Source organism: Mycobacterium helveticum, assembly GCF_007714205.1.
In the GTDB taxonomy this organism is placed as follows: Bacteria; Actinomycetota; Actinomycetes; order Mycobacteriales; family Mycobacteriaceae; genus Mycobacterium; species Mycobacterium helveticum.
The window spans coordinates 1-57671 of the sequence record NZ_VMQU01000002.1; the positions used below are offsets into that span (position 1 = coordinate 1).

51 protein-coding genes, 2 tRNA genes and 3 pseudogenes (1 of these 56 running past the window's edge) are annotated in these 57671 nt (G+C 66.5%); 38 read left to right on the forward strand and 18 right to left on the reverse strand.

From position 1 onward, the window contains the following. Positions 1 to 779: pseudogene (locus FPZ47_RS28845) on the forward strand (hypothetical protein); the annotation flags it as partial. A 73-nt stretch (positions 780 to 852) separates the two neighbouring features. On the opposite strand, the gene FPZ47_RS00490 reads toward FPZ47_RS28845, so the two are convergent. Both FPZ47_RS00490 and FPZ47_RS00495 read right to left on the reverse strand, forming a co-directional pair. Further along, positions 853 to 1269, reverse strand: a complete 417-nt coding sequence (locus tag FPZ47_RS00490; protein ID WP_007168492.1) for a type II toxin-antitoxin system VapC family toxin — start codon at positions 1267 to 1269, stop codon at positions 853 to 855. Next, the gene (locus FPZ47_RS00495) at positions 1266 to 1517 is read right to left on the reverse strand and encodes a FitA-like ribbon-helix-helix domain-containing protein (RefSeq protein ID WP_007168493.1); all 252 of its coding nucleotides are present in this window, start codon (positions 1515 to 1517) and stop codon (positions 1266 to 1268) included. Before FPZ47_RS00495 ends, FPZ47_RS00490 begins: the two co-directional genes overlap by 4 nt. Positions 1518 to 2318: 801 nt before the next feature. Between FPZ47_RS00495 and FPZ47_RS00505 the strand changes: the two genes are divergently transcribed. The 4 genes from FPZ47_RS00505 to FPZ47_RS00515 all read left to right on the forward strand — a co-directional run bounded on the left by FPZ47_RS00505 (position 2319) and on the right by FPZ47_RS00515 (position 4872). Then, positions 2319 to 2714 carry a hypothetical protein gene (locus tag FPZ47_RS00505; protein ID WP_007168495.1) on the forward strand — a complete coding sequence of 132 codons (396 nt, stop codon included), beginning with the start codon at positions 2319 to 2321 and terminating at the stop codon, positions 2712 to 2714. Beyond that, positions 2711 to 3382, forward strand: coding sequence for an RES family NAD+ phosphorylase (locus FPZ47_RS00510; protein ID WP_007168496.1), 672 nt, complete (start codon positions 2711 to 2713; stop codon positions 3380 to 3382). The genes FPZ47_RS00505 and FPZ47_RS00510 overlap by 4 nt, the downstream gene beginning before the upstream one ends. Before the next feature lie 317 nt (positions 3383 to 3699). Next, positions 3700 to 3758 (forward strand) — tRNA-OTHER (locus FPZ47_RS28210). Between the two features lie 661 nt (positions 3759 to 4419). Beyond that, complete coding sequence (locus tag FPZ47_RS00515) at positions 4420 to 4872, forward strand: hypothetical protein (protein WP_036428428.1); 453 nt, start codon at positions 4420 to 4422, stop codon at positions 4870 to 4872. An 81-nt stretch (positions 4873 to 4953) separates the two neighbouring features. Here FPZ47_RS00515 and FPZ47_RS30880 read toward each other — a convergent pair whose 3' ends face one another. From FPZ47_RS30880 to FPZ47_RS00530, 3 genes are read right to left on the reverse strand one after another with little or no spacing between them, the layout of a single operon-like run. Beyond that, positions 4954 to 5385, reverse strand: coding sequence for a type II CBASS E2 protein (locus FPZ47_RS30880; RefSeq protein WP_008253491.1), 432 nt, complete (start codon positions 5383 to 5385; stop codon positions 4954 to 4956). Then, positions 5357 to 6502: a nucleotidyltransferase domain-containing protein gene (locus FPZ47_RS00525; protein ID WP_101930846.1), complete on the reverse strand. Its 1146-nt coding sequence runs from the start codon at positions 6500 to 6502 to the stop codon at positions 5357 to 5359. Before FPZ47_RS00525 ends, FPZ47_RS30880 begins: the two co-directional genes overlap by 29 nt. Before the next feature lie 20 nt (positions 6503 to 6522). Beyond that, positions 6523 to 7500, reverse strand: coding sequence for a CBASS cGAMP-activated phospholipase (locus FPZ47_RS00530; RefSeq protein ID WP_151458148.1), 978 nt, complete (start codon positions 7498 to 7500; stop codon positions 6523 to 6525). Positions 7501 to 7659: 159 nt separating this feature from the next. Here FPZ47_RS00530 and FPZ47_RS00535 point away from each other — a divergent pair, with 159 nt between their 5' ends. After that, complete coding sequence (locus FPZ47_RS00535) at positions 7660 to 8688, forward strand: helix-turn-helix domain-containing protein (protein WP_008253494.1); 1029 nt, start codon at positions 7660 to 7662, stop codon at positions 8686 to 8688. A 425-nt stretch (positions 8689 to 9113) separates the two neighbouring features. On the opposite strand, the gene FPZ47_RS00540 is transcribed toward FPZ47_RS00535, so the two are convergent. Continuing rightward, on the reverse strand, positions 9114 to 10280 hold the full coding sequence (locus FPZ47_RS00540) for a hypothetical protein (protein WP_136244620.1): 1167 nt from the start codon (positions 10278 to 10280) through the stop codon (positions 9114 to 9116). 1004 nt (positions 10281 to 11284) lie between these two features. Between FPZ47_RS00540 and FPZ47_RS00545 the strand changes: the two genes are divergently transcribed. From FPZ47_RS00545 to FPZ47_RS00565, 5 genes are all read left to right on the forward strand, one after another. Then, complete coding sequence (locus FPZ47_RS00545) at positions 11285 to 12271, forward strand: hypothetical protein (RefSeq protein WP_008253496.1); 987 nt, start codon at positions 11285 to 11287, stop codon at positions 12269 to 12271. Between the two features lie 65 nt (positions 12272 to 12336). After that, the gene (locus FPZ47_RS00550) at positions 12337 to 14571 is read left to right on the forward strand and encodes a hypothetical protein (RefSeq protein WP_008253497.1); all 2235 of its coding nucleotides are present in this window, start codon (positions 12337 to 12339) and stop codon (positions 14569 to 14571) included. A 263-nt stretch (positions 14572 to 14834) separates the two neighbouring features. Beyond that, entirely contained in the window at positions 14835 to 15794 is a 960-nt protein-coding gene (locus FPZ47_RS00555) for a hypothetical protein (RefSeq protein WP_008253498.1), read from the forward strand. Positions 15795 to 15827: 33 nt separating this feature from the next. Beyond that, complete coding sequence (locus tag FPZ47_RS00560) at positions 15828 to 16103, forward strand: hypothetical protein (protein WP_008253499.1); 276 nt, start codon at positions 15828 to 15830, stop codon at positions 16101 to 16103. Between the two features lie 439 nt (positions 16104 to 16542). Next, positions 16543 to 17478: a hypothetical protein gene (locus FPZ47_RS00565; protein ID WP_008253501.1), complete on the forward strand. Its 936-nt coding sequence runs from the start codon at positions 16543 to 16545 to the stop codon at positions 17476 to 17478. Between the two features lie 199 nt (positions 17479 to 17677). Here the strand turns inward: FPZ47_RS00565 and FPZ47_RS00570 are convergent, their stop codons facing one another. Further along, positions 17678 to 18517 carry a nucleotidyl transferase AbiEii/AbiGii toxin family protein gene (locus tag FPZ47_RS00570; protein ID WP_069433435.1) on the reverse strand — a complete coding sequence of 280 codons (840 nt, stop codon included), beginning with the start codon at positions 18515 to 18517 and terminating at the stop codon, positions 17678 to 17680. After that, positions 18514 to 19530 (reverse strand): hypothetical protein, encoded by a 1017-nt coding sequence (locus FPZ47_RS00575; RefSeq protein ID WP_036429123.1) that lies wholly within the window; start codon positions 19528 to 19530, stop codon positions 18514 to 18516. The genes FPZ47_RS00570 and FPZ47_RS00575 overlap by 4 nt, the downstream gene beginning before the upstream one ends. 250 nt (positions 19531 to 19780) lie before the next feature. Here FPZ47_RS00575 and FPZ47_RS28215 point away from each other — a divergent pair. Together FPZ47_RS28215 and FPZ47_RS00580 are read left to right on the forward strand one after the other, a co-directional pair. After that, positions 19781 to 19842, forward strand: a tRNA-Phe gene (locus FPZ47_RS28215). Between the two features lie 594 nt (positions 19843 to 20436). Beyond that, positions 20437 to 21045, forward strand: coding sequence for a cation transporter (locus tag FPZ47_RS00580; RefSeq protein ID WP_144947024.1), 609 nt, complete (start codon positions 20437 to 20439; stop codon positions 21043 to 21045). Positions 21046 to 21138: 93 nt separating this feature from the next. Here the strand turns inward: FPZ47_RS00580 and FPZ47_RS00585 are convergent. The 3 genes and pseudogenes from FPZ47_RS00585 to FPZ47_RS00595 form a co-directional block, all read right to left on the reverse strand. Then, positions 21139 to 22146 (reverse strand): annotated as a pseudogene (locus tag FPZ47_RS00585) (cation diffusion facilitator family transporter); the annotation flags it as partial. Further along, positions 22143 to 22544, reverse strand: a complete 402-nt coding sequence (locus tag FPZ47_RS00590; protein WP_144947027.1) for an ArsR/SmtB family transcription factor — start codon at positions 22542 to 22544, stop codon at positions 22143 to 22145. The gene FPZ47_RS00590 and the pseudogene FPZ47_RS00585, both read right to left, overlap by 4 nt. Positions 22545 to 22608: 64 nt before the next feature. After that, positions 22609 to 22977 carry an ArsR/SmtB family transcription factor gene (locus FPZ47_RS00595; protein ID WP_246133230.1) on the reverse strand — a complete coding sequence of 123 codons (369 nt, stop codon included), beginning with the start codon at positions 22975 to 22977 and terminating at the stop codon, positions 22609 to 22611. Positions 22978 to 23067: 90 nt separating this feature from the next. Here FPZ47_RS00595 and FPZ47_RS00600 point away from each other — a divergent pair, with 90 nt between their 5' ends. The 4 genes and pseudogenes from FPZ47_RS00600 (at position 23068) to FPZ47_RS00615 (ending at position 26918) form a co-directional block, all read left to right on the forward strand. Then, positions 23068 to 25029: a heavy metal translocating P-type ATPase gene (locus FPZ47_RS00600; RefSeq protein WP_144947216.1), complete on the forward strand. Its 1962-nt coding sequence runs from the start codon at positions 23068 to 23070 to the stop codon at positions 25027 to 25029. Positions 25030 to 25043: 14 nt separating this feature from the next. After that, a pseudogene (locus FPZ47_RS00605) lies at positions 25044 to 25349 on the forward strand (hypothetical protein); the annotation flags it as partial. A 65-nt stretch (positions 25350 to 25414) separates the two neighbouring features. Continuing rightward, positions 25415 to 26095, forward strand: a complete 681-nt coding sequence (locus FPZ47_RS00610; RefSeq protein WP_144947219.1) for a M15 family metallopeptidase — start codon at positions 25415 to 25417, stop codon at positions 26093 to 26095. 10 nt (positions 26096 to 26105) lie between these two features. Continuing rightward, entirely contained in the window at positions 26106 to 26918 is an 813-nt protein-coding gene (locus tag FPZ47_RS00615; RefSeq protein WP_144947030.1) for a methyltransferase domain-containing protein, read from the forward strand. Positions 26919 to 26921: 3 nt separating this feature from the next. Here FPZ47_RS00615 and FPZ47_RS00620 read toward each other — a convergent pair whose 3' ends face one another. Continuing rightward, positions 26922 to 28448, reverse strand: coding sequence for an amidase (locus FPZ47_RS00620; protein ID WP_144947033.1), 1527 nt, complete (start codon positions 28446 to 28448; stop codon positions 26922 to 26924). Positions 28449 to 28728: 280 nt separating this feature from the next. On the opposite strand from FPZ47_RS00620, the gene FPZ47_RS00630 reads away from it, so the two are divergent. From FPZ47_RS00630 to FPZ47_RS00645, 4 genes are read left to right on the forward strand one after another with little or no spacing between them, the layout of a single operon-like run. Beyond that, positions 28729 to 30306 carry a methylmalonyl-CoA mutase family protein gene (locus FPZ47_RS00630; RefSeq protein WP_144947035.1) on the forward strand — a complete coding sequence of 526 codons (1578 nt, stop codon included), beginning with the start codon at positions 28729 to 28731 and terminating at the stop codon, positions 30304 to 30306. Then, the gene (locus tag FPZ47_RS00635) at positions 30307 to 30732 is read left to right on the forward strand and encodes a cobalamin-dependent protein (RefSeq protein WP_144947038.1); all 426 of its coding nucleotides are present in this window, start codon (positions 30307 to 30309) and stop codon (positions 30730 to 30732) included. Next, on the forward strand, positions 30717 to 31673 hold the full coding sequence (locus tag FPZ47_RS00640; RefSeq protein WP_144947040.1) for a TIGR03564 family F420-dependent LLM class oxidoreductase: 957 nt from the start codon (positions 30717 to 30719) through the stop codon (positions 31671 to 31673). Before FPZ47_RS00635 ends, FPZ47_RS00640 begins: the two co-directional genes overlap by 16 nt. A 26-nt stretch (positions 31674 to 31699) precedes the next feature. Then, positions 31700 to 32713 (forward strand): CaiB/BaiF CoA transferase family protein, encoded by a 1014-nt coding sequence (locus FPZ47_RS00645; RefSeq protein ID WP_144947221.1) that lies wholly within the window; start codon positions 31700 to 31702, stop codon positions 32711 to 32713. Between the two features lie 34 nt (positions 32714 to 32747). Here the strand turns inward: FPZ47_RS00645 and FPZ47_RS00650 are convergent, their stop codons facing one another. Continuing rightward, entirely contained in the window at positions 32748 to 33650 is a 903-nt protein-coding gene (locus tag FPZ47_RS00650) for a LysR family transcriptional regulator (RefSeq protein WP_144947043.1), read from the reverse strand. Between the two features lie 144 nt (positions 33651 to 33794). Here FPZ47_RS00650 and FPZ47_RS00655 point away from each other — a divergent pair, with 144 nt between their 5' ends. The 3 genes from FPZ47_RS00655 to FPZ47_RS00665 are packed head-to-tail and all read left to right on the forward strand — an operon-like array spanning position 33795 to position 35708. Continuing rightward, the gene (locus tag FPZ47_RS00655) at positions 33795 to 34688 is read left to right on the forward strand and encodes an SDR family oxidoreductase (protein ID WP_144947046.1); all 894 of its coding nucleotides are present in this window, start codon (positions 33795 to 33797) and stop codon (positions 34686 to 34688) included. Continuing rightward, positions 34678 to 35250 (forward strand): LLM class flavin-dependent oxidoreductase, encoded by a 573-nt coding sequence (locus tag FPZ47_RS00660; protein WP_246133231.1) that lies wholly within the window; start codon positions 34678 to 34680, stop codon positions 35248 to 35250. The genes FPZ47_RS00655 and FPZ47_RS00660 overlap by 11 nt, the downstream gene beginning before the upstream one ends. A 35-nt stretch (positions 35251 to 35285) precedes the next feature. Continuing rightward, complete coding sequence (locus FPZ47_RS00665; RefSeq protein WP_144947049.1) at positions 35286 to 35708, forward strand: nuclear transport factor 2 family protein; 423 nt, start codon at positions 35286 to 35288, stop codon at positions 35706 to 35708. Here FPZ47_RS00665 and FPZ47_RS00670 read toward each other — a convergent pair. Further along, entirely contained in the window at positions 35705 to 36970 is a 1266-nt protein-coding gene (locus FPZ47_RS00670; RefSeq protein WP_144947053.1) for an amidohydrolase family protein, read from the reverse strand. The two genes, FPZ47_RS00665 and FPZ47_RS00670, sit on opposite strands and share 4 nt — an antisense overlap. Before the next feature lie 20 nt (positions 36971 to 36990). Then, on the reverse strand, positions 36991 to 37308 hold the full coding sequence (locus FPZ47_RS00675; RefSeq protein ID WP_246133235.1) for a 2Fe-2S iron-sulfur cluster-binding protein: 318 nt from the start codon (positions 37306 to 37308) through the stop codon (positions 36991 to 36993). Positions 37309 to 37443: 135 nt separating this feature from the next. Between FPZ47_RS00675 and FPZ47_RS00680 the strand changes: the two genes are divergently transcribed. The 4 genes from FPZ47_RS00680 to FPZ47_RS00695 are packed head-to-tail and all read left to right on the forward strand — an operon-like array spanning position 37444 to position 41586. Beyond that, the gene (locus FPZ47_RS00680) at positions 37444 to 38859 is read left to right on the forward strand and encodes a class I adenylate-forming enzyme family protein (RefSeq protein ID WP_144947059.1); all 1416 of its coding nucleotides are present in this window, start codon (positions 37444 to 37446) and stop codon (positions 38857 to 38859) included. After that, complete coding sequence (locus FPZ47_RS00685) at positions 38837 to 39742, forward strand: acyl-CoA dehydrogenase family protein (protein ID WP_144947062.1); 906 nt, start codon at positions 38837 to 38839, stop codon at positions 39740 to 39742. Before FPZ47_RS00680 ends, FPZ47_RS00685 begins: the two co-directional genes overlap by 23 nt. Beyond that, on the forward strand, positions 39729 to 40817 hold the full coding sequence (locus FPZ47_RS00690) for an acyl-CoA dehydrogenase family protein (RefSeq protein ID WP_144947065.1): 1089 nt from the start codon (positions 39729 to 39731) through the stop codon (positions 40815 to 40817). Before FPZ47_RS00685 ends, FPZ47_RS00690 begins: the two co-directional genes overlap by 14 nt. 1 nt (position 40818) lies before the next feature. Then, positions 40819 to 41586: an enoyl-CoA hydratase/isomerase family protein gene (locus FPZ47_RS00695; protein WP_144947068.1), complete on the forward strand. Its 768-nt coding sequence runs from the start codon at positions 40819 to 40821 to the stop codon at positions 41584 to 41586. A gap of 38 nt (positions 41587 to 41624) precedes the next feature. Here FPZ47_RS00695 and FPZ47_RS00700 read toward each other — a convergent pair whose 3' ends face one another. Beyond that, complete coding sequence (locus FPZ47_RS00700; RefSeq protein WP_144947227.1) at positions 41625 to 42476, reverse strand: proline iminopeptidase-family hydrolase; 852 nt, start codon at positions 42474 to 42476, stop codon at positions 41625 to 41627. Between the two features lie 163 nt (positions 42477 to 42639). Here FPZ47_RS00700 and FPZ47_RS00705 point away from each other — a divergent pair, with 163 nt between their 5' ends. From FPZ47_RS00705 to FPZ47_RS00730, 6 genes are all read left to right on the forward strand, one after another. Beyond that, a complete protein-coding gene (locus FPZ47_RS00705) occupies positions 42640 to 43779 on the forward strand; it encodes a thiolase family protein (protein WP_144947071.1) in 1140 nt (379 codons plus the stop codon). Between the two features lie 24 nt (positions 43780 to 43803). Continuing rightward, complete coding sequence (gene meaB, locus FPZ47_RS00710; protein ID WP_144947074.1) at positions 43804 to 44691, forward strand: methylmalonyl Co-A mutase-associated GTPase MeaB; 888 nt, start codon at positions 43804 to 43806, stop codon at positions 44689 to 44691. Positions 44692 to 45309: 618 nt separating this feature from the next. Continuing rightward, entirely contained in the window at positions 45310 to 46464 is a 1155-nt protein-coding gene (locus FPZ47_RS00715) for a PPE family protein (protein ID WP_144947230.1), read from the forward strand. A 98-nt stretch (positions 46465 to 46562) separates the two neighbouring features. Beyond that, positions 46563 to 47726 (forward strand): PPE family protein, encoded by a 1164-nt coding sequence (locus FPZ47_RS00720; RefSeq protein WP_144947232.1) that lies wholly within the window; start codon positions 46563 to 46565, stop codon positions 47724 to 47726. 34 nt (positions 47727 to 47760) lie between these two features. Beyond that, positions 47761 to 49431, forward strand: a complete 1671-nt coding sequence (locus FPZ47_RS00725; RefSeq protein ID WP_144947077.1) for a hypothetical protein — start codon at positions 47761 to 47763, stop codon at positions 49429 to 49431. A gap of 176 nt (positions 49432 to 49607) precedes the next feature. After that, positions 49608 to 51431 carry a fatty acyl-AMP ligase gene (locus tag FPZ47_RS00730; protein WP_246133232.1) on the forward strand — a complete coding sequence of 608 codons (1824 nt, stop codon included), beginning with the start codon at positions 49608 to 49610 and terminating at the stop codon, positions 51429 to 51431. A gap of 334 nt (positions 51432 to 51765) precedes the next feature. Here the strand turns inward: FPZ47_RS00730 and FPZ47_RS00735 are convergent, their stop codons facing one another. Both FPZ47_RS00735 and FPZ47_RS00740 read right to left on the reverse strand, forming a co-directional pair. Then, positions 51766 to 53382, reverse strand: coding sequence for an FAD-dependent oxidoreductase (locus FPZ47_RS00735; protein WP_144947080.1), 1617 nt, complete (start codon positions 53380 to 53382; stop codon positions 51766 to 51768). Positions 53383 to 53394: 12 nt separating this feature from the next. Next, positions 53395 to 54072, reverse strand: a complete 678-nt coding sequence (locus FPZ47_RS00740; RefSeq protein ID WP_144947083.1) for an IclR family transcriptional regulator — start codon at positions 54070 to 54072, stop codon at positions 53395 to 53397. A gap of 127 nt (positions 54073 to 54199) precedes the next feature. On the opposite strand from FPZ47_RS00740, the gene FPZ47_RS00745 reads away from it, so the two are divergent. The 4 genes in view from FPZ47_RS00745 to FPZ47_RS00760 are tightly spaced (each overlapping or abutting the next) and all read left to right on the forward strand, a layout consistent with a single transcriptional unit that may run on beyond the window. Further along, the gene (locus tag FPZ47_RS00745; protein WP_144947086.1) at positions 54200 to 55063 is read left to right on the forward strand and encodes an alpha/beta fold hydrolase; all 864 of its coding nucleotides are present in this window, start codon (positions 54200 to 54202) and stop codon (positions 55061 to 55063) included. Then, complete coding sequence (locus FPZ47_RS00750) at positions 55063 to 56778, forward strand: bifunctional 3-(3-hydroxy-phenyl)propionate/3-hydroxycinnamic acid hydroxylase (protein ID WP_144947088.1); 1716 nt, start codon at positions 55063 to 55065, stop codon at positions 56776 to 56778. Before FPZ47_RS00745 ends, FPZ47_RS00750 begins: the two co-directional genes overlap by 1 nt. Beyond that, positions 56726 to 57643: a 3-carboxyethylcatechol 2,3-dioxygenase gene (locus FPZ47_RS00755; protein WP_246133233.1), complete on the forward strand. Its 918-nt coding sequence runs from the start codon at positions 56726 to 56728 to the stop codon at positions 57641 to 57643. The genes FPZ47_RS00750 and FPZ47_RS00755 overlap by 53 nt, the downstream gene beginning before the upstream one ends. Then, positions 57640 to 57671, forward strand: the 5' end (the start) of a protein-coding gene (locus FPZ47_RS00760; RefSeq protein ID WP_144947093.1) for an FAD-binding protein. It continues 1717 nt past the right edge of the window; 32 of the gene's 1749 nt are visible here — the first part of the coding sequence; it begins with the start codon at positions 57640 to 57642; its stop codon lies off the right edge, out of view. Before FPZ47_RS00755 ends, FPZ47_RS00760 begins: the two co-directional genes overlap by 4 nt.

The window sequence follows — 57671 nt, forward strand, 5'->3', positions numbered from 1 at the left end:
CACGCGATGACCTTCATTCATCCGGCTACGACACGCCGGTCATCACCGGCTCGTACACCACTCTGCTGGACGCAACTGGGGAGAACTGGCACCGTGACGAATTGACCACCAAGATAGAGTTCAACCTACGCCCATCCGCTTACGATCAGAGATCTTCAGGGTCACCAATGTCCGATAAGGCACCGCGGCACAAGCCTGCAGAACGGATGACAGCGGAACAGCTCCGCCGAGCAGCCGACGCTTGCCGAGACCTCGACGATCCGACGTTGATGGCGAAGGCTTGGGACGAGCCACCGCCGCCCGATATGCAAGCTTCAACAAACACACCGCGTCAATTCGGCCAGCTACAGAATCTCTCAGTTTCCGACACCTTCGATAATCCGCTGCCTGACGTGGAAGTCGCTGCGTGGGAAGCCGATTGTCCCCTTAGGTCCCAGACTCCAACGCGGGCGTCCGCCTTACGAAATGCAACGTCGCAATTGTTACTCAATGGCCGGCGCGCCCTTGAACACCCCGGACTTGTCGTTGGACAGGTGCATTGTGAACGTACCGCGCAGCCAGGGCGTGTTTGGTGTTGTAATAGGAGACTCGTTATGCAGCCGGATCAGCAGATGATAGAAGCACTGGTCAATTTGGCGACGAACGGCGTGCTGGACCGCATCGGCAACCGTGCCAAGCGTGCGCGGAATTGCGGCAGTGGGGACTGCACCCGCACCATCCTGAGCCGGGGAGCCCGTTTGTCGGCGACGACGCCGCTTTTAAGGAGGCGTATCCCTTAGTGCCGGCGGGGGATGCGGCGGTTGTCCGTTATCACTGGATCTGGGGCATTCTCAATGAATCTGGGGCACGACGTCAGTCCCAGGGGTTGACCAGGTCGACGCCCGTTCCGTCGAAGTGGCGAGTATTGCGGGTAGCCACAGTTGCGTGCCGGGACGCGGCGATGCCGGCGATCTGCACATCACGAATTTCCACCGCACGCCCACCTCGTTGTTGGGTGGCGGCGATGGTCCCAGCGGCAAACGCAGCCGTCAGGTCGAAGGATTGCACACGACCATCAAGGTCTTCGTCGAGGAGTTGAGAAAAGATCTCGTCGAGCCGCTTGCGTCGGCGGCTTGGCGTCAAAAGTTCAATTCCAGTGCGTATCTCGAATACTGTTACCGATGTCGTCCAGATTGATTCGGTGGGCTGATTATCGAGCCATTCCACGACGGCCGGATCGGGTGTGTCCCGCATCAACGCGGAGAGCACATTGGTGTCCAGCACGATCATGATTCGTTGAACTGTGCCGGCTGGACGGGCTGTCCCCGCAGTTCGGGTATGTCCTCGGTCAGGCCCACGCCTTTGAAGCGTGACGCGATACGAGACCCGAGCCGCCCAGGCGGATTATCGACGTGCCGGACTGCGTTCCGTAAGATCTCGCGCACCTCCTCCTCGGTGCTGCGACCGTGTTGACGGGCTAGTCGCTGCAATTTGGCCTTGGTGTCGTCCTCAAGTTGACGGATGAGAATCTGCGCCACAGAGCGATGCTATCACGATATCGTTCAGATAGTGCGTTGACCTCGCCTTCATTGAGAATGCCCCAGATCCGGTTATAACGGACAGCGGTCACCGAGGAGTGTTTGATTCCGATGATGAGCGCCACGGAGAACCTGTACGCGGCCGCGTTGCTCGTAGATCAACGGACGACGACGAGGAACCTCTACGCGTCGTCCATAATGCAACTATGCCGTTCGGCGATGGAGACATCGGCGCGAACCATCTGGTTGCTCAGCGACCCCGACAGGAACGTACGGCGGGATCAACGGGACGCGGATTCGCTCGTGCCCGAGCGCATGGAGCCGACCATCGCACGGTGGATGAGTCTCTACGCCTAGGTGGCTCGGACGCGCTCGCCGATCTTCTCGTGGTGACGTTCGCGGCTTATCTGTAATCGTGTCACCCGCGACGGCTCGCGCCGCGGGTTGCGCATGGGCCCACTTATGGCTGTTGGAATGGCCACGGATTTGGCCACAGAACACGGTGGAACCGATGCGAACAAGAGGGACGGAGCGTCACAGCGGGAACGGCTGAACCTCGCTGACGTGCAGCTATGAGACCGTGCGCACTGGAGGAGACGGTGACCGGTTAGCTCATACCTTAGAGGTCGAATCGTGGCCAGTGAGCGGCGTCGTTGGCGGCATTTTTGCGCGAACATGCTGATTCAACGGCTCCAACCGCGAACCGTAGGCCAGGCCTGGTGGCTATCAGGTGTAGCTTCAGGGTGTGTTCTCAGGTGTTTATGTGGTAGCGTCTCAGGTAGATCAACGTGGAGGTGCGATATGCCAGTCTTGACCGTCTCTGCGGCGCAGCGGCTTGATGATGAGGCAGCGACGCTTTCGATCCGCGAGATCGCCGCGTATCTGCAAGAGGCCGTCGGCCAGCGCGTCGCGGCGGCGATGGCGGGCTTGGCTGACGCCAAGCAAATCGGCCGCTACGCGCGCAAGGGCGGCCCGGAACCTCACGGCGCGACCGAGCGCCGGTTACGTGAGGGCTACAAGGTCGTCAGGATGCTCGTCGATGCTTACGACGACAAGACGGCGCGGGCGTGGCTGTTTGGCACCAACACGCGCTTGGACGATCGCGCGCCGATCGAGGTGCTCGGTGCGGCGGTCGACACCGCGGAGTTCGCGATGGTTGTCCGGGCTGCACGGCAGGTCGCCAGCTTCCAGTCGTGATCGCGGCGCCCGAGCAGGGGCGAACCCTGTGGCGGGTCGGCTATTACGCTGACCCGCTCGGCTTCACTCCGCTGGAGCTGTACCAGTTCAGTCACCGTTTCGACGACGTCTACCGCCGGTTCCGCACGCTCTATTGTGCTGACTTGGCGGAAACGTGTCTTCGCGAGGTGCTAGCCGACTTCCGGCCGAACCTCGGCGCGCTGCGCCGCCATGTTGAGCGCTACGGACCTGAGGCTGCCCAAGACTTCACTGAGAAGCCGGTCACTGCGCAGTGGCGCATACAGCACGCCCTCGTTCCCACAGTCCTGAAGCTCGATGGCCCCTTGATCGATCTCACCGACGTGCCCACACGCCAGGAGATCGAGGATCGCCACGTCGAACTGCTGCTCGAGCACGACCTGCAGCACCTCGATCTGCGCGAGATCACCACCAGTCGCCGCGCCATCACGCAGACGATCGCCGCGGACCTTTTTGACCGAGGCGCCGGCGCCGTCCGGTTCCCGTCCCGCCTGGACGGCAACGCTTGCGTCGCACTCTTCGAGGGGCGCGGCACCGCGAGCTTGGCCGGAGACCCCATCGCGCTCACCGACCCGCCGCCCGAACCGCTCCTCAACGTCACCACGCCGTGGGGCCTAGTGCTTGAGCCAGCGCCGGTGAAACTGCTCTAGATTGGGATGCGCGCGGTGGTGCCCATCGGACCACACGCAAGCAAATTGGACTGCATCCAGCCTTTCAGTTGCGGTCGATAGTTCAGTTGGCGTCTCTATGAGATCCGCCGGGACCGCCGCGCTCTGTTCGGTAAGCGAAAACCATCGCACTAAGACTTCGCCCAAGTCCGCTTCTACCGACCAAGTAACCCGATCGGCTTGCCACGCAGATTGGGTTATCTCATGGGGCCAACATGGGGCCAACGAGCCAGACCGACTGATCCAACACGTCCGAATGCCGGTTGCGCTTCTGGTCTGACCGGCTGAAACACATTGGTGTAGGCCAGAACTCCGCCTGAAAAGCGGAAGGTCGGCGGTTCGATCCCGCCCCTGGCCACCGGATTGTTTACGCAGGTGAGAAGCGTATAAGAGTATGAACGTGGCGCCGGCGGGGCGGCCATGCGGTCCTTCTATGGGGCCAAATGGGGCCAGGTTGGGGCCGCACGACCTGGTTGCCGTCTGGCGGAAGGTCAACCAGCGAGTCAGACGCACGGCAATGCTGTCGAATTGCCCGTCGGCGCAGGTGTCGGCGGTCACCGTGATTCCCGCATGGCCCATCGCCCTGCAGCAACGGTTTGAGGTCGGCGCTGGCCCTGCCTGAAAGCGATGTGTGGGGACCCCATTGGTGTGGTGGATGCCAACGTGAGCGTCCGGCACCGATACACCGCGCCCGTTTGCCGCGACGGCGTGCCTCTGCGGGCTGCTGCTGCTCCTCGTCGCCTCCGCCGCGCGGCGCCGCCGCGAGAACTCGTTCAAGCCACGCTATGGCGCAGATCCAGACTGGGCAGAATTGTGCTCGGTTGAATCGTGCCGAGATTCAGGCTGAGCCGAGATCCGGCCAGTGCCAGGGAATTACGTGACGGACAACGGCTCAAACCTGGAATAGGCGTTGGTCATCCGTTGTGGAGCTGTTTTTCATGGATAACAGCGGTATTCCATGATCCATATCTAACTGGACTTGCCGGATTAATCGCTCACTCACCCGGCAGAATGGTGACATGACTACTCCGCAGGTGTGGGTGTCGACCACTTTCGCGCGAATCGAGTATGACGGCCAATCCCCAGGCGAACACTGGGAACTCGTCGGCACGATCAACACCAATCAGGAGCGCGACTTCTACACGTACATCCAAATTCTCCTCGGGCTCAGGCAAACCACTCGCGGACGGCCCGAGTTTTACCTGGACGGAGATCCGGTCAGCAGTTGGGTTCAAGCCACGCATCGAATGCCCTTCTGGGTCGCAATCGACCCTTGGGGCGAAATGCGCCCACATATCCACGGCGCTCGACCCACCTACTTCGTGAGCACCGGGCAAGCTGTTGTCACACAATTGACTCGGCGGGCACCTGAACCCCATCCCGGCCTCGCCGTCAAACCGGTCAAGGTTCCGATTCGCTTGAAGCGAACGAACGGCGAAGTCTTCGCAAAATGGGAGAAGACGGACGCCTGACCGGCGCCCACGACAGACCGCCAGCGCGCAGAGAATCGCGAGGAACTCTTGACGTTTTCGATGCTATAGCTCGGTGGGCGTTTACCCGAATCGGCTTGCTCTGTCGGCTCGGGTGGGATGGTAACCGCCACCGGTCCATTCGCCTGTGGCAAGCCAGATTTCATAGTGGAGTAGCCATTCGGCTGTCCATGGCACGATAGTGGTAGCGAGGAGCATGCCGTGCTGCCATTCGCCAGGAAAGTAGAGGCAGAGTTCGTTGCCCGAATAGACGTGGGGCAGGTGGGTCGCGCCGGGATGGAGTGCGAGAGTCGGTTCTACGATATGGACGTGGGGCGGTGTCCAGTGCGTGTATTGCATTCGTGCACTGTAGGTTTGGCTCGCCGGGGTGGGCTGGATCGGCACGATGCAGTCGAGTTGACCGCGCTTGATCCGTCCGCGGGCGTCGGGGATTGCTAATCGTACAGCGACGAGGTGTTGCGCCAGGTTAATGGCTCGGGTCGGGGTGCTGGCCATAGAAGTTGTGGGGAGGGACGGCGATCCCCGTCGCACTGGGTGCCAGCAGTCCGGTGGTGCCGAGGCGGAGTGATCGGTTTGTGGTGTGGCCGCGCATCCGCTGGCCGTATTTCAGGGTCGACTGCCGTATGGGCTCAGCGCCGAAGCTCTGCGCGAGCTGGGAGGCGACGGTCTGCAATCCCTTGCCCCGCAGGCTCAGTGCGTCGTCCAGGGTGTCGGCGAGGTCGCGTTGCCAGGCGTAATACGCCTTTCGGCGTTCCGGGTACTCCTTCCATTTGTCGACGAAGTTTTCTTCCTCGTGGGCGGGGTTGGCGACCCAGTTGACGCCGTTGCGGTCCTCGATGTAGCGGTTCATGCCGGCCAGCGCGTTACGTGTGGCAGTGAATAGGTCCGTTTCCCCGCGGTAGGCCTTGGCGGCCAGTGTAGTGATGAGGATCGAGGGAGGACGGTTGTCGGGATCGTCGGCAAAGTAGAGCATGCAGTGCCACTTGAGGACCTGTACGACGCGCTGCAAGGTGGTGCGGAATTCCCAGATGGGGACGTCCTCCACGTCGACGCCGCGTTGGGCTGCTGCGGTGATCACCTTGTTCTGCAGCTCCTGTGACCGTCTCCGGAACCAGTTGGCGTAGCCGATCGGGTCGCTGTGCTGCCAGTGGAACAGCTCTTTGTCGGTCAGCAGGATGCCGGTGGGCAGGTACTCGAGATCGGGGATTGCGGGCAGGACGTCGAGGTGGAACCCGTTGACGGGGTCATCGAGTGTCCAGCAGCGCCGTCGGGATTCGCAGGTCTTCAGCCCGCCAGGGTGCCCGTTGCGTTCTTTCCAGTCCAGGTAGCTGTGTAGGAGGTCGCCGACGTCTTGTTTGAGGCGCGCCTGGGTGGTGGCTTCCTTCGCGAGGAGCATCAAGAAGACCAGGTCGATGTCGAAGTCGCCGGTGAGGCTGTGCGGCCGCACGACTGTGCCGAGGCGGAATGAGCCTTGCGGGTATACCCGGCAGCGGTGTTCGCCATGCTCGGCCAGCCAGTTCCCGACCTCTTCATAGCTGGCGATGGCGAGGGCCTGGAGATGCGGTGGTATGTCGAGGGTTTCGACGGCGCCGCTGAGCAGCATCGACAGCATCTGTTCCATGGTGTCCATGTTTATTTCTCCTTGGGGGAGTGGTACGGGATGTATTGGGGGGCTGCGTGGTCGGCGAAGGTTCGGGTGAATTCCGGTGATGTGAGGCGGCTTTCGTGTCCGGCTCGGCCAATTAGGCCGTCCGCGTCGACCGAATCGAGCTTGACGAGCCCGGTCGGCACGGTGGAGTTGACCCGCAGTACATGATCCTGTCCCAGGAAGTGGCGGATCTGCTTGGTGGCGCAGTCGCTTTGGGCACGCATGAGTACATCGACGGCGTCGAGGGCCCACGGGATGAGTCCGCCTCGGTCGAGCCGCCGGCTGCGGTGGGGCAGGTCGGTCGTCGTGCCCACGCTGAAGATGCGCACAGCCTCAAGGGGTAAGCCGAGCGGGCCAATGGCCTCAGTGAGAGCCACCATGGATGGGTTATTCGCCCAGATACCGCCGTCGATCAGCCGCGCGCCGGCGAGCGCCTTGCCGGGGAAGTACGTAGGGGCAGCCGTGGTGGCCATGGCGACATCGACGGCCTTCTCACGCCAGTCGCGGACCAGCGTTGTCAAATGTGGCGTGCGGAACAGATGGACGTCATCGACACCGATGTCGTACGAAGTGATGAGCAATCGCTTCGTGCTGTGCCCGAACAGGCGATCGCCGAGAACCTCTCCAAGGGCGGCGCGCAGCGGCGCGGCGGAGTATTTCGTGCGCGAAATCCGTCTCAGCGACCGCAGCCGGGTCCGGTCCCGGAAGATCCGTGGACCATGTGCGACGTAGAACTCCAGGATGTCGCGCGGTGTCATACCCAGGCCCAAGCCCAGCGCGATGATGCCACCCGTGGAGGTTCCGGCGATCAGATCGAAGTGGTCAACGATGCGGATCCCGAGGTCCTCTTCAAGGCGCGCCAGCACCGCGGCCGTGTACATGCCGCGCAGGCCTCCACCATCCAGCGACAGGATCTGGAAGCGGCCAGGGGTCATCGGGGGGTCAGGCATCGGTGTCGTCAATGCTGCCTCCCCAGGGCGCTTGGTATATCCTGCACTTAATTTTAGCACATATTATTCTGTATCGAGTTCTGAGGGCGAATCCGCGAATCGCGACGAACCTGCAGCTAGGATGTACTCATGCGAGGCTCAGTAGCCTTCACGCAGTGAAGTGCAGGACTAATGGATGCATCGACGTTCGAACCGATCCGGCTCCGCGTCGGCCGCGAGCTGATCGGACTCAGTCAGAACCAGTTAGCTACCAAGGTCGGCTTGTCCCCGGCGGCGATTAGCCAGTTCGAGAGTGGGGCAACTCGGCCCAGCCCGGAAACCCTTGGTGCACTGGGTGCCGCCTTGGCCGTGCCGGTGGGATTCTTCGCTCGCCCTCTCGCCGAAACACACGAAGGCTTTTTCAGGGCGCTACGCCGTACCAACGTGACGGATCGTCGCCGGGCACGTGCTGTCGCCCATGTCGCGCATGATCTGGCCACCGCCGCGGCAGCAGCCGGCAGATTTCCATCGCTCGACGTTCCCAAGCTTCGGGTAACGGCCCTAGATGCTCCGATCGAGGACATTGAAGCCATCGCGCACCGCGTTCGCATTTCATGGGATCTGCCACGCGGTCCCATTGATGACGTGGTGCGACTTCTGGAAGCGCATGGCATCGTCGTCACACGGCTTCCGCTCGACAGCGCCGACGTCGATGCATTTTCGCTGCCTTTTCCCGATCATCCGGTGGTGGTGCTGGGTAGCGACAAGGCTGATCGGGCGCGATCCCGTTTTGATGGCTCCCACGAGCTTGGCCACCTCGTCATGCACGGTGAACAGATCTGGGGCATGAAGCAAGTCGAGACCCAGGCACATCAGTTCGCCGCGGCTTTTCTGATGCCCGCCAATGAGATTCGCGATCAACTACCAACAACCGTCGATTGGCCACGACTGTTCGCTCTCAAGCAGTGCTGGCAGGTGTCCCTCGCAGCACTGCTGATGCGAGCGCGCACTCTTGGCCGTATGAATGAGCGCACCTACTTGACTGCCGTCAAAACGGTGTCAGCTCGGGGCTGGCGTCGCCTCGAACCGGTACCACTCGGCGCCCCGGAACGTCCCGATTTGCTCACGAGTTTTCTTTCCACAGCCGAGGGCCGGAGAATCCGCAACGACCTTCCCGGCCGCGTGGTTGACAGCATTGCGATCGCTAACAATGTTGCCTAGCAATGAAAACGGCTCGGTAGTGGGAGAGTTTGCTTGCAAGCCCCGCAGTGAATGGGCGATGCCGGAAGCGGTAGCTCGTGATCGAATAACAATAGGATATCTATCTAATTTCGCGAAACATGATGCCACACAGCAGGATTGACCGTACATAAGCGTCACAGTGACGTATCGACTGCCTACCGGGCCCTCCGGAGCATCGCAGTTGATTCTTGTCACCGGTCGGCCCGTGCATCTTCGTGGGCATTGGCTGCGCGGAGCGCCTCAAGATACTGCGCGGGTGAACGCCAAGGATTGTTGGACTCGGCCAGCGCCTGATGTATCGAGGGGTCCGGGGTGGACGCGGAGTGGGATAGGTCAGGCATCAAACGCTAGAAGGCCAAGCGGCACAGCGGCTTTCTACTCACATTGGCGCGAGTGCTAGCCGCCTACGGCGTCGGCAGACCGGCAAGCCAGTCCATCAGATCCCCTGGGCGCCGAGGAAGGAAAGTCTCGAAGAACTTGAGCTCGCGGCTGCTCACCAGCTGGTTTCGGGCGGCCTTATCGATGAAGGCCGCATCGCAATAGGGCATCGCGATCGCGAGGGCGTCGATGTCCTGAAGGTCGTTCGTCGTCCATGCGTGGCGACGATCGCTGTGGTATCGCTCCTTTACCGACGCGGCGACGCGGGTTGAGGGCATCCCGTCGTTGAAATTCCTTATCTTGGCGAGGCATTCAGACTTCGGGGGATCCTGGATCTCGAGAATCTGGGACAGCGCCAGTCCCGTGGCTGTCTGGGCCCGGTCGACCAGGTGTCCGAGCTCGACGTACAGCTCGTTGGCGTTGATCACGTCGCGCAACTTAGTCTGCCGAAGCGCTGGATCCGCATCCAGCTTGCTGACGAGGTCGTTCTCCCGCTTGGCCCGCTGCTTGAGCATGTCGCGCCAGCCGTCGAGGCTGTATCCGGCCCGGAGCAGGGCGGGGTCATCGTGGTCGTCGGGTCCGGTGACCAACTGGCGCATCGCCCACCGATTCAGGCTCGCCATTGGGTCAGCGCCTGTGTCTATACCCATGTCGTGACAGATCTTTTCGGCCCACCACGATGCTTCCTCTGCGGTGGTTCCGTCGAAGACGATGCCGCCCTTCTTGCCGAATGCATGCAGCATGTGCGTTCCGACAAGCGGGATGTGGCCCTGCGGGGCGATCGTCATGGTCGGCAGATCGTTGAGCGCGGCTTCGAACTCGAGCTCCATGATCTGGGGGCGTCCGAGGAGGAAGTTGAACTCGGACAATTCCTCCATCACCGCTACGACGTCCCGGCGCTGCGCGACGCTGGCGATTTTGTAGATCTCCAGGACGTGCGTCGACGACAGCGGGAACATCGCGCGGCCGTCGGCCAGCGCCTGCCGACAGGCCGCGAAGAGGTCCTTGTAGCCGGGTGGAGCGGTCCCCACCGCGACTTTCGCCAGGTTGATGTAGGCGAATGTGTCCAGGTACACGAGAGCTGGCGGCCTGGACGGCAGGGCCAGATCGCTGGGCCAGACGACGCCGGCGCGGACTCCGTAGGCAGTGGGCAACAGCCCCATCCCCTCTTGCGCATGGCTGAACGTCGACAATGATCCTCCGTAAAGGAGGGACGGCGCAAACTATTTTCGCGGTGGTCACCGCGATGTTCTAGAACGGCACCCGCATGATGTCCCGGCGGTCCCGGTTCGTGATCGGCCGCCGCCGACCGCAAGCGGCGGAAGCGGTTTCCCTGGGGCTTCCAGGTGGGTGGAACGCCAACAGCGCCCAGTGGCTGAGGGTCGCGGCCATCAATTCCGCGATCGATGCCCCGCGGTGGCTTGTCCCAGGCGAATCTCCTAGTCAGGTAGCGGTTTTGAGCAGAGGCCACCGACTCGTTGAACTATTGCTGGCCGCAGTGACTGATCTGGCCGGCCACCGCGACTTCCAGGAAACCCCCGCAGGCCGCGAGTTCGGCGATGTTGGTCATCACCGGCTCGAGGCTGCGCGCGGGTACCGACAAGCTGTGTGCCGCGGCGCATTTCGCCCCGCTGATCAGATGTGCTACACCACCGGGAAGGCGTATGCCGGACGAATCCCTGGGACTCCGGCCCATCCTTTGCACTCGATCCAGACCCAGCAGTAGTCGGGCGGTTCAGCCTCGTCGCAGTAGAAGTCGCTGACGATGCCTGCTCTGCACGCACGAAACCGTCGTGGTTGCTCTTCACGACCGTGCCGCAGCTCGGCGCGGCCTCACGGTCAGGGCCGCTCATGCAGAGCATCAAACTTTGGGTTTCCTCAGTGGCGCGCGGTGCGCCCGAATATTTCCGACACCCAACACGCTGACACCGTTAGGCTTAGCGGCTATGCATGATCTCGACGCGATCGATGAGGAACGCCGGCTGTCGAAGGCGTTGCGCTGGTCGGTCCGCGAGCACGGCGGTGAACCTACGAGCGTAAATGGGCTACTCGACGAGCGACTTTCTTGGTCTCGGGGTGCACAGTGACGACGCCACCGGCACCGCAGTCAACACCAGTAGCGTCATCACCGTCGCCGACACGGACGATATGGCCCGGCATCGGGCGCGGGCTAGCCCATGAGGATCTCCCGAAGCATTTGTTCACCGTGGCGGCTATGCACGCCCGACGCGCGCTGGCCGCCGCTGAGGAACCGCTCGATCAGCTCGACCGAGCCGCCTCGATAGGCACCTCCGTTGAACTGTTGGCGAAGGCGGCACTCACACTAATCTCACCGACGCTGATCGCTGAAAAGGATCCCAGGACTCTCCTGATGTACTCGGGCGTGCAGGTGCCGGGTATGTCGGCGCACGAAGCGAAGACGAAACTGGTTGGGGACTGTTTGCTGATCTTGAAGCACTCACATTCAGTGAACTTCAACCCTCAAGCGGACCAAAAGGTGCTCACCGTAAGAAATCTCGCGCTGCATAGCGGTCAGGTCGATAACACGGCGTTCAATGAAGCGCTCACGATCATGACCCGGTTGAACGAGGAAATTCTCGGAGTCATCGCGGCCCATGACGCCACTCTCGACCGAGCCACCTTCTGGGGCGCAGACTTGCTCGCTCAGGTCGACGAGAGACTCAAAGAGGTGCAGCAGGCTAGAATGCTTGCGCTAGAAGAGCTTAAAGCCGCCGCCAGGCGCATCTTCGATCGTCTAACACAGATGGGCTTCAGCGACGACGCACTCCTAGAACTCGCCGACCGAGACCCCGGGATCGACGATCCGGCCATGAGTAGCGCACCAGACTACGATCCTGAGCGACGTGAATGTCCAGCGTGCGGATACAACGGATGGCTCGGCTACGGTGTGACACACCGGGGCACGATGTACACTGAAACTGACGACATCGGTCATGATGCCTGGCACCTCGTCGATGTGACTATCGAGGCCCGCCAATTTGCTTGCGGGGTATGCCGTTTGGCACTACCTGCCGACTTACTCGATCTTGAGGGTATGGACGATGTTCGTGACATCACTCTCGAGGCCACGCAGGAAGAAATCGACGCGCGCGAGCAATACGAAATCGACAGCTATCTCGAGGACGAGTATCGGCGAAGGCAAGAAGAGGGCTGGCACGGTTGAAGCACCAGACCGCGACAACCTCGAACTAAGGCCGTCCGCGTTGCCTGGGCGATGAGGTGTGAATCATGGCGAACTTTAAGATGACGAATGAGCGCCTGTTAGTCGACGAACTCAATCTGCAGCTTCAGTACGACAAACCGATCACAAGCACGGGTGCCACCATGACGTTGCCGGCCGCATCGGCAGACCTCACCGACTGGATAACCGATAGCCGTCAGTTCGTATCACAGCAGTATGCCGACTGGAAACAGGTGATGGCTGACTTCAGCGCCAGCGTCAAAGAGACGGGACCAAAGTTGACCAGGCATGTCGAGACGATTACGGCTCAGATCGAACTACTGTTTCCAATGCTCATAACGTCGACTCCTCCCGCAACGCCAGCATCGCCCATCGCGACCTTCCTACGAAAGCTACTACCGCACAACGTCTCTGATGGCATCGCTCAATCGGTCACTTCACGCCTGGAGAAGTTGATCCCCCATCCGCCTACGACAAAAGTAGAAGTTCACTTTACTCTCGACGTCAATGTGCGCGAAGCTATCCGTCTAGGCCTCGAACAGCTCAGCGTCGAATTAGCCTCCCATGGAGCTATTCTCGCTGCATGGCACGACCTTTGGACGTCCGCTGACAATGTGAAGCGTCCCGTGGACCAGATAGCATTCCGCCGGGACACGCTTGCCGCAATTGCCCAGCGCAGAAACCTAGATGTATTTGGGCCGTTCGGCCTATTCGCAGACTTGCGCGGCCTCGTTGGGAACTCCTTCGACAGGGTCCAGGAGGAGCTCGACACGGAGGCTGGGGTCCAGCATGCTCCGACACTCACCAAAGACAAAAGCAAGGAACCGCTTTGGCGACGATTGCAGCTTTGTGGCAACGTTCTCACTCGCGAGCCTGAACGCGCCGACTGCATCGTCTGGTTACGACTCGAACCTGCGACGTTGCCGCAGAATGAGGTTAGCCATGGCCAAGTCACGTTCTACAACGCTGCATTTCTAACTTCTGCGATCGGAGATCCGTCAACGGCTGGCAATTTCAAGGTCTCGCCGGTGGAGCTGCTCAACCTCCCCCCAGCCGAGGCGGCCCCATTGCGCAAAGGCGACCAGGCCTGGGAGTCAGACTGGCGCCAGGCGTATGCGCGAGTCGTATTGCCTAACATTGAGATCCACGCAGCAGAATCCCGAGCCAGGTCGCTCGTTGAGGCGCTCAAGGTGGCAAACCGAACCGAGAAGGGCTCTTGGCAGACCATGAACGGAGCGATTCTCTTTGTCGGCAGAAGTCCTTCTACCCTCCTTGATTGGGGCCCAAAGGAAGACATTCCGGACATGTACTACCCGGATCACGATCGCTTCGGCTACGACGTCGAGCAGATGGCGCCGAACAAGCGGACGCTTGATGCGGGCTCTCTCCATGATCTTGAGGATGTCATTGCGATGGACAGGACGTTGTCGCTGGCGGTACGCGAAGGTCCTCAGGCTACGGTCATGGCCGCGGTGCGCGCTATTGAGCACATGAACACCTGGACAACCGGTGGGAAGACGTACTGGTCCGACTTCGTGTCTGACTACTTCAAGAAGGCCCAAAGTCGCAGTCGTGTAATTCATTTCATAAATAACTTCTCAATACTCGCAATCAAGTGGTGCGTGAATGACATCAAGCCAGATGCTGCCCTGAGGCAGCGCATCAACCAAATTCGTTCCGCGATAGAGAGTTCTATGGGACCGCACACGGCATACGACCGCGTCGCGGCGGCTGGCCATGTCGTCGAACTGCACAAGATCTATGCCGACGCCGACCACAGGCTAGCGAGAGGACTGGGAGAGCTCGAAAGCATACTGGAAACTCCGACTTCGATGTCCAGGCACCTAGATGCAGAAGGCGAGACGTTCGACCGCCAGCTGCGTCGACTGAAGCGGTTGCGCAACTGTGCGATTCACGGAGGGCCTGTCTCAGAAGCCGGTTGCCAATCGGTATCGATTTTTGCGCAGACGCTGGCGTACCGGTGCCTCAATGAGGCGTTGAAAGCACTGTTAATGGGTGCGACGATACCGACGCACATGGAAGACTACCGCGAGGATAGCCTGGCTCGGTACGACCGGATTCAACGCAACGGTGTCATCAACGACTTCTTCTTGAGCCAACCCGCCTCACCCTCCGGGAAAACGGCAGCCTTGAATCACGCTACACCCCTGCGCATCTTACGCAGCACCGTTTTCGGAGTCACCGTTTTCAGAGTGACCGGCGCGCCTGCCCTACGTAGCCCCTTCGTGATCGATGCGTACTCCCGCTCCCGTGCCGAATAGTGTTCGGGTGACTCGAATTCCACACCGCCGCGGACCGGCATTCCTGGCCAAGTTCTCGTGTCTAATCGCGCTGCTGACTGCCGCGGCTGCGGCATGGAAGTAGACGTTGGGGATGTTGGTGCCCCAGCAGGCGGCGCTCGACGCGGACGAAGCGGAGAAGGCGGCTGCCGCGGTGCGCGCCGACCAACAACACGAATGGGTGCGAGCACGCGACGAGCGTGGCTGTACGGCGAATACCCTCCCGCGACGTAGGCTCGGACTCTGTGCTTGATCCCAGTAGCGGCACGTCCGTCGCCGCGCTCATCGTCTCGATTTGCAGCGCAGCAGTCGCGCTCCTCGGTTTCCTGGCCAATCTCGCACTCTACAAGCTCTCCGGAGCGCGGCTCAAGGTCCAGCTGGTGTTCTGCTACGCCGATGAGGGCGGGCGACAAACGTGGAGCACAATGGCACGTGGACGGCCCGCCTTCACAGACATCGCCCGATCCGGGATGGACCGCATGTCTTCGTTCGGCATCGAGTATGGCCGAATAAGAGTCACCAACGTTGGCCGCACAGCGGTCTCGGTCGAGAACATCTCCTACGAGGTCCGGCGCCGCTATCGCTGGACCCCAAGGCGACGGCGCTCAACACTCCAGCCCTGGCAGTTTCTTCAGAAAGAAACCGATCCGAAGGATCTGAAGCTCGACCTGTCGAACCCCATCCGCCTCGAGCCCGGCGGCCATGTCACTGCGGAGCTCTACCTGTGGCCAACTCTCGCCGCCCACAACCACGGCACCGGCGCCATCTCCGTGCGCGGATCAGCCCACGCGGTAGGCCGCAAATGGGCCACACGATCGAAGCGGCGTTCGGCCTGGAAGATCCCCGCCGGCTCCTCCACCTACTTCACCGACGTCGACGTCACGCCTGAACTCAGAGCATTCCGCGAACTCTGGTTCCACAGACACCGCGCACGAATTAGTGCCTCATGGGCGCTGATGATGTACCGCGAGATCAACAAGCGCCTCGCCGAAGGAGCGACCGGCGAAGAAATCCACGAATACCTCGATGAGGGAATGAGGGGCCTCGACGACGACAGCAAGTTCATGGGCAACGTCATGGTGGCCTTCAATGTGTATCGCGAGTACCACACGGAGACGCCGCCACCGGCGCTCGGCCGCCTACAGCGAGCACTGTACGGCCAGACAGGCATACCACCCTGGCGGAAATCATCTCTGCAACGTTGATAGCGGCTCGAAAGACCGCCTACGCTCGAACCCGTGCCCGCACCTGACATTTTCAACTTCGACGACAGCAACCTCGCTACCTACGACCCGAAGAAAATCAACAGGGTCCTCAGCGAGCAGCCCGCGCTGTACATCAACCATCTGCGCATAGCGCGCAGCATCGCAGGATGGGCCGACCGGCTCGACGCGGACGCGACAACCTCAGGTGCAGAGTTCCAGAGAGGCTACGCCAAGGCGCTCCGCGAAATCGCCGCGCATCTGCGCCAGGCGGACTACGTCGAGGGCGGCCCGATGATCGTCGAGCACTAGCGCAGCTTGAAATCCCCGTCTGCTGGAAGTGTACGGAACGGCGGCGCCCAAAAACGAAGGCGTTTTGCAGGCACGGTAAGGCGTCACTGATAAGGGACCGGGAACCGGTGCGGCTTGTAGATGCTGTGGTCGACCCGCTGTCATTTCCCGGACTGGCTCCTTCGCAGCAGCTCCGCGAGGGTAGCGACATCGACGGCTGAGAGGCCCACCGGCATCACCTGCCCCGGACGACGAGATGCCGCCGGGTTTATGAGTACCTTCCCGCTCGAGGCCCAACGCTGTATAGAAAAATGGCCGCCGCGACGGCTGGGCTGGCATGATCACCGAACTTGTCGGTGTCGGCGAATAGTGTTGCCGACATGTGGGATGACCGCACCATCGGCTGCGACCTTGCCCTACGGCGCGAAATCCGCCAAATCAGGATCGCCCGGGTGTCGGGGTGACGCTCATCCAGACCCTGATCACCGACGACCTGATCATCCAGGTCGCTGATCGTCGGTTAACGAATGCCGCCACTGGCATGCTGGTCGATGACCAGTACACGAAGCTCGTCTGCTGGAACTTCAACTTCTCGATCGGCTTCACCGGCCTTGCCCGGATTGATCGCGCGCAGAGGAGGTCGACGTCGGAATGGATTGCCGAAACGATTTGTGATTACGGCCTATTCGAAGATGGAGTTGCGGCGCTAGCCCGCGTCGCTTCGGAACGGGTCGGCAAGCTGCCCAAGGCATGGCCCGATAAGCGGCTCGGCATCCTGGTCGCGGGTTTCGACGGCCGCACCGACCCGTTGGTCGCCGAGATCGCCAACTTTGAGGCTGGCGGCCCCATGCCCGGGGACCCCACGAATTTCACCGTCAAGCGAGTTAGCAGGCTACAGGGGAGGGCTGTGGGTTACCGGATCACCGGAGCTGGATTAACCGAGAAGTGGCAGCATCAGATGCTGATCCAACGTGTACCGCGCGCGCTTCGGAAGCCGAAACCCGAAGGTGTGACCTACGCGGTTAAGCTGATGGTCGCGGTGCAGCGCAGCATCGCCAAGACAAACTCCAGGGTTGGTACCGACGCGATGGCCGTCACGATTCCCCGCACAACCTTCGGTGAGCGGATCTTGGCGCACCTCAACGGCGGCAGGATCATGACGAAAGTCGATAGCAACATCATTGGCGGGACTGGGGGACCTGAGTTCACCTACTTCGATACCGAGGGCTTCGACTACCGCCAATTCGGCCCCCACACCGCGGGAAACGGGATGGCTGTCGCCGACCTCATGAGCACGGCGGATCCCGACAACCCCGACTACCAGTCAGTCAGCATCCGAATCCTCAAGTGGCCGAAGCCTCCTGCGCAATCGGGAGCCCGCACACAGCCTGGGTAAATTGACGGCAGTCGTAGTTCGGTAGTGCTTTCGCTCGCGTTGGCCACGATCCGCAGGTCCGTATCCGACACGCCGACGTACGGTGCAGAGGCCAATCGCGGTGAGCGCTCTACGCGACTGTGAGTCAGGTGCTGTTCGCGACTTTCGCAACTTTGCCCCGACCTTGTACCGTTCCTGGGACGACACTTTGATCAGCGGGTCAGCGCAGCAGGCGCTGAGTGAATGCCGCGATCGCGAGCTGACCGTCGGTCGCCACGGTCTCAGCGTCTTCGTCGGGGTGGTTCTCGATGAACTGCTTGACGTACGCGAGAGAGCCCTGGGCGGACGAATCGGCGAAATTCGCTTGCAGGTCTAGCAATTGGGTGCGCACCTCTCCTGTCGGCAGACCAAAAACCTCCAAGACGCGTTCAGCCGCTGCGGTAGCGTCCCCGTGGTTGTTGTGCAATAACACGAATGCGATGTCGTACCAGTCCTTTTCTTTGCGGCGGCCGTGAGCCGCAGCCACCTTCGCGAGGAGGAAACCGGCCAATCCGGTGACCTTGATTTCAGCCTCGCGCCGCGTCCCGTGGTCGATTGCCTGGATCTTCTGAATCACGACGTCTCTTGCGGCGTATCCAGTTCCGCGCAGGTTCGCTGCCCCGAGCTGTTTGCAGCCGGTGAACTCGACAGTCGCGTTGTTCGGCTCATCGTCGAGATCAGCCAGCAGCTCGAACTTGATCGTAGCGCGCACGCCCTCGGGGTCGTTTAGCTCCCATCGCCACACCCGTTCGTCATCAGGCTCAAACCCCGCATTGAGCAACGCCTCTTCCAAGCGCGCCGCTTGAACTGAGCCACCGGCAATTTCCAGGTTGACCTGAACGTCGACATCGGACGTCCCCGCGTGACGCTTCGACGAGTTCGAGCACAGCAGGGCGGGCACCAATCCCCCGAGAAGCACGAATTCTGGGCGTCCCCCGTAGTGATGCACCACGCGCACCAGTGCGAGTTCAGCTGCTCGCCTGGCCGCGGCGGTCCGAACCTGTCCTACGTCGGCATTCATAGTGTCGTCATCTCCTCACGCAAGTGCTCGGCCGCGTCTTCGCCGCGCACCCCACTGATTCGGAGGTCGGCGTACGCGCGAGGCCACAGCACCGAGCGAAAGCCGTCGGCGATCGTCTCGGTGAGTTTCGCACCGGCCGGTGTGGGGAACGGGCGCAGCACCAGGCGGCCACCATCCATCTCTTGGAGGCCAGCGGCCGACGCGGCTCGGCGAACATCACTCCACGTCTTGCCCGCCACATAGATCTCCAAGGGCGCTACCTCGGTCTGCATCGGCGCAAGTATGCTCGCCGAAAGTGCGCTTGTGGCAGCCCAATCTATATCAGCAGCTTCCAAGAGCTGACCGGTCTGGATCGCCCCGGCGGCGGGATCTCGCCACAGCACACCGACGCGGATGGAAATCGCGGAGCGCAGCCGCTCGGCCGCCGTCGCGTAAGCGTCGAGAAACTCGTCGCGATCCGCGACGCGCCGCGCCGCACTGGGACCACGCGCAGCCGAGCTGACCAGATGCCCGTCCTTCTCGAGGAATTTCAGCGCAGTCACCGCGCTGCCCATTGATATCCCGGTGGCGTCTATAACCGAGTTCGCGGTCGGGCTTGCCTGTCCCGAGAGGATGGCCTCGCAAACGGCGAGCGTGGCTGGCCTCCACCCGATGCGCGAGTCCAGGGGCACCGGGGGCTTGCCCTTTGTGTCGATGATGATCGTCGTCCCCGAGGAATCCCTGATGACGATGTCAGCTGCACCGGATTCATCGACCCAGCCGATGCCGGCTTTCATGGCGACAGCGCGCGCTCCCGGTGACATCCGCGGCGCGGCGATCACGTCCGGCCTGGGCTTATCGTGCAGGGCCGCTTCGACCTGCTGCGGCCAGCCGACCGTTAGCCAGCGGACCCGAAGATCCTTATTGTCCAGCGTCACGATCAGATCCCGGTTCGGACCTTCAGCGCTACGCGCGCGCAGCGCGGTATGAAGCACGCCTTCCAGCGCGCTGACCGCCCTGTCCTGGTGCGCCATGACTACCACCATACCTCAATAAAAGCCAGTACCTCACTGATATAGTGATGTACGTTAGGCCGTTGAGGTACACGCTAGGGTCAGACCCATCTAAAGGCGTAAACACGTTCGCCAACCATGAGCGACGGGCGTCCGGGCTTAGTCGGGAAGCTGGTTCCATGGGGCCAAGATGGGGCCAGCGAGCCAGACCGACTGATCTGACACGTCCGAATACCGGTCGCACATCCGGTCTGACCGGCTGAAACACATCGGTGTAGGCCGCACCACCGCCTGAAAAGCGGAAGGTCGGCGGTTCGATCCCGCCCCTGGCCACCGCGAGAACGACCCGCTCGCGCGGGGCACGGGTCGGCCTCCGGTGCAGGTGGCGCAGGGGCCTTACACAACCGGAGCCGGCCGGGCCCGGTTCGCCGCCGGCAACCACCGTCGCGCCCAGTCCGGTCACGGTCACCGAGGTGTGCGGCGCGGCCGCGCCGGCTCATGCAGCCACGGAGTGTGGTATCGACGGTGGACCCCTCCCCGGAAGCCTGTGGCGCCTGTCGCATGTGCTCCGGCTCGCGGGCGCCCTGCGCGGTCAACGGATGCGGCTCCGCCGGAACCGAAATCGACCGAATTCAAACCGGTTTCAGCGAGGGAAGCAGCCGGCGCACACCTCGGGATTGATCCATGGGTATATCGTGAGACCGTGATCTGCATGGGCGACGATCCCCGTGTCGCGGGGTACGGGGCAACGGCCGGATTCGCCGTACTCTGGGCGCGAAAAGCGTTGGGCTCGGCTCCGGTGCACCGCGCCGCGGTGACCACGGCGGAGTTGGGTCTGTGCCCGACTTGGGCCTGCCGACGTGACGGCCGTGGCCCGCGAACGGACCCGGGAGCGCGGCCGGCTCGGCCATATGTGTCACTGTCGGGATGAGCGAGCTTGACGATGCTGCGCGTAAAGCATTGCTGCGCAGGGGGTTCGCTCTGGAATATGCCACGCTGGCCTGGAATGTGGTCGGTGCCTTAGTTCTGGCGGTGGCGGCCGTCAAGGCCGGATCGGTGGCCCTGGCCGGATTCGGTCTGGACTCGCTGATCGAGATCGGCGCCTCATTGGTGGTGGTCTGGGAGTTGTCCGGAACCGGCGAGGCGCGTCAGCGGTTTGCCCTGCGGCTCATCGGTGTCGGCTTTGCGGCTCTGGCGGTCTATTTGCTGGTGCAGTCGACGGTTGTGTTCGTCAACGGTTTTCACCCCCGTTACTCGCCGCTGGGTATCGCCTGGACGGCTGTCACCGCGGCGGCGATGTTCGCATTGGCGGCAGGTAAGGCCAAAGCCGGTGCCGCACTCGGCAATCCCGTGCTCGCCACGGAAGGCCGGGTCACCCTCATCGACGGTCTGTTGTCGGCAGCCGTCCTGCTCGGGCTACTGCTCAATGCCCTCGCCGGCTGGTGGTGGGCCGACCCTCTCGCCGGCTACGTCCTGGTCTTCTACGCGCTGCGCGAGGTCAAGGATATCTTCTTCACGCACAGCGCCGCGGCGTGAGGACGAAGTCGTCCGGGGTTCTCGGTGCGGCTGATGGTGTTGGCCATGCCGCTCGGCGTCATGGCGGTGCGCCTCCGCGGGATTGGCGTCACCGGCGGGATAGGCGTGGATCATCGCGGTGGTCAGCTTGGGGACCGCGTACATGAGATCGTGCTCGGCGTCGTGGGCGATGCGATGCGCCTCGGCCAGACTCAGGGCGGGGTCGATGTCGAGTTCGGCGTCGGCGTGTAGTCGGTGCCCGATCCAGCGCATCCGCACGCTGCGCACCGAGCGGACCCCGGGCCGGGCGGCCAGGATGGTCTGCGCGGTGTCGATGAGCTCGGGATCGACGCCGTCGAGGAGACGGCGAAACACGTCGCGCACGGCGGTGCGCAGCACGGCCAGAATGGCCACGGTGATCACCAGGCCGATGATCGGGTCGGCCAGCGGAAAGCCGAGGGCGACACCGCACGCGGCGAGAAGCACCGCCAGGGAAGTGAATCCGTCGGTGCGGGCGTGCAGCCCGTCGGCAATCAGGGCGGCCGACCCGATGCGCCGGCCGACCCGGATCCGGTAGAGGGCGACCCATTCGTTGCCGACGAACCCGGCCAGCCCGGCCAGCGCAACCCATCCGACGTTCTCGATCGGCTGGGGATGGACGAGCCGCATGACGGCTTCGTAGCCCGCGATGATCGCCGACATCGTGATCATCGCGACCACGAAGAGGCCGGCCAGGTCCTCCGCCCGGCCGAATCCGTAGGTGTAGCGGCGGGTGGCGGCCTTGGTGCCCAGGGCGAACGCGATCCACAGCGGGACGGCGGTCAGCGCGTCGGAGAAGTTGTGGATCGTGTCGGCGGCAAGGGCGATCGACCCCGAGACGATGACGATGACGATCTGCACCACGGCGGTGACTGCCAGCACCAGCAGACTGGTCTTGACCGCGCGGATCCCGGCCGCGCTGGACTCCAGCGCGCCGTCCAGGCTGTCGGCGGCGTCGTGGGAATGCGGGGCGAAGATCTCCTTGATCGCACCCCTTAATCCCTTCGGATGGTCATGGCCGTGGTCGTGATCGTGGGGATGATCATGACCCGCGCCCACGGCGCCGTGGTGGTGGTCGCTCATCTCGGGTGGGCCTTTCGCGACTGCCGTTCGGCCGCGATGTCGCGCACGGCGGGTTGGCCACGGTGGTGGGAGGGAACGCCGGGGCCGGCGTGTTCGGCGTTGAACACCGCGTCGACGACCAGGCGGCTCACGTGGTCGTTCTCCAGGCTGTAGAAGATCGTGGTGCCCGCCCGGCGGGTGCGCACGAGCCGGGCCATCCGGAGCTTGGCCAGGTGCTGAGACACCGATGGGGCGGGTTTTCCCACCCGTTCGGCCAGGTCGGTGACCGACAGTTCCTCGTCGATCAACGACCACAGCAGCCGAATGCGGGTGGCGTCGGCCAACATCCGGAACACCTCGACGATCAGTCCCACCTGATCCTCGTCCAGCGGCGGCCCCGAACCATTACCTGCATGCATGCGCAGATATTAGCCCATGCGGCCAAGGGTTTGCCAGCGCTTTTTCGGGCGGGGCAACGGCGACTCAGTCCCCCGGAGTGGGGATCCCTGGGGGCGCGGCGATGTCGCCGATCGTGTCGGCGCCGAACAGCGCCTGGCTGAGCACGCGCAACACGTCCCGGTCGGCCGGGGAGTAGTAGACAAAGGTGCCCTCGCGGCGATTTTTGACCAGGCCGGCAAGACGCAGCTTCGCCAGATGCTGGCTGACCACCGCCGGCGCCACCTGCGCCAACTCGGCCAGGCACGCCACCGAGGTCTCACCCTGCAACAACGCCCAGAGCACCTTGATCCGGGTCGGGTCGCTCAACATCCGAAACGCCTCGGCGGCGCGCCCCACCTGCTCCTCGGTCGGCATGGCGAACCCGGAGATCGACGTGTGCACAGCCTGCAGCATACCGCTGACCTCGGTGATCAGTCGGCTGCCTGTACTTGCATGTGCGCATACGCATGATCATGCAGATAAGGTGGTCGGGTGACTGCCGGCATGCCCACCTCCACCTCTGCGCATCCGGACGGCGACGCGCAGGCGCACTCGTGGCGACTGCCGCGGTCCGGCGCATGGTCGCTGCCCGAAGTCCGCTGGGCGCTGGTCGCGACCGGACTGTTCGGCCCCGGCCTGTTGGCACAACTGGTCGGGGGACCGGCCTGGCTGTACTGGGCGCTCTACCTCGCCTGCTACGTCGCCGGGGGATGGGAGCCGGGACTTGCCGGGCTGCAAGCGTTGTGGGACAAGACCCTTGACGTCGACTTGTTGATGGTCGCCGCGGCCATCGGCGCCGCGGCGATCGGTCAGGTTTTCGACGGCGCGCTCCTCATCGTCATCTTCGCCACCTCCGGCGCGCTGGAGGCCGTGGCGACCAAGCGCACCGAGGATTCGGTGCGCGGACTGCTCGACCTGGCACCGGAAACCGCCACGCGTATCACCACGACCGGCGCCGAGGAGGTGGTCGACACCACGACGCTCGACGTCGGCGACATGCTCCTGATCCGCCCCGGGGAACGCGTCGGCGGCGACGGTGTCGTCGTCGACGGCGCCAGCGAGGTCGATCAGGCCACCATCACCGGGGAACCCCTGCCGGTCGACAAAGACAGTGGCGACGAGGTGTTCGCCGGCACCCTCAACGGCACCGGCACGCTGCGGGTGCGGGTGAGCCGCCCGGCCGCCGACACCGTCATCGCGCGGATCGTGGAGATGGTCGCCGAGGCCAGCGCCAGCAAGGCCCGCATGCAGTTGTTCATCGAGAAAGTCGAACAGCGCTACTCGGTGGGTATGGTGGGCGCGACCGTCGCCTTGTTCGCCATCCCGCTGTGCTTCGGCGCCGAGTTGCAGCCGTCGTTGCTTCGCGCGATGACCTTCATGATCGTGGCGTCACCCTGCGCCCTGGTCCTTTCCACCATGCCGCCGCTGCTGGCCGCGATCGCCAACGCCGGCCGGCACGGGGTGTTGATCAAGTCGGCCGTGGTGCTGGAAAAGCTCGCCACCATCACCCGGGTCGCGCTGGACAAGACCGGAACACTGACCGAAGGAGCGCCGCAGCTCACCGGCGTCCGGGTGTTGTCCGCGGCCGGGTTGGGGGAGGGCGCGCTGCTGGCGCTGGCCGCGGCCGCGGAGAATCCCTCCGAGCATCCGCTGGGCCGGGCGATCGTCGCCGCCGCGCGCGACGCCAACCTGCCGCCGCAACCCACAACTGACTTCGCCTCCACGCCCGGGCGCGGGGTTCGCGCCCGGGTGGGCGCCGACGTCGTCGAGGTCGGCAGTCCCACGCTCCTCGACGAACGCGACTGTGCCGGCCGGGCCGCCGTCGCCGAGTTCGAGGACGCGGGCCAGACCGCGGTCGTCGTGCGCATCAACGGCGGTGTCGCCGGGGTGCTCGGGCTCGCCGACCGCCCGCGCGGCGAGGCTGCCCACGCCGCGGCCCGGGTCGCCGCGCTCACCGGCACCGAGCCCGTGCTGCTGACGGGCGACAACCCCCGCGCCGCGGCCCGCCTCGCGGGTGACCTGGGGATCTCCCACGTCCGCGCCGGACTACTTCCGGAAGACAAGGTCGCCGCCGTCCGGGACCTGGAGGCCGGTGGCGCCAAGGTGATGCTCGTCGGCGACGGCGTCAACGACGCCCCGGCCATGGCGGCCGCCCACGTCGGTGTCGCGATGGGGCGTTCCGGCTCGGACCTCGCCCTGGAAACCTCCGACGCGGTGATCACCCGCGACGATCTGGCCACCATTCCCGCCGTCATCGCCCTCGCGCGCCGCGCCCGCCGCGTGGTGGCCGCAAACCTCGTCATCGCCGCGACGTTCATCGCCGTGCTCGTCACCTGGGACCTCGCGGGGCACCTGCCGCTGCCGCTGGGCGTGGCCGGTCACGAGGGCTCCACCGTCTTGGTCGGCCTCAACGGCCTGCGGCTGCTGCGCAACGGCACCTGGCCCAGTTTCAACGCCCACGCATAAGTAGGGCCTGCCGAATCGCCCTCCGGGGGCAAGGGCAGCTCCTCGCCCCCTACAAGCTGTCCGGCGTGGCGGTGCTGGTCGTGGCCGCGGTGGTGTTCGCGTTGGTGCACGGGCAGTTCCGGGGTGATTTCACGGCCAAGACGAAGCTGACGATGCTGGCGTCGCGGGCGGGACTGGTGTTCGGCGGTAAGTACGTGTCGTTGACGACGCCGAAAAACCCTATGCCGCAACGGATCACGCCGTCACGGGTGGTCGATGCGCGTGGCGTGACGACCGAGATCAACACGTTGTTCCAGACGAGCACCTCGATCGCGCAGCAACGCTACGTGGACGGCGACCTTGCGGGCGACTGACGAACCATGACAATGGTCGGATGCAGCGGTTCATGGTGGCCGTGGTTGCGGCACTACTGCTCGACCTCTCCCGCGCCGCGAGCGCGACGGCCAGCCCCGTTGTGCCGCCCGTCAGCGACGCGGCGCGCGCGGCGGGGTTCGTCGACGTCCGCAGCGTCGTGCCCGACGCCGTCGTCGACCTGCGCTACGCGACGACGAACAATTTCACCGGCACGCAGTTGTACCCGTCAGACGCCCGCTGCCTGGTGCACCAGTCGATGGCGCCCGGCCTCGGCGCGGCTGCGGCGGCGCTGCGCCCGCAGGGGCACGTGCTGGTGTTCTGGGACTGCTACCGGCCCCACGACGTGCAGGTCAAGATGTTCAACGCGGTGCCCAACCCGGCCTGGGTCGCCCGGCCAGGGCCCTACGCGCACAGCCACGAGTCCGGGCGTTCGGTCGACGTGACGTTCACCAGCGCGGGGCAGCCATGTGCGCCCGACCGTCACGCCGGCGGGGTGTGCCTGGCCGACATGGGCACTGACTTCGACGACTTCACCGCCCGCGCAACCGCATTCGCTACGCAGGGCGTCAGCCCGGAGGCGCAGGCGAACCGCGCCCAGCTGCGCAACGCGATGACCTACGGCGGGCTGAGCGTGTACTCCGGTGAGTGGTGGCATTTCAACGGCCCGGGCGCTGCCGCCGACCGCCCGATCCTCGACGTCCCGGTCGATTAGGGAGCGCACGGTGATCGACGAGCCCCGGGCCAACTACACCCACGGACACCACGAGTCGGTGCTGCGCGGTCATTCGCGGCGCACGGCCGAAGACTCCGCGGCCTACCTGCTGCCGCATCTGCGGCCGGGGCTGTCCGTTTTGGACGTCGGGTGCGGACCCGGGACGATCACCGGCGACCTCGCCGCCCGGGTCGCCCCCGGACCGGTCACCGCCGTCGACCAATTCGGCGCGGTCCTCGACGTGGCCCGCGCCGAGATACAGCGGCGCAACCTGTCCAACGTCTCGTTCGCCACCGCCGACGTCCACCGGCTCGACTTCCCCGACGACACCTTCGACGTCGTCCACGCCCACCAGGTGCTGCAGCACGTCGCCGACCCGGTGCGCGCGCTGCGCGAGATGCGCCGGGTGTGCCGTCCGGGCGGGGTCGTGGCGGCCCGCGACGCCGACTATGCCGGATTCGTCTGGTATCCAAGGCTTCCCGCGCTGGACCTGTGGCTGGATCTGTACCAGAAGGCGGCCCGCGCCAACCGCGGCGAACCCGATGCGGGCCGGCGGCTGCTGTCCTGGGCGCTCGAGGCCGGGTTCGCCGACATCGCGCCCACGGGCAGCCTCTGGTGCTACGCGACGCCCGCGACCCGGCAGTGGTGGGGCGGAATGTGGGCCGACCGAATCCTGCATTCGGGTGTGGCGCGCGAATTGCTGCGGCTGGGCCTGGCCACGCCGGCGCAGCTCGAGGAGATCTCCGCGGCGTGGCGGGCCTGGGCCGCGGCCCCGGACGGCTGGCTGGCGATCCCGCATGGCGAAATCATCTGCCGTGCATAGGCGCTACCCGGGGAAGGGAAATCCGCCGCACAGGGACTCGAACGCGGCGCCGGCCCGCAACACCGTGGCGTCGTCGAATCGCCTGCCCACGATCATCATCCCGACCGGCAGGCCGTCGAGGAGGCCGGCGGGCACCGACAGGGCGGGATGGCCGGTGATGTCCATGGGTGCGGTGTTGACCGCCTTGCCCAGCGCGCGACCGAGCAGTCCGACGTCGTCGGGACCGCCGGCCGGAAGCGGGTCCGCCGTCCCCGCAACGGTGGGCATCACCAGCACGTCGTACTCGTCCAGCGCCGCATCGTAGGCGGCCCGCACGTGCGGAAGCAGGTTGCGCGCCTTGGCGTAGGTTGCGCCGCCGAGGGTGTGCAGTCCGTAATGCCCGCACAGCGCGGTCGCCTTGACGGTGCTGGCCAACGCGTCGGCGTTGGCGACCCGCTGCCGGGCGAAGTGCGCCATGAGCTCCGGGTCGTACAACCCGTCGACGCCGAGCCCGTAGCCGTTGCCGTCGACCATCTGGTAGGTGGCGCCGTCGGTGAAGACGACGTTGAACACGTGCAGCGCCGTCCGGTGCCAGGGCACGCTGATTTCGCCTACCGGACAACCGTATTCGGTGAACCGCCGCGCCGCCGAGCGGACTAGTTCGTCGGCTTCCGGTGACGCCCCGGGCTGCCCGAAACCCTCGCCGACGATGCCGACGCGCAGCCCGGTCACGTCGCCGGTGAGCGCGGCCCGGTAGTCGAACGCGGCCATCGGCTGATGCTGGCGCGGGTCGCGGCCGTCGGGCCCGGCGAGCACCGTGAGCATCAGTGCGGCGTCGGCGACGGTGCGCGTCATGGGTCCGAGATGGTCGATCGTCCGCTCGATCGGAAATGCCCCGGTGTAGGGCACCAGGCCGTGAGTCGGCTTGTGCCCGACGATGCCGCACAACGCGGCCGGGATGCGGATCGACCCACCCTGGTCGCCGCCGAGGGCGAGGTCGACCTCTCCGGCGGCGACCAATGCGCCGCTCCCGCTGGAGGACCCGCCCGTCTCGCGCGCGGTGTCCCAGGGATTGCGCACCGGCCCCGAGGCGGAGGTGAAGCTCGACCCCGAGCAGCACAGGTCCTCGCACACGCTCTTGCCGGCGATGGTCGCCCCGGCGGCGAGCAGGCGCTCGACGACGGTCGCGTCGCGGCCGGGGACGAACCCCTCGACCGCTCGGGACCCGTTCATCATCGGAACGCCGGCGACGGCGATGTTGTCCTTGACCGCGACCGTCCTGCCCGCCAGCGGTCCCGCGGCGCCGGAGCGGATCTCGGTGGTGACATACCAGGCGCCGAGCGGATTTTCCGCCGCCGTCGGGAACCGGTAGCCGCGCTCGGGAGCCTGCGGCCGCGCCAACTCCTCGTACAGCGCATCGACCACGTCATAGGACGTCAGGGTGCGGTCCACGGCCGCCAGGTACCCGCGTCGCGCGCCGGCGTCGAGGTGGAACCCGAAATGCCGAGCCGCGGCGTCGAGGTCGCCGGCCGATGGCCGCGAAACCGTCACGTCGAGCAGCTTAACCCTCAGTCCAGGAAGAGGTCCGGGATCGGCTGGTCTGCACCGCCGTAGCGGGACAGGTCGGTGACCCCGGCCGACCGCGACGCCGCGGCCTCGACCGCGCGCCACGTCCTCGTTCCCGGCGGACGTCGCCGACGGCGGCCAGCGCCTTGCCGCCGGAGATCACGGCGGTTCGTTCGCCGCGCATATCGTTGGGCATGGCGCTCCTTTGGCCTGGTCAGCCCCGCGGTATTGGCATTCTCTTTTTTTGCAAGTACGTTATCAGCCGATGGATAACCAGATTCAGACCCCATCGGGCATTCCGTTGCGGCCCGTGTACGGGCCGGGGGACAGGACCGCCGAACCTGCGCCGCCCGGACAGTTCCCGTTCACGCGGGGCAATTTCGCGTCGGGGTATCGGGGCAAGCTGTGGACGTTTCGTCAGTACTCGGGCTTCGGTACCGCCGAAGAGTCCAACCGCCGCTACCGGTACCTGCTCGAGCAGGGTGGCACCGGCCTGTCGGTGGCGTTGGACCTGCCCACCCAGTGCGGATACGACTCCGATGATCCCGAGTTCGGCGAGGAGGTGGGGCGGGTCGGTGTCGCGGTGGACACCCTGGCCGACTTCGAGATCCTGTTCGATTCCATCCCGCTGGACAAGCTCAGCACGAGCATGACGATCAACGGCACGGCCGCGATCCTGCTGGCGTTCTACGTCGCCGCGGCCGAGAAGAAGGGCATCCCGCGGGTCACGCTGACCGGGACCATCCAGAATGACATCCTCAAGGAGTACGCCTCGCGCGGTACCTGGATCTGGCCGCCGGAGCCCTCGCTGCGGCTGATCGCCGACACGATCGAGTTCTGCGCCGCCGAAGTGCCGCGGTTCAACGCGATTTCGGTGGCCGGGGCCCACTTCCGCGACGCCGGCGCCAACGCGGTGCAGGAGATGGCGTTCACCCTGGCCGACGGCATCACCTATTGCGACACCGTGGTCCAGCGCGGCCGCATGAGTATCGACCAGTTCGCGCCGCAGATCTCGTTCTTCTTCTACACCCACGGCGACTTCTTCGAGGAGATCGCCAAATACCGTGCCGGACGCCGCCGTTGGGCCACCATCGTGCGGGAGCGGTACGGGGCGGACACGGACAAGGCGTCGATGTTCCGGTTCGGCTGCGTGTGCGGCGGCGCGTCGCTGTATGCCCCGCAGGCGCAGAACAACCTGGTGCGGGTGGCCTACGAGGCCATGGCGGCGGTGTTGGGCGGGGTGCAGTCGATGTTCACCGCGGCCTGGGACGAGCCGTTCGCGCTGCCCACCGAGGAATCCACCACCCTGGCGTTGCGCACCCAGCAGATCCTGGCGTATGAAACCGGGGTGGCCAGCGTGGCCGATCCGTTGGGCGGCTCGTACTTCGTCGAGGCCCTCACCGACGCCACCGAGGGCCGCATCGTGGAGATCATGGACGACCTGCAGCGCCACGGCGGCATGGTGGCCGCGATCGAGGACGGCTACCTGCAGGGCCTGATCGCCGACGAAGCCTTCCGCACCCACCAGGACATCGAGGGCGGCACCCGCCCCGTCGTCGGGGTCAACCGGTTCGTCTCCGAGGAACCCGAACCCGACGTGGTCACCTACGAGCTGGACGCCGAGGGGCGCGACCTGCAGCTCAAGCGGCTCTCCAAGGTGAAGGCCGAACGCGACTCGGCGGCAGCGCAGTCGGCGCTGGCAGAACTGTCACGCGCCGCCGAGGGCACCGACAACCTGATGCACAAGCTGATCGACTGCGCCAACGCCTACTGCACGGTCGGTGAGATGGTCTCCGCGCTCAAAGCGGTGTGGGGCGAGTTCGCACAGCCGGTGGTGTTCTAGATGGCCGTGCGCATCCTGGTGGCCAAGCCCGGCCTGGACGGACACGACCGCGGCGCCAAGATCGTCGCGCGCACCCTGCGCGACGCCGGCTTCGAGGTCATCTACACCGGTATCCGGCAACGCATCGAAGACATCGCCTCGATCGCGGTCCAGGAAGACGTCGCCGTCGTGGGCCTGAGCATCCTGTCCGGTGCCCACCTGGCGCTGACCACCCGCACCGTCGAGGCCCTGCGTGCCGCCGACGCCGCCGACATCGCCGTCGTCGTCGGGGGCACGATCCCGCACGCCGACGTGCCCAAACTGCTGTCCGCGGGCGCCGCCGCGGTGTTCCCCACCGGGACACCGCTGGACGCGCTGGTGCGCGACATCCGGGCCCTGACCGGACCCCCCCAACCCGCATCGGAGGAATCGTGCGCGTCGGAGTGATGATCGGTGCCGAGCGCGGCGACATGGCCCGCAAGGTGCACAAGCTGGTCTCCGATATCGAATGGGCCGAGTCCGCGGGTCTGGACACCGCGTGGATGCCGCAGGTTCCCGACGACTTCGACTGCCTGGCCATGGTGTCGCTGATGGCCGCGCACAGCTCGCGCATCGAGTTGGGTACCGCGGTGGTGCCGCTGCAGGCTCAGCATCCGATCGCGCTGGCCCGCCAGGCGCTCTCGACGCATGCGGTGGCCGGTGGTCGGCTGGCGCTGGGGGTCGGACCGTCGCACCACTGGATCGTCCGCGACATGCTCGGCCTGCCGTATGAGAAGCCGGCCGCCTACACCCGTGACTACCTGCGGGTGCTGGGCGCCGCCATCGCCGGGCCGGGACCGGTTGACGTCGAGAACGATTCGTTCACCGTGCACAACCCGCTGGCGATCGGAGCCGACACCCCGATGCCGGTCCTGGTCGCCGCGCTCGGACCGGTGATGCTGCAGATCGCCGGCGAACTTGCCGACGGCACCGTGCTGTGGATGGCCGACGAACGCGCGATCGGTGAGCACATCGCGCCGAAGATCGCCAAGGCCGCCGCGGACGCGGGCCGCCCCGCGCCGCGGATCGTCGCGGGCATCCCGGTATGCCTTTGTGCGCCCGCGCAAGTCGGCGAGGCCAGGGAGCGGGCCAACCGCATCCTGGGCGAGGCCGAGGTGTCACCCAACTACCAGCGCCTGCTCGATCGCGGCGACGCCCGCGATGTCGGCGACCTGTGCGCGGCCGGCGACTCCGAACAGATCCTGCGGCGATTCCGCTCATTCGCCGACGCCGGTGTGACCGACCTGTCGGTGCGCCTGTTGCCGATCGGCGCCGACCGCGACGAACTGGTCGCCTCCAAACGGCGCACCCGCGAGATGATCGCCGCTCTCGCAACGGAGCTGCGGTGACGCGGGACGGTTCCCAGGGCCCGCTTATGGGGGTTCGCATCCTCGAGGTCGGCACCATGCTGGCCGGCCCGTACGCCACCATGCTGCTCGCCGACCTCGGGGCCGAGGTCACCAAGATCGAGCCCCGCGGCGGCGAGATCTCCCGCGGCGTGGGCCCCAGCTATTTCGCCAGCCTCAACCGCAACAAGTCCAGCATCTGCCTGGACCTGAATTCCGTTGCGGGACAGAACCGGCTGGGCGAGCTGGTGGCCGGCGCCCACGCGCTGCTGGTGAACCTGAAGCCGTCGGCCATTCGCCGGCTGGGGCTCACCTACGAGGCGTTGCGGCGCCACAACGAGCGGATCGTGTGCGTGGCGATCACAGGATTCGGGCTGCACGGCGGCGACGACCCGGCCTTCGACTACGTAGTTCAGGCCTCCACCGGTATCGCCGCCCTGACGGGCGACCCCGACGGGCCTCCGACGCTGCCCGGCTACTCCTCGGCGGACAACTCCACCGGCATGTGTGCGGCGCTGGGCCTGCTGGCCAAGATCGTCTCCGGCACCGGCGGGCAGGTGGACGTGTCGCTGCGCGACGTGATGTTCTCGCAGCTGAACTACCACGCCGCGGCCTACCTCAACAACGGCGTGGAGCCGCGGCGGCGGCCGTACGGGGCGCATTCGTATTACGTTCCTGCGCAACTGTTCCCGACGGCAGAGGGATATCTGGCGCTGTTCGTCACGCACGACGGCTTCTGGAAGTCCTTCGCCGCCGAGGCGGGTATCGGGGGTTTCGAGACGATGGCCGAACGGGTCGAGCGGCGCGACGAGGTGCTCGCCGTCGTCACCGCGATGCTGGCAACCGACACCGCCGTCGGCTGGGAGCGGCGATTGCGTCCCCTCGGGGTGCCGGCGGCGGCCGTCCGGACGTTGCCTGAGGCGCTCGATGCGACCCCGGAAGTGGTCGTGGCCGCGGGCGATTTCCGCCTCGTCGCCGGCCCGATCCACGTGTCCGGTTACGAGCCGCAGTATCGCCCGCCGCCTGTGTTGCCCGAGGGCTGAATCGGCGCCGCCCTCCGTACGGCGCCGCCCGGGCTCAGAACGGCGAGCCCGTGAGGTGCGCCTCGGCGAGCTTGCGGAACGCCGCCACCAACCGGCTGCGGTCCCCGGCGCGCGTGGCGAGCACCACGTGGCAGGGCTCGACGCCCCGCAACGGGACGGTGATGATGTCGGGCCGCAGGGTGTTGACGCGTAAATCGGGCACAACGGCGACCGCCTGCCCGGAGGCGATCAGCTCGAATTTGTCCTCGAGCGCGTGGATGAACGGTCCATCGGGCGCCCGGCGTCCGTCGGGCCGGGGATCGATGCGCCAGAAGGCACTCCACAGCGTGTCGGAGTCGCGAACCCGGGGCATCGGTTCGTCGGCGATGTCGTCGAGGGTGACGAATTCCCGCCCCGCGAGCCGGTGATCGACCGACATGGCCAGCACCCGGGGCTCGTCGTAGAGGATGGTCACGTGCAGCCCGTCGGTAGGGAACGGGAGCCGGGTCACCACCGCGTCCACCCGATGCCCGAGTAACGCGTCCAGGGCCTGGTCCCAATCCAGATGGGACACTTGCACATCGGCGTCGGGGTGTTCGCGGCGCATCTCGCGCACCGCGCGGGTGACGATCATCCCGGTCGTGTAGCCGATCGCGATGCGGCTGGGCTGGGCGGCGGCCCGGGCCTGGGCGGCGGCATGCGTGGCCGAGCGCAGCAAGGCCTTGGCCCGCGGCAGGAACACCTCCCCGGCCTCCGTCAGCCGGGTGCCTTGTGGCGTGCGATCCAGCAGTCGAACGCCCAGTTGTTGCTCCAGCCGGCGGATCTGCCGGCTCAACGACGGCTGCGCGACGCGCAACGCGGTCGCGGCGCGGCCGAAGTGCCGGTGTTCGGCGACCACCACGAAGTACCCGACCAGCCGCAGATCGAGGTCGATGACGGGCGATACCGATTCGGTCATCAGGTTATCGTAGCCACCGCACGCGCGCAGCCCAAGTGAGCAGGGGTGATACCGAAACCGCATCGCGGCATTCGAAACGGGTCTTGGACAGGCTGCCGCGCGCGGTCGTTGACTGGACGCGACAGCGAAAGAAGGGAGCCACGCATGCATGTCTTTGTCACCGGCGCGAGCGGACACATCGGTTCGGCCGTCGTCGACGAACTCCACGAGGCCGGGCACCGGGTCACCGGCCTGGCCCGCTCCAACGAGGCCGCCACGGCTTTGAAAGCGAAGGGCGCCAACGTCTGCCGGGGGGACCTCGACGACCCCGACGGCCTGGCCGAAGCTGCTGCCGCCGCGGACGGTGTCATCCACCTCGCGTTCAAGCAGGACTTCGCCGACATCGCGGGCGCCGCCGAGACGGATCTGCGTGCCGTGCGGGCGATGGGCGAGGCGTTGGCCGGCTCGGAGCGGCCCTTCGTCAGCACATCGGGGACGCTCCTGCTGGCGCTCCTGGGCCACGCAGGCGTCGGCACCGAACGCGACACGGTGCCCGGCGGTCCGCGGGTCGACTCCGAGAATGCGGCGATCGCACTGGCCGAGCGCGGAGTGCGCTCGTCGGTCATCCGGCTTTCGCCGCTGGTGCACAGCAACCTCGACCACCACGGCTTCGCCCACCATCTGATCGGCGTCGCCCGTGAGACCGGCAAGTCCGCCTACATCGGCGACGGCTCCAATCGCTGGCCCGCCGTCCACACGCTCGACGCCGCGCGCCTGTACCGGCTGGCCCTCGAAAAAGCCCCCGCGGGAACGCGATTGCACGGCGTCGCCGACGAGGGCGTGCCGTTCCGCGAGATCGCCGAGGTCATCGGCCGGCAGGTGAACGTGCCGACCGCCGGCATCCCGGCCGAAGAAGCAGGCCATTTCGGGTTCCTGGCGTTGTTCGCCGCGCTGGACAACCCCACCTCCAGCGCGCTGACGCAGCAGGCGCTGGACTGGCATCCGGAATACCCCGGCCTCATCGACGACCTGAACGAGGGGCACTACTTTGCCGCGTGAGAATCCGGGACTCACCGTCGTCACCCGGACGCGCCGGGCGTTGGGTCCGGTGGGGGTGTGCTTGCCGGCCTCGTTCACCGAGCCGCTGTTCGCGGACCGTCAGCGTGCGGCCGCGCGGCGACTGGAAGCCGCTGGCTACCAGACAATCTGGGTCAACGAGGTCATCGGGAAGGACGCCCTGGTCCAATCGTCGATGCTGCTGGCCGCCACCGAACGCGTGGTTCTGGGCACGTGCATCGCCAACATCTGGGCCCGGCCGGCCCAGACCATGCACGCCGCGGCCGCCCAACTGGCCCAGGCCTATCCGCAGCGGTTCGTGCTGGGCCTGGGGGTCGGCTACCCGGAACAGGCGGCGGCCACCGGGCGGCGGTTCGGCAGGCCGCTGGCCACCATGCGGGACCACCTCGACCAGATGGACCAACCCACCTGGCCGCCGGCGCCCGACACGCCCTACGCGCGGATCGGCGCCGACCACGTGACGCTGCTGCCGGAGATCGGCGGCGACTTCGCCACCGCTGTGACGCAACGCGAATCGCTGGCCCCGGCCCTGGCCACCCTGTAGCCGGCCGGGAGCCGGGCGAATAGGATTGCCCGGTGATGCATCCGCAGCGAGTCGCCGACGAGATCGAAATCGCCGCCCTGCTCCACAGATACGCCCGGGCCGTCGATTCCAAGGACTGGGAGCTCTACCGCTCGGTGTTCACCGACGATGCCCACATCGACTACTCGTCGGCCGGGGCCCCCGCGGGCCCCCGCGACGAAGTGGCCGAGTGGCTGGCGAAGGGATTCGCCGCAATTCCGATGTCCATGCACTACATCACCAACGTGGAAATCGTCGCCCTCGACGGCGACGCGGCGACGGTGCGGGCGATGTTCTACAACCCGATGCAGTTGCCGGGAATGGCGGAACTCAGCTACTGCGGCGGCTACTACCACCACGAGCTGGTCCGCACGGCCGACGGCTGGCGCAGCCGCAATCTGCGCGAGGAGAACGTCTGGTTCGTCAACCCGCCGGGCTAGGTCAGGCCGGCGACCCGCTTCTGCTCGTAGCGCCGGGCCCACTCGGCGCGTGAGCGGATCGACACGTCGACGTCTACCGCCTTGGCGCGCAACGCCTTCACCGTCGCCTGCTCGCGGGCCGTGCGGGCGAACGGGTCCCAGCCGAAGAACCGGCAGGCGTTGGCCCAGGTGATCTTGTCGATGTCGGCGTCGTCGGCGCCGGCCGCGGTCAGCTCGGCCAGCACCTGTTCGGGCGCATCGGGCCAGAAGCAGTCCGAATGCGGGTAGTCGCACTCCCAGGCGATGATGTCGATGCCGATCTCGTGGCGCAGCCGCAACGAGGTCTTGTCGGTGACGTAGCACGCCAGGGAATGCTCGCGGAACACCTCGCTGGGCAGCTTGTCGCCGAAGTCGCGGCGCAGCCATTTCTGGTTGGTGTAGTGGCGGTCGCTGCGGTCCAGGTAGAACGGGATCCAGCCGATGCCGCCCTCGGAGAACGCGAACTTCAGGTCGGGATACTTGCGCATCGCCGGGCCCCACAGCAGATCCTGGGCGCACATCGCCGAAACCTGGGTGGCCAGGATGATCAGATTGTCGATCGGCGCGTCGGGCGCCATGCTGATCGCGCCGAAGCCGGTGCCGATGTGCAGGCACATCACCACGTTCTGCTCGGACAGGGTCGAGAAGACCGGGCCCCAGTAGTCGTCGTCGTGATAGCTCGGAAGTCCTTCCAGGTGCGGCAGTTCGGGCATGGTCACCGCGCGGCAGCCCTTGGCCGCCACCCGGCGGATCTCGGCGCACATGGCCTCGGGGTTCCAGGTCGGCAGGATGGCGATCGGGATGAACCGGTCCGGATACGAGGCGGCCCATTCGTCGATGTGCCAGTCGTTGTAGGCCGACACCATCACCAGGGTGGCCTCCTCGCGGTGCATGTTGAGGTGGCGCGCGGAGAACCCGGTGAACGTCGGGAAGCACATCGAGGCCAGGATGCCGTTGCGGTTCATGTCGCGCACGCGCTCGTGGACGTCGTAGACGCCGGGGCGCATCTCGGCGAAACCGGCCGGGTCGCGGCCCCATTCCTCGGCCGGCCACGACACCACGGCATTCAGGCCGCTGACTCCCTGGGGCCGGCCCTGGTACACCCACTGGTCGATGCCCTTGTCGTCTTTCACCACGACTGGGGCTTCGGCCTTGTACTTGCCGGGCACGTGGCGCAGGAACATGTCCGGCGGTTCGACGACGTGGTCGTCGATGCTCACCAGGATCAGGTCGTCGGCGTTCATGAACTGCCGCCTTTCTGCGTCTACTCGTAGTGCACCGTGACCGACGGCGTGTCGGGCACGCCCTGGCAGGTCAGGATGTAGCCCTCGGCCACCTCGTCGTCCTCGAGCGCGTCGTTGACCCGCATGGTCGCGTGGCCCTCGACGAGCCTGGCCATGCAGGTACCGCAATTGCCGGCCTCGCAACTGAACGGCGGCTCGAGACCGGCGCGTCGCGCGCTTTCCAATAGCGTCTCGCCGGGGACCCGCGGCACCGAAACCTTCTTGCGGTCGAGGTGGATCGTCACCGTGCCGGGCTCGGCACCGTTGGATGCTGGATTCGTCACTGTGTCCTCGATGATCGGTCCTCGATGATCGCGCAGACCGTCGCCATGACCGGCCCCTCCCGTACTTGCGTTCTTCACTATAGAGAATAGTATTCTCGTCAGCCGATAGGATCTTCTCATCGCGGTTGGGACTGCTGGAAGGAACGGGACGTGACCGAGCCGGCAGCGCTCGTGTTCGAGGAACGGTGCTACAGCGCGCCGCAACTCGACGCGCTGGCCGCCGGGCTGGCCGCGACACTCGCCGAACGGGGCGTCGCCGCGGGCCAGCGGGTTGCGGTGATGTCGTCCAACCGGCCGGAATTCGTCGCCGCGCTGCTGGCGATTTGGCGGCTCGGGGCGACCGCCGTGCTCGTCAGCCCCGCCTGGAAGCGCGACGAGGTCGCCCACGCGCTCGCGCTGACCGAACCGACTCATGCCGTCGGTGACCATCCGGTGCTGGCCGGCCTGATGCCGATGCTGCCGCTGGACGAACCGATCGCCCCCGGCGAGTCGCTCGCCCGTTCGCTGCCGCGCCGCGCCGACGCGGTCTTGGTCTTCAGTTCGGGCACCACGGGCCTGCCCAAGGCCGTCCGGCACACCCACGCGGCGCTGGACGAGGCCGTCGGACACTGGCGGGCAGCGCTGCGGCTGACCGCCCGCGACCGCATCCAGGTGGTCACGCCGCCGTCCCACATCCTGGGCCTGCTCAACATCCTCACCGCGCTGCGGACCGGTGCCCGGATCCGCCTGCATCCCCGCTTCGACGTCGACGCAATGCTGCATCATGTCGAAAAGGACCGCATCACGGTCGAAATGGCGATCGCGCCCATCGCGCTGGCCATCGCGTCGCACCCCCGACTCGAGTCCTACGACCTGTCGTCGCTGCGCTTCATCATGTGGGGCGCGACGCCGGTCACCGTCAGCGTCGCCGAGACGGTGACCCGGCGGACCGGCGTCGGCTGGGTGCCGGCGTACGGCACCACGGAACTGCCCGTCATCGCCTGCAATCCGGTCGACAAGGCCCGCCTCGACACCGTCGGTCGGCCGGTGCCGGGCGTGGAGCTGCGGGTGGTCTCGCTGGACACCGGCGAGCCGGTCTGCACGGGGGAAATCGGCGAGATCCAGGCCCGGTCAACGTCTCTGATGGCCGGGTACCTGCCCGCGGAGGCGACGGGCGAGGCGTTCTGCGGCGGCTGGTATCGGACCGGGGACGTCGGCCGGCTGGACTCCGGTGGCTGGCTGCGGATCACCGACCGCCTCAGGGAGATGATCAAAGTCCGCGGCTTCCAGGTCGCCCCCGCCGAGGTCGAGACGGTGCTGCACGGTCATCCGGCCGTCGAGGACTGCGCGGTGTTCGGCGTCCCGGACGGCATCAACGGCGAGGCCGTCGTGGCCGCCGTCGCGGTGCGCGCCCCCGTCGACACGGCGGCCGTCGCCGCAGAACTCACCGACCGGGTCGAGCAGCGGCTGGCATCCTACAAACGCGTGAGCCGCGTGGTGTTCGTGGCCGATATCCCGCGCCTGCCCTCGGGCAAGGTGCTGCGCCGAGTCCTCAAGGAGCGCCATGGATGTACGTCTGACAGCTGAACAGCGGCAACTGCGCGACGCCGCCGCCAGGCTGGCCGACGACCTCGGGCCGGGGTCGGTGGGGGACCTCGACGACGACGGGCGAATCACGCGCCTGGACCGGCAGGTCGCTGGGAGTGGCTGGCGCGCGCTGCGCTCCGACGGCGCGTCCGGTGTGGAGGTCGCGATCGTGGCCGAGGAATTCGGGCGCCGCCTGGTCGACGCGCCGTTCCTCGGGCCGGTGCTGGCCGACGACCTGGCCCGCCACCTCGGCGCCGACGGTGGGGGAGCAACCGTAGGTGTCGACGGCCGCGTGATCGACGCGCGCGGATGCCAACGTGCACTTGTACTCTCGGGATGCGCCGTGCTGGCGACGGAGGTCGGCGCGCGTCGTGGCGGTGCGGATCTCACTCGGGCCGAAGCGAGTTCGACGGGGGAGCCGACCCCTCTCGGTGAGGTGTCCGACGGCGACGCCGCACGATGGCTGGCGCTCGCGCTGGCCATCACGTCGGCCGATCTGGTCGGAATCGCCCGCGGCGCGCATGCGGTGGCCTGCGACTACGCGAAAATCCGCGAACAGTACGGCAAGGCGATCGGGTCCTACCAGGCCGTCGCGCACCTGCTGGCCGAAAGCCTCGCGCTGATCGAAGGGTCGGTCAGCATCTCGCGCCATGCCGCGTGGGGGGTCGACGAACTGCCGCCGGCCGAAGCCATCCGGGCCGCCCAGATCGCGAAGGTCTACTGCGCCCGGGCCGCCCGCACCGTCTGCGAGACCGCGATCCAGGTGCACGGCGGCATCGGCAATACCTGGGACTGCCTGGTGCACGTCTACCTGCGCCGGGCGCTGACCTCCACCGAACTGTGGCCCGTCGCGCTGAAGGAGATCGACTTTGGACTTTCGTGACTCGCCCGCCGAGGCGGCCTTCCGCGAGCGGCTGCGAACCTGGCTCGCGTTGCACGCCAAAGACTTTCCCAGCTCCGGCGACGAGTACTGGGCCCGTCAGGCCCAGTGGCATCAGGCCCTTTTCCAACAGGGCTTCTTCGGGCTGTCGTTTCCCCGCGAGTACGGCGGTCAGGATCTGCCGCCGGTCTACGACGTCATCGTGGACGAGGAGCTGTCCCGCGCCGCCGCGCCGCCGCGCCCCAGCGTGGGCTATCTGGTCTACGGCATCGGCAGGCACGCGAGCGACGAGCTGCGCCGGCGGTTCCTGCCCGGCATCATCGACGGGACCGAGCGGTGGTGCCAGGGGTTCAGCGAGCCCGGCGCCGGCTCGGATCTGGCCTCGCTGACGACCGCCGCACGCCGCGAGGGCGACGACTACGTGATCGACGGGCACAAGATCTGGACCAGTTACTCCGACGTCGCGGACTGGTGTCTGCTGCTGGCCCGCACCGACCCCGAGGCCAAACGCCACCGGGGCCTGTCGGCATTCATCTTCGAGATGAAACAGCCCGGCGTGCAACAGCGTCCGCTGCGCATGATCAGTGGGGTCATCAACGAGTTCGGGCAGGTCTTCTTCGACGGCGCCACGGTACCGGCCGACCGGATGGTCGGGGCGCCCGGCGACGGATGGGCGGTCGCCATGACCGTCGTCGGCCACGAGCGCGAACCGTCCACCCTCGGCTACGCCGCCAGGTACGGCAAACTGGTGCGAAACCTGTTGGCGCGCAGCGCAGAGCCGGTGTCCGAGGAGGTCGCCTGGGCGGCCGTTCAGTCGGAGATGTTAACCCATCACGTGCGGCGGCGGCTGTCCGAACAGCTGGACGGGGTATCGCACGGGCCCGAAGGATCGCTCGACAAGCTGTTGATGACCTGGGTCGAACAGTCGGTCGGACACGCCGCGCTGGCGGTCGCGGGCACCCGCGACCCCGACCTGCTCGGCGCCTACCTGTACAGCCGCGCGCAGAGCGTGATGGGCGGAACATCGCAGATACAGAAGAACATCATCGCTTCACGAATCCTGGGACTGGGGGTCTGACGTGTATGACATGCCCGACGAGATCGACGTGCGTGCCGACGGCGCGTTGCGCATCGTCACACTGAACCGGCCGGACTCGCTGAACTCGGTCAACGACAACCTGCACGTCGGGCTCGCGCGGCTGTGGCAGCGACTGACCGACGACCCGACGGCACGCGCGGCGGTGCTCACCGGGGCGGGCCGGGCGTTCTCGGCGGGCGGCGACTTCGCCTATCTCAAGGAGCTTTCGAAAGACGCCGCACTGCGCGCCAAGACCATTCGCGACGGGCGCGAGATCGTGCTGGGCATGGCGCGGTGCCGAATCCCCTTGGTGGCGGCGGTCAATGGGCCGGCCGTCGGCCTGGGCTGCAGCCTGGTGGCGTTGAGCGACATCGTCTACATCGCCGAGGACGCCTACCTCGCCGACCCCCATGTGCAGGTGGGGCTGGTGGCCGCCGACGGCGGGCCGCTCACCTGGCCGCTGCACATCAGCCTGCTGCTGGCCAAGGAATACGCGTTGACGGGCTCCAGGATTCGCGCCGAGCGGGCCGTGGAACTCGGGTTGGCCAATCACGTGGTGGCCGATCCCGTCGCGGAGGCCACCGCGTGCGCCAGGAAGATCCTGGAGCTGCCCCAGCAGGCGGTCGAGAGCACCAAGCGGGTGCTCAACATCCATCTGGAGCGCGCGGTGCTGGCGAGCCTGGACTATGCCCTCGCGGCCGAGTACCAGTCGTTCACGACCGAGGACTTCCGCTCGATCATCGCCCGGCTGACGGCGGGCAGGAACTAGCTGACTGGAGGTCACTTCGGCGGAGGGGCACCGCGAGCTCAGGCTTCGTGGCGGCGGAGGAAGTCGCGCATCACCCGGTCGAATCGGGCGGGCTCCTCGATGAACGGCATGTGCGAGCTGGATTCGAACAGCTCGAACTGCGAGCCCGCGATGCGCCGGTGCATCTCGTACATGTGCTCGGGTGCGCACTCGTCGTACCTGCCCGCGAGGACCAGGGTCGGCAGGGCGATCTCGGTCAGCCGGTCCAGCACGTCCCAGTCGCGGATGGTCCCGACGATGTGGAAGTCGCTGGAACCGAACATTGTCTCGAAGATCTCGGTGCCCATTCCCGCGAACGCGTCGAAAAGCTCTGTGGGCCATGGCCGGACGCGACACAGGTACGTTTCGTTCCAGGTGCGGATCGCCGCCTGGTATTCGGCCGCAGAGGTGGTGCCGGCGGCCTCGTGGCGTGCGATCGCAGATTGGGTCTGCGGGTCGAGCTCCGCCTTCAACCGGGCCATCATCCCGGAAAACTGCGGCACGGAGGAGATGCTGTTCGAGATGGTGAGACTGACCGCCCCGGAGCTGACGTCGAGCACGTACTGCTGCGCCAGCATCCCGCCCCACGAGTTGCCGAAGACGTGGAAGCGACTCAGGCCGAGCGTCCGCACCACCGAATCCATTTCGGCCACCGAGCGTTCCATCGTCCACAGGTCGGTGTTCGACGGGCGCCCGGATTTCCCGCACCCCAACTGATCCCAGAAGATGACCTCCCGCTCGTCGGCCAGGCGCTCCAGTGACCTCAGGTAGTCGTGCGGCAGGCCGGGGCCGCCGTGGACCACGAGCACGGGACGGCCCGCACCGCCGCCGGCCCGTCTGGTCCAGACGTGGCCCCCCGGTACGGCGATCATGGGTTCGCGCGCAGTCACGCCCCCTTCCTATCTCAAGTCCCGGCGGGTGGCGAGGCGGCGGCGGCCACTTGCAACTCATACTCTCGCTTTGAGAGAATAAGGTTCTCATGATTGCGTGGTCGCTGCCGGCCCCGCACCTGTCTGCCGAACTGGAGAAGAATCCGTGCCTGAAGCCGTCATCGTGTCCGCCCTGCGCACCCCCATCGGCACCGCCCGCAAGGGAACGCTGCGCGACACCAGCGCGTTCGACCTCGCCCATCACGTGGTGTGCGAAGCGGCCAAGGCTCTGGACCCCGCACAGGTCGACGATGTGGTCCTGGGCGAGGGTCTCTACGGCGGCGGCGTGGTCGCGCGCCACGCGGCGATCACGGCGGGCCTGGCCCACGTGCCCGGGCTGGCCAACAACCGGCATTGCGCGGCCGGGCAGGCGGCGGTGCAGAGCGCGGCGGCAAGTGTGCGCGCGGGCATGGACCAGCTCGTCATCGCCGGAGGGGTGAATTCGGCCTCCACGTCCCCGCGGACGCGCATGCAGGTGGACGGCGAATGGGTCGACTGGTTCCCCCCGACCCACCCGGATCGCCCCGACGCGCCGAACCTCGACATGTCGATCACCGTCGGCTGGAATGCCGCGGTCAAGGCCGGGGTGAGCCGCGAGGAGATGGACGCCTGGGCGCTGCGTTCGCACCGCAATGCGATCGCCGCGATCGACGAGGGGCGGTTCAAGGAGGAGATCGTCCCGATCGGGACACCGCACGGGCTGTTCTCGGTCGACGAGCACCCGCGCCGCGACACCACCATGGAGAAGCTGGCCGCACTCAAGCCGCTGCATCCCGAGATCGAGGGGTTCTCGATCACGGCCGGCAACGCCTGCGGCGCCAACGACGGGGCCGCGGTGCTGACCATCGCCAGCGACCGGCTCGGACTGCCCGCGCTGGCCACCGTGCGCGCCTGGGCGTCGGTCGGCGTCGATCCCGCGATCACCGGTTTGGCTCCGGTGGATGCGATCCCGAAAGCTCTTGCCCGTGCCGGGCTTTCGACGACGGATGTCGATCTTTTCGAGATCAACGAGGCGTTCGCGGCGATGTGCGTGGCCACCATTCGGATGCTCGACCTGGACCCGGACACGGTCAACGTGAGCGGCAGCGGCTGCGCGCTGGGGCACCCGGTGGCGGCGACCGGGGCGCGGATGCTGGTCACCCTGGTGCACGAATTGCGGCGCCGCGGCGGGGGAATCGGCGTGGCGGCCATGTGCGCGGGCGGCGGCATGGGTTCGGCCACGGTGATCGAAGTCGCGGCCCCGTGAGTTCCGTGCGCCCATAATGCACACGTGACCATCGCCGATCTGATCGCCGCCGCGCGCAACGGATCTCCGCGCGCCGTCGGTCGTCTGCTCAGCCTGGTCGAGGGCGAGCGGCGTGACGAGGTGCTGGCCGGCATCGGGTCCCTGTCGGTTCCCGCGGTGCCCGTCATAGGCGTCACCGGGCCGCCGGGTGCGGGCAAGTCGACGACGATCGCCGCCCTGGTAGGGGCCTACCGGGAGCGGGGGTGCCGGGTGGCCGTGCTGGCCGTGGACCCGTCTTCGCCGTTCAGCGGCGGTGCGCTGCTCGGCGATCGCATCCGGATGGCCGCGCATATCAACGACTCCGGCGTGTTGATTCGTTCGGTGGCAACCCGCGGCCACCTCGGGGGACTGGCCGCCGCCGTTCCCGCGGCGCTGCGGCTGCTCGTCGCGATCGGTTACGACGTGGTTCTGCTGGAGACGGTCGGGGTGGGGCAATCCGAGATCGAGGTCGCCGCCGTCGCCGACCCGGCCGTCGTCATCCTCAACCCCGGGACGGGTGACGCCGTGCAGGCCGCCAAGGCGGGCGTGCTGGAAGTCGCCGACATCGTGGTGGTCAACAAGGCCGACCGCCAGGGTGCCGAACAGACCGTGCGGGACCTGCGCGCCGAGACCGCCGCCCCGATCGTGAGCCTGGTCGCCGCGCGCGGCGAGGGGATCGCGGACCTGATGGCCGCCATCGACGACCATCGCCGCAGCGACAACCGCGCGCGCCGGCTGGCCCGCGCCCGGTCGCAGATTCTGTCGCTGGCGCAGACACGGCTGCGGGTCCGGCCGGAGCTCGAGCGGCTGGCGGAGTCGGTGGTCGACGGACACGACGACCCCTACACCGCGGCCGACAAACTGCTGTCACCGACCACTCGACAAGACGGTTGAGCGTCGCCGTTCCGGGCCGGGAACGCTGCGCACTGCGTCCGTTTGCTCGGAATGTGGTCGACCACGGTGTCGAATTCGGCAATCAAACCGCGCCGCCTCGGGTGGCCGCTGCCCGGGGAGCATCATTTCTTGATACCCCGGGGTGACTCGTGCCCGCGTGACATTACCGCTCGAAGAACTGAGCCTCCCGGCGGACACGACTGCTGCGCAAGGCGATCCACGGCCGTGCCGCGGACACGACGTTTGCCGGCGGGGCGCCGATCAGGCGCGCGACCCGGTTGCATTTTCGGGAAGAGGCTCCTGCCGCTCGGCCTTAAGCTAATTGACAGGTAGTTGGCAAGATATTCACACAATTGTTTCCGGGTGGAAATAAATAGTTGGACTATATGGTACCCGGGTGCGTTTGTCGGATGGCCGGATGGCTTCACTGCAAACACGATGTCGGCGTGTCCGCGACCAGCCCTTGCCGAAGCCGAGGCCCCTCCGCGCGCTGCCCGGCGCCGCGACCGACCACCGCTGCGTAACTGGACGGCGGTGTGCTCGATGACGGCGGACGCAGCGGACGCCGTTGTCGTTACGGAACTCCTCCCGGACGTGGCGGCCCACGGGTTGCTGCCGTTGGATTTCGGTGCGCTGCCTCCCGAGATCAATTCGGCTCGTATCTATTCGGGTCCGGGGTCGGGCCCCCTGCTTGCCGCTGCGGGAGCCTGGGACGGGTTGGCCGCGGAGCTCGGCATCGCGGCCACCGGTTATCGGGCTGTCATCTCCGATCTGACCGGCATGCGCTGGGTGGGTCCCACGTCGGCGTCCATGATTGCCGCGGTAACTCCCTATGTGGACTGGCTGAGCAAAACCGCCCTGCAGGCCGAGCACGCCGGCATGCAGGCGAAAGCGGCCGCCGCGGCCTACGAGACCGCGTTCGCGATGACCGTGCCGCCGCCGGTGATAGCCGCCAACCGGGCTCTGCTGGCTGGACTGATCGCGACGAACTTCTTCGGCCAGAACACGCCCGCCATCGCGACGACCGAAGCCCAGTACGCGGAGTTCTGGGCGCAGGATGCCGCCGCCATGTACGGCTACGCCAATTCGTCGGCTGCCGCCACTGTGCTGAATGCGTTCACGCCGCCACCGAAGGCCACCAACCCGGCCGGGCTGACGGGGCAGGAGGCGGCAGTCGCCAACGCCGGTTCGTTGGCCGCGGGCACCGCGCAGCATGCGGTGGCGTCACCCGCGGCGCAGGGGACGTCTGCTGTTGGGGTCCTGCAGCAGTTTGGAGCCTCGGCGCTAGGTGGTATCGAGTCGAAGCTCTCGGGCCTGACGGCAAGCTTGCAAGCCTTTCCCACCGAGAACTTGAACCTGACGGTGAACTCGTACGGGCTGAGCTATTTCGGCGCGGGTGTCGTTCAGTTGGGTTATCTGTTTTCGCAGCAGCTCGTGCCCCACTTCGGGAAGGCGGCGCTGGTCCCCGCGATCGAACCGGCCCTGGTTTCGGATGTGGCACCTGCAGGCGGGCGGGCCGTATTGGTCTCGGCGAATGCGGGTCAGGCCGGCAAAGTCGGGCTGATGTCGGTACCGCCGAGTTGGGCCACGTCTCCGTCGGCGCCGAGCCCCGTGACGTCGGTAACGGCGGCCTCTTACGCTCATGGTGCCCCGCCAAGTTCGACGCAAGGGATGATCCCGGCCGTACCGAGGGATCGACGCGGTGCGACCTTCGGCCGGCGGCGCTACGGGGTGCGCCTGACCGTGATGACGCATCCGCCCGATGCCGGGTAGCGCCGACGTCGACGCGAAGCGATCGACGCACAACAGTATCGAGGGAAAAAAAGAGACATGGTATCCGTGAGCACGCAACCAGATAGGCCCTGGAAATGATCAACTTTGGTTCTTTCCCACCGGAGATCCACTCGGCCCGCCTGTATTCTGGCCCGGGTTCGGCGTCAATGTTGGCAGCCGCATCGTCATGGAGCGGGTTGGCCAGTGAGCTGGCCTCGGCCGCAACGGGTTACGAGACGGTGATCACCCGGCTGAACAGCGAGGAGTGGATGGGGCCCGCGTCGGCGGCGATGGCCGAGTCGGTCACGCCCTACGTGGCGTGGATGCGCACCGCCGCCGCGCAAGCCGAGGAGACGGCCGGTAAGGTGCGCTCGGCGGCGGCGGCCTTCGAGGCGGCGCTCGCGGCGATCGTGCCGCCACCGCAGATAGCGGGTAATCGCGCCCAATTGGCCTCTCTGATTTCAACCAATGTCCTGGGGCAGAACACCGCGGCGATTGCCGCTAACGAAGCTCAGTACGGCGAAATGTGGGCCCGAAATGCCGCGACCATGTTCAGCTATGCGGGTTCGTCTGCGGCCGCCTCATCGGTGACGCCCTATTCTCCGCCCCCGCAGACCGCCAACGCCGCGGCGGCGACGGGCCAGGCCGGCGCGGTTGCCCACGCCGCTGCCACGTCGGCGGGTGCGGCAGGGAGCACGCTGTCGCAGCTGGTTTCGTCATTGCCCGCCGCGCTGCAGGGCCTCTCATCTCCCCTGCAGTCGGCCGCGACGTCTGCGGCGGGCACCCTGCAGGAGTTCCTGAACTTTTATGGGCCCTTCGGGAACTTTTTCTATGACACGCTGGGTTTGCCTTTCTTCGGTGCCGGTATCACCAGTTTCTTCACCGGCACCGCGGCCGCTTTCGGGTTGATCAACACCGCGCCGCTCGCCGCTGCGGCCGCGCCCGCGGCGGCAGTGGCCGTCGGCGCGCACAGCGCGGAGGGCGTGATCGGCGGCGCCGGCGTCGCGGCGACGTTGGCCAACGCCGGCTCCATTGGCAAGTTATCCGTACCGCCCGTGTGGGCGGGGGCGAACCCGATCCCGCACACCCCCATCTCATCGTCGCGATTCGTCAGCGAAGTAATCGAACCCGAGAGCACCGGCCACACCGGAAGTGTGCTGGGTGGCATGCCGCTCGGCGGTGCCGCCAAAGGCGCGACGGGTACGGGTCCCCGCTACGGGGTGCGTCTCACGGTGATGGCCCAGCCGCCGTCGGCGGGCTGACGACCGACTGGTAACGGCTACCTGGACAGGTGTAATGACAAAGGACATCGAGACGAACATCGAAGACACCTCCGTCGCCGGGGTCGAGCACGACACGCTGACCGCCACCAGGGAGACACTCGAGGATTACACGCTGCGATTCGCGCCGCGCAGTTACCGGCGATGGTCCACGGCCGTGGTTGGCGTCTCGGCTCTCGGCGGCATCGCCTATCTGGCCGATTTCGCGATCGGCGCCAACGTGGGCATCGCCTACGGCACCACCAACGCGCTGTGGGGCATTGGGATCTTCGCGGTGGTGATCTTCGCGACCGGGTTTCCGCTGGCCTATTACGCCGCGCGGTACAACATCGACCTCGACCTGATCACCCGCGGCAGTGGCTTCGGCTACTACGGTTCGGTGGTCACCAACGTCATCTTCGCGACGTTCACTTTCATCTTCTTCGCGCTCGAGGGCTCCATCATGGCCCAGGGGCTCAAGCTGGGCCTGCACATCCCGCTCTGGGCGGGTTATGCCTGCTCGACGCTGGTCATCTTCCCGCTGGTCATTTACGGGATGAAAGTCCTTTCGCAGCTGCAGCTCTGGACCACGCCGCTGTGGTTGATGCTGATGGTCGCCCCGTTCGTCTATCTGGTGATCAGCCATCCCGAGTCGGTCGGTGAATTCTTCGGCTACACCGGCAAGTACGGCCGCAGCGGTTTCGACCTCGGCTCCTCGCTGCTGGCCGCGGGCGTGTGCCTGTCGCTGATCGCGCAGATCGCCGAACAGATCGACTACCTGCGGTTCATGCCCCCGCGCACGCCGGAGAACTCCCGCAGCTGGTGGACCTGGATGCTGCTCGCCGGTCCCGGCTGGGTGGTGTTCGGGGCGATCAAGCAGGTCGTCGGGCTGTTCTTGGCCGTGTATCTGGTCTTTCACCTCGTGGGTTCCACGTCGATCGCCAACCAGCCGGTGCACCAGTTCAACGAGATCTACCAGAACTTCATGCCGGAGTGGCTGGCGGTGACCCTGGCCGTGATCCTCGTCGTGCTCAGCCAGATCAAGATCAACGTGACCAACGCGTACTCGGGATCGCTGGCGTGGACCAACTCGTTCACCCGCCTCACCAAGCACTACCCGGGCCGCGTCGTGTTCCTCGGTGTCAACCTGACGATCGCGCTGATCCTGATGGAAGCCAACATGTTCGACTTCCTCAACACCATTCTCGGGTTCTACTCGAACTGCGGTATGGCGTGGGTGGTGGCGGTGGCATCCGACATCGTCTTCAACAAGTATCTGCTCGGCCTGTCGCCGAAGAAGCCCGAGTTCCGGCGCGGCATGTTGTACGCGGTCAACCCGGTCGGCTTTGGTTCGATGCTGTTGGCGGCGGGACTGTCGATCCTCGCGTTCTTCGGCGGCCTCGGCGCCGGCTTGCGGCCGTACTCGCCGTTGGTGGCCATCGTCCTGGCGTTGGTGATGCCGCCCATCCTGGCGGTCGCCACGAAAGGCAAGTACTACCTCCGGCGCACCGACGACGGCATCGCGTTGCCCATGTACGACGACTGCGGCAACCCCTCGGGTGAGCACCTGCGGTGTCATGTCTGCACGGACGAGTTCGAGCGACCGGACATGCTGGCCTGCCAAACCCACCAGGCGTACGTCTGTTCGCTGTGCCTTTCCACCGACAAGGTGGGCGACCACGTGCTTCCGGCCGCGGCCCGGACCTGACGCCTGGAACGCGCATCCGCAGGGGCGATCTCCCGCCGCGCTTCCCGGGCGAAGCCCACACACGGCGCGTCCGAGTGTGATGTTTTTCATGCCGCGCCGACACCCGCGTGTAGTTAGCTCGTCTATTATCGTTTCTCGTCGTGGTCCAGAGTCGGTTGTCGCAAAGTCGTGTACCCGTGGTTGGCGATGTTGCGGGCTATGTTGACGCCGGCGGCACGATCGTCGTGCCCGATGGGGTGACCCTGACGTCGCTTCTCGACCGTAACCGAGCGGCTTTCGGTGACCGCCGGTCCTACCGCTTCATTGACTATGCCAAGGATCCCCACGGGCAGGCCGTTGATCTGAGCTGGAACGCGTTATGGTCACAGGTGCGCGCGATCGGCGCCCGCCTACAACACGTCACCTCGCCCGGTGACCGGGTGGCGATCGTGGCCCCACAAGGTTTGCACTACATTGGCGGCTTCTTCGCCGCGCTTCATGCCGGCAACATCGCAGTCCCGCTGTTTGCGCCGACGCTGTCCGGGCATGCCGAGCGTCTGGCCGCGGTGCTGGCCGATGCCCGGCCCGCCGCGGTGTTGACCACCACCGAGGCCGCCGAGCCGGTACGCACGTTCATCAAAGCGCTGCCGCCACAGCGGCGTCCGCGATTGATCGCGGTAGATGCGGTGCCAGAAACGCTCGGCGCGAGCTTTGTCGACGTGTCAGGCGATACCGATGATGTCGCCTATTTGCAATACACGTCCGGCTCGACGCGCACGCCGGCCGGTGTGGAGATCACCCACCGCGCCGTCTGCACGAACGTCATGCAGATGGTCCTGGCCGGCGGACTGGACCTGGGAGTCCGCAGCGTGAGCTGGTTGCCCTTGTATCACGACATGGGTCTGATCATGATCATGTTCCCCGCGCTGTTCGGGCAATCCATCACGCTGATGGACCCCATGGCGTTCCTTCGGCGGCCGTACCGATGGATCAAGCAGCTGGGCGCCGAGGGCCGGGATGGGCGCACGTTTGCCGCCGCGCCGAACTTCGCCTTCGAATTGACCGCCGAACGCGGTCTGCCGCCACAGGGCGAAGACCTGGACCTGAGCAATCTTGTCTGCCTGCTCAACGGGTCTGAACCGGTGACGATGTCGGCCATCGACAAATTCACCACGGCGTTCGCCCCCTACGGCCTGCCTGCCACGGCGGTCAAGCCGTCCTACGGAATGGCCGAAGCGACGCTCTCGGTGGCCAGCATCGCCCAAGCGGCCAAGGCCAGTGCGATCTACCTTGATCGTGAGCAGCTCGGTGCGGGCCGCGCGGTGCCCGTCGCCGCAACGACCCCGGGCTCGGTCCCCTACGTCTCGTGTGGCCAACCGATCCCCAACCAGTGGGCAGTGATCGCCGATTCCGACGGCGCCGAGGTTCCCGACGGTACGATCGGCGAGATTTGGCTGCACGGCAACAACATTGGCCGTGGGTACTTCGGGCGTGCCGATGAAACCGAGCGCGTGTTCGCCAACAAGCTGCAATCGCGGCTGATGCACGGCAGCCACGCCGAGGGCGCGGAAGACAACGGCTGCTGGCTGGCAACCGGGGACCTCGGCGTTTACGTCGCCGGCGATCTGTATCTGATAGGGCGGATCAAAGACCTCATCATCATCGACGGCCGCAATCACTATCCCCACGACATCGAAACCACGGTCGGCCACGCTTCCACCGCGATCCGCCACGGATATGTCGCGGCGTTCTCGGTTCCCCACGACATACTGGAGTCATCGGTCGGCAACACTGCAGAGCAACTCGTCATCGTGGCCGAACGCGCTGCCGGCGCGGGCCGGCAAGATCCGGGCCCGATTCTCGATGCGGTGCGGGCTGCGGTCGCGCGCCAGCACCACATCCGCGTTGCTGACATCAAACTTGTGGCCGCCGGCGTCATCCCCCGTACCACCAGCGGCAAACTTGCCCGCAACGCCTGCCGGGCCGATTACCTCGCCGGACGATTCGACCGCGGCCGGTAGGGATCGGGTGTTCCTGTGTCCCAACCCGAATGTGAGTCCGACGGCCACCGATTGCGACAAACCCCGGGCGCCGCGACGGAAAGGTCGGCGCCCCGTCTGCGGGGCCTTTGAGCCGGACTAATTTCGGTGGAGCAAGTGCTCCGCGGACCGCGCGATCGGTGTATCAGCTTGCCGTAGAGGCTCGTCCCGCGTCCTGCCGCATCCTGGAACAGGTCAACCGATCTGCACATCGCCGGTTTCGACGTCCTGTTCGCCCACGGTGACCGCGTCCGCTTGCGTCGCGCCGCCGGCCGAACGCACCGCGCAGCGCGATCGTCCGGCGTCCGGCCGGATGCTACCGCGGGTCGACCGACTTCCCGGTGGCGGCAGCGTGGCCCGCGCGGTAACCGAAAACCATTGCCGGGCCGATGGTTCCGCCGGCACCGCCGTAGGCCCGCCCGGTCGCACCGGCCATGGCGTTGCCCGCGGCGAACAGCCCCGGTATCGGTTCCCCGCCGACGTGCAGGACGCGCCCGTCGTGATCGGTGCGCGGCCCGCCCTTGGTGCCCATCGCGCCGATGCTCACCGGCACCGCATAGAAGGGGGCCCTGTCGATCGGGCCGAGGGTCTTGCCCGCCGGTGTCGTCGCGCTGTCGTCGCCCCAGTAGCCGTCGTACGCGCTGGAGCCGCGCCCGAAGTCGGGATCGGCGCCGGCGGCGACGTGACGGTTCCATCGCTCGAGGGTGCGGGTCAGGCCGTCGGCGTCGATGCCGGTCTTGGCGGCCAGCTCGGCGAGGTCCGCCGATTCGCAGAACCAGTCCGGGACCGGTTCGCCGGGGGCGATGCCCAGGAACCCGTACCGCTGCAAGTGGACCGAGTCGAACACCATCCATGCGCGGTCGTTGACGTATCCGTCGCGGGGGTCCAGGTACTGGAAGGCGCCGGCCATCGAGTTGTAGTCGGCGGCCTCGTTGACGAACCGGCGCCCGGAGGCGTTGACGATGATGCTCCGGGGCCGGGTCCGTTCCAGGCGAACGCTGCGGCTGCGGGGCTTGCCGTCGATGGTGTCGCCGGGAATCCGGACGATCGGCACCCACCACGCCTCGCCCATGTTGGCCAGGTCCGCGCCCTGAGCCATCGCCATGCGCAACCCGTCGCCGGTGTTGTTCGGCGGGGAGACCGCCCCGTGCATCGGGCCGCGCAGAAAGGCTTGTGTCAGAGCGGGATCCCATTCGAAGCCGCCGGTGCCCAGCACGACCCCGTGGCGGGCGCGCACGCTGATCGTGCGGTCCGCCACGGCGACCCGCACTCCTGTGATCTCCCCGGTATCGGCGAGAAGCTCTTGCGCCCGCGCATTCGCATGCACCGGCACACCGGCGTCGAGCAACGCCTTGAGAAGACCCGCGATGAGTGCGGCGCCGGCGACGCACAGGTTGCCGGGTTGACCGTCCGCCGCCGCGTGCAGACGGGCCCGGGTCTCGGCGTCGAATCCGACGTTGGAGAAGTCGTCCGGAAAGGCCGTGATCCTGGTGGCCCACCCGCCCAAACGGTCCAGGTCGTACGGCGTCGGGATGAGCGAGCGGCCGCCGGTCGGTCGCCCGCCCGGCAGCTCCGGCCGGTAGTCGGGGAATCCGGTCGCGACCTCGAAACGCACGTCGCTGTGTGCCTCGACGAAGTCGAGCATCGCGGGGCCGGTCCGCACGAAGGTCTCGACCAGCGCGTCGTCCATCGCCCCGTGGGACTGCGCCCGCAGGTAGCGCAGCGCATCGGTGGGCGTCAATTCTCCGTCGGTGCAACGGTTATGGGCGGGGATCCACACGACGCCGCCCGACACGGCGGTGGTGCCGCCGACGGTCGGGGCCTTCTCGAAGACCTCCACCGAGGCGCCGGCTACTGCCGCCGCCAGTGCCGCCGTGAGCGCGGCGGCGCCGCTGCCGAGCACGACAACATCGACCTCATGGTCCCAGGACATGGACGCATCCCTTCAGCTCAGTACCTCGGACAACTGCTTGGCGGCGGTGATGACCGCTTCCCTGCCGCGCATCACGACGTCTTCCCGGTGGGAGATGAGGTTGATGCAGGTCGGCGGGGAGGGGGCGGGGCGGCGCAGCGCCACCGCCAAACCATAGGTGTTGGGCTCGATTTCGCCGTACGTCGTCACCCACCCGCGCTCCCGGGCGCGGGCGACCAGATCGCGTTCCCCCGGGCGCGGCGGCATGCTCGCGAGCAGGGCGATGCCCGCGGCGCCCCGGTCCAGCGGGTAGCGGCTGCCCTCGTGGAACGAAAGTTGGTAGGCGACATGGCTCGGCACGATCACCGCGACCGCCACCTGCTGATCGCCCTCGGCGATGAGCAGCGACACGGTGGTGCCCAGGTCGTCGGCCAGCGCGCGCAGCGTCGGCAGGCAGAGTTGGCGCACGTTGCGGTCGAAGGACGCGCCGAGGGCCGCGAGCCCGGCCGCGGGCCGGTAACGCCCGTCATCCCCCTTGGCCACCAGGCGGAATTGGGCCAGCGTCGACAGCAGCCGGTAGGCGATGGTGCGGTGCACCCCGATCTGGTCGGCGAGCTGTTGCACCGTCAGCCCGCCCGGGGAGTCGGCCACCAGCTGCAGCGCGGTCAGTCCCCGGGCCAGTGTCTGAGAACCCGTCCCGGAACCCGTCACAGCCTTGACAGATCCGGACGCGAGAGCGAAGCTTTATATATAACGCACATCAGTGTGCGATATTAGCACATCGCATTGGCGATATGCGAGAACGAGATTTCCCACCGTCTGAGGCCGGAGAGGAACCGTGGCGGAGTTCGAGAGCATATGGAGCGATCTCCAGGGCGTCCCGTTCGAGCAGGGTTACCTCGACGCGCAGGGAGTGCGCACCCGCTATCTGCGGGCCGGCGACCCGGGCATGCCGGTGCTGATGCTGCTGCACGGGTCGGGCGGCCACGCCGAGGCCTACGTCCGCAACCTGGGGGCGCACGCGGAGCACTTCTGGACCTGGTCGATCGACATGCTGGGCCACGGCTACACCGACAAGCCGGGGCACCCGCTGGAAGTGGCCCACTACGTCGAGCACCTGATCGCGGTGTTGGGCGCCATCGGCGCCGAACGTGCCTGCCTGAGCGGTGAGTCGCTCGGGGGCTGGGTGGCGGCCCGCGCGGCCGCCGACCATCCCGACGTCGTGGACCGACTGGTGCTCAACACCGCCGGCGGCTCCCAGGCCGACCCGCAGGTGATGCGCCGGATCGTCACGCTGTCCATGGCGGCCGCCGAGAACCCGAGCTGGGAAACCGTGCAGGCGCGGATCAAATGGCTGATGGCCGACAAGTCCAAGGATTACGACGACCTGGTCGCCAGTCGCCAAAGGGTATATCGGCAACCGGGATTCGTCGACGCCATGCGCGGCATCATGGCGCTGCAGGACCCCGAGATCCGGGCGCGCAACATCCTCGGCCCGACCGAATACGGTTCGATCGCCGCGCCGACGCTGGTGCTGTGGACCAGTGACGACCCGACCGCCGACGTGACCGAGGGGCGGCGCATCGCGTCGATGATCCCCGGTGCGCGCTTCGAGCTGATGCCCGGCTGCGGTCACTGGCCCCAGTACGAGGACCCCAAGACGTTCAACCGCCTGCACCTCGATTTCCTGCTGGGGCGGTGATGGGCGGCGCGACGCACGATACGGACTTCGACGTGGTCGTGGTCGGCGCGGGGCCGGTCGGCCTGACGCTGGCCAACATCCTTGGCCTGCAGGGAGTCCACACGTTGGTGGTTGACGAACGGGACAGCCTCATCGACTACCCCCGAGGCGTCGGGCTGGACGACGAGGGGCTGCGCACCTTCCAGTCGCTCGGCCTGGTCGACCGCGTCCTGCCGCACACCGTGCCGAACCAGATCCTCCGCTTCGTCGACGCCAAGCGCCGGGTCCTCGCCGAGATGGCGCCGCCCGACGCGCGATTCGGATGGCCGAAGCGCAACGGGTTCGTGCAGCCCCTCGTCGATGCCGAATTGCTGCGTGGGCTCGACAGATTCGAGCATATCGCGGTGTGGTGGCAACGGCCCATGACGGAGTGCCGGCAAGACGCCGACGCGGTCACCGTCGAGCTGGGCGGGGAGGCGCACCATGACGGCGGCAGATCCAGCGTGCGGGCGCGTTACCTCGTCGGCTGCGACGGCGGCCGCAGCGCGACGCGCCGCATGATGGGGGTTTCCTTCGACGGCACGACGTCGTCGACGCGGTGGCTGGTCGTCGACATCGCCAACGACCCGCTGGGCCAACCGAACAGCGAGGTTGGCGCCGACCCCGAACGCCCGTACGCCTCGATCTCGATCGCGCACGGAATCCGCCGATTCGAGTTCATGATTCACGAAGACGAGTCCGACGAACAGGCCGAGGATCCGGCGTTCCTGACGCGGATGCTGGCACGCATGGTGCCCCACCCCGACCGCGTGGACGTGATCCGCCGCCGCGTGTACACCCATCACTCCCGCATCGCCGGCGCGTTCCGCGAGGGCCGGCTGCTGTTGGCCGGAGACGCCGCGCACCTGATGCCGGTCTGGCAGGGACAGGGCTACAACAGCGGAATCCGCGACGCGTTCAATCTGGGCTGGAAACTCGCGGCGGTGGTGCGCGGCCTGGCCGACGACAAATTGCTGGACACCTATGACGTCGAGCGCCGCAAGCACGCGCGCGCGATGATCGACCTGTCCACCATGGTCGGTCGCGCCATCTCGCCGACCAACCGCCGGGTGGCCGGCGTGCGGGACCTGGTGGTGCGATCGGCGTCGGTCGTGCCCACGCTGAAGCGGTACGTGCTGGAGATGCGGTTCAAGCCGATGCCGCGTTACGACCAGGGCGCGGTCGTGCATTCCGGACCCGCCCGCGCCGACTCTCCGGTCGGCACCCTGTTCATCCAGCCCCGGGTCGACACCCGCAGCCGCCACGATGTCCTGCTGGACGACGTGCTGGGCACATGGTTCGCCGTGCTGTGCTGGAACAACAACCCCCGCAAGATCCTCGGTGAGACCGCGTTCGCCCACTGGAAGGCCTTGGGCGCATGCTTTTTCGCCCTTCGCCCCGTGACCCAGCTGCACTGGGAGGGGCACGACGATCCCGATGTCGTGGTCGTCGGAGACCGCAGCGGCGGACTCAAGTCCTGGTTCGACACCCATGAGGAATCGGTGTTGTTCCTGCGTCCCGATCGGTGCATCGCCGCGGCCTGCATCGCACAGCGGGCCCCCGAGCTGAGCGCCGCACTTCTCGACGTCCTCACCCTCACGCCGGGAGGGGGTGATGTTCACCATGACGCTGGCTCTGTGCTGTATGTCGCACAGCCCGCTGCTGAATCTTCCGGGACCGTCGCAGGCCCTGCTTGACGACATCGACGGCGCCATCGCGCAGGCGCGGGCATTCGTCGACGAGTTCGACCCCGAGCTCGTCGTCATCTTCTCCCCGGACCACTACAACGGCTTCTTCTACAAGGTGATGCCGCCGTTCTGTATCGGCATGAGCGCCAACGGTGTCGGTGACTACGGCACCCACGCGGGCCCGCTGGACGTTCCCGACGGCCTGGCGTTCGACTGCGCCACGGCCGTCCTCGATGCGGGCGTCGACGTCGCGGTGTCGGCCAGCATGGACGTGGATCACGGCACCGTGCAGCCCCTGGAGAAGCTCTTCGGCGACGCGGTCGCACGCCCGGTGATACCGATCTTCGTCAACGGCATCGCCGTGCCGCTGGGGCCGTTGCACCGGTGCCGCGCACTCGGTGCGGCGGTCGGGTCCTTCCTGGCCGGCCTCGACCGGCGGGTACTGGTGATGGGCTCCGGTGGGCTGTCCCACAGTCCTCCGGTGCCGGCGCTGGCGACCGCCTCGGCGGCGGTGCAGGAGCGCATCGTGCACGGCCGCCCGATGACCACCGAGCAGCGGCAAGCCCGGCAGGCGGCCGTGATCGAGGCGGCGCGAGACTTCGCGGGTGGCGCGAGCGACCTGCAACCGCTCAACCCCGGGTGGGACCACCGCTTCCTCGACATCATCGACGGCGGAAAGCTCGCCGACCTCGACCGGTGGTCGAACTCGTTCGTCGCGCACGAAGGGGGCAGCTCGGCGCACGAGGTCAGGACGTGGGTGGCGGCGTTCGCCGCCCTGGAGGCCGTGGGCCCGTACCGGACCACCGTGCGCTACTACAAACCGGCTCCCGAACTGATCGCCGGATTCGCCATCAGAACGGCGGTGCCGCAATGACCGCCCCGTCACCGGAAGGCTTCGACCG

What these genes read in the sequence shown, in the direction of transcription:
- FPZ47_RS00490 (WP_007168492.1), bottom strand. Translation starts at nt 1,269, where the DNA reads ATGATCGTGCTGGACACCAATGTGCTCTCCGCGTTGATGCGGGACACA.
- FPZ47_RS00505 (WP_007168495.1), top strand. Translation starts at nt 2,319, where the DNA reads ATGCCAGTCTTGACCGTCTCTGCGGCGCAGCGGCTTGATGATGAGGCA.
- FPZ47_RS00515 (WP_036428428.1), top strand. Translation starts at nt 4,420, where the DNA reads ATGACTACTCCGCAGGTGTGGGTGTCGACCACTTTCGCGCGAATCGAG.
- FPZ47_RS30880 (WP_008253491.1), bottom strand. Translation starts at nt 5,385, where the DNA reads ATGGCCAGCACCCCGACCCGAGCCATTAACCTGGCGCAACACCTCGTC.
- FPZ47_RS00525 (WP_101930846.1), bottom strand. Translation starts at nt 6,502, where the DNA reads ATGCTGTCGATGCTGCTCAGCGGCGCCGTCGAAACCCTCGACATACCA.
- FPZ47_RS00535 (WP_008253494.1), top strand. Translation starts at nt 7,660, where the DNA reads ATGGATGCATCGACGTTCGAACCGATCCGGCTCCGCGTCGGCCGCGAG.
- FPZ47_RS00550 (WP_008253497.1), top strand. Translation starts at nt 12,337, where the DNA reads ATGGCGAACTTTAAGATGACGAATGAGCGCCTGTTAGTCGACGAACTC.
- FPZ47_RS00570 (WP_069433435.1), bottom strand. Translation starts at nt 18,517, where the DNA reads ATGAATGCCGACGTAGGACAGGTTCGGACCGCCGCGGCCAGGCGAGCA.
- FPZ47_RS00575 (WP_036429123.1), bottom strand. Translation starts at nt 19,530, where the DNA reads ATGGCGCACCAGGACAGGGCGGTCAGCGCGCTGGAAGGCGTGCTTCAT.
- FPZ47_RS00580 (WP_144947024.1), top strand. Translation starts at nt 20,437, where the DNA reads ATGAGCGAGCTTGACGATGCTGCGCGTAAAGCATTGCTGCGCAGGGGG.
- FPZ47_RS00590 (WP_144947027.1), bottom strand. Translation starts at nt 22,544, where the DNA reads ATGCATGCAGGTAATGGTTCGGGGCCGCCGCTGGACGAGGATCAGGTG.
- FPZ47_RS00595 (WP_246133230.1), bottom strand. Translation starts at nt 22,977, where the DNA reads ATGCTGCAGGCTGTGCACACGTCGATCTCCGGGTTCGCCATGCCGACC.
- FPZ47_RS00600 (WP_144947216.1), top strand. Translation starts at nt 23,068, where the DNA reads ATGCCCACCTCCACCTCTGCGCATCCGGACGGCGACGCGCAGGCGCAC.
- FPZ47_RS00610 (WP_144947219.1), top strand. Translation starts at nt 25,415, where the DNA reads ATGGTGGCCGTGGTTGCGGCACTACTGCTCGACCTCTCCCGCGCCGCG.
- FPZ47_RS00630 (WP_144947035.1), top strand. Translation starts at nt 28,729, where the DNA reads ATGGATAACCAGATTCAGACCCCATCGGGCATTCCGTTGCGGCCCGTG.
- FPZ47_RS00635 (WP_144947038.1), top strand. Translation starts at nt 30,307, where the DNA reads ATGGCCGTGCGCATCCTGGTGGCCAAGCCCGGCCTGGACGGACACGAC.
- FPZ47_RS00645 (WP_144947221.1), top strand. Translation starts at nt 31,700, where the DNA reads ATGGGGGTTCGCATCCTCGAGGTCGGCACCATGCTGGCCGGCCCGTAC.
- FPZ47_RS00650 (WP_144947043.1), bottom strand. Translation starts at nt 33,650, where the DNA reads ATGACCGAATCGGTATCGCCCGTCATCGACCTCGATCTGCGGCTGGTC.
- FPZ47_RS00655 (WP_144947046.1), top strand. Translation starts at nt 33,795, where the DNA reads ATGCATGTCTTTGTCACCGGCGCGAGCGGACACATCGGTTCGGCCGTC.
- FPZ47_RS00665 (WP_144947049.1), top strand. Translation starts at nt 35,286, where the DNA reads ATGCATCCGCAGCGAGTCGCCGACGAGATCGAAATCGCCGCCCTGCTC.
- FPZ47_RS00670 (WP_144947053.1), bottom strand. Translation starts at nt 36,970, where the DNA reads ATGAACGCCGACGACCTGATCCTGGTGAGCATCGACGACCACGTCGTC.
- FPZ47_RS00685 (WP_144947062.1), top strand. Translation starts at nt 38,837, where the DNA reads ATGGATGTACGTCTGACAGCTGAACAGCGGCAACTGCGCGACGCCGCC.
- FPZ47_RS00700 (WP_144947227.1), bottom strand. Translation starts at nt 42,476, where the DNA reads ATGATCGCCGTACCGGGGGGCCACGTCTGGACCAGACGGGCCGGCGGC.
- FPZ47_RS00725 (WP_144947077.1), top strand. Translation starts at nt 47,761, where the DNA reads ATGACAAAGGACATCGAGACGAACATCGAAGACACCTCCGTCGCCGGG.
- FPZ47_RS00735 (WP_144947080.1), bottom strand. Translation starts at nt 53,382, where the DNA reads ATGTCCTGGGACCATGAGGTCGATGTTGTCGTGCTCGGCAGCGGCGCC.
- FPZ47_RS00750 (WP_144947088.1), top strand. Translation starts at nt 55,063, where the DNA reads ATGGGCGGCGCGACGCACGATACGGACTTCGACGTGGTCGTGGTCGGC.
- FPZ47_RS00755 (WP_246133233.1), top strand. Translation starts at nt 56,726, where the DNA reads ATGTCGCACAGCCCGCTGCTGAATCTTCCGGGACCGTCGCAGGCCCTG.